This is a genomic window from Allobosea sp. P2_A10 (assembly GCF_056405115.1).
On sequence record NZ_JBFUCS010000022.1, the window covers coordinates 1 to 55752 of the forward strand.

At 66.6% G+C, this 55752-nt stretch carries 54 protein-coding genes (1 of these 54 only partly in view); 28 read left to right on the top strand and 26 right to left on the bottom strand.

All coding sequences use genetic code 11. The features are described 5' to 3' along the window. The 7 genes from AC1DZY_RS23045 to rimP all read right to left on the bottom strand — a co-directional run. Positions 1 to 1919 (bottom strand): methyl-accepting chemotaxis protein (locus AC1DZY_RS23045; RefSeq protein ID WP_476822494.1); only part of this gene is annotated, 1919 nt, incomplete at its 3' end. A 129-nt stretch (positions 1920 to 2048) separates the two neighbouring features. Next, the gene (gene truB, locus AC1DZY_RS23050; RefSeq protein WP_476822495.1) at positions 2049 to 3011 is read right to left on the bottom strand and encodes a tRNA pseudouridine(55) synthase TruB; all 963 of its coding nucleotides are present in this window, start codon (positions 3009 to 3011) and stop codon (positions 2049 to 2051) included. Then, the gene (rbfA, locus tag AC1DZY_RS23055) at positions 3004 to 3438 is read right to left on the bottom strand and encodes a 30S ribosome-binding factor RbfA (RefSeq protein WP_476822496.1); all 435 of its coding nucleotides are present in this window, start codon (positions 3436 to 3438) and stop codon (positions 3004 to 3006) included. The genes truB and rbfA overlap by 8 nt, the downstream gene beginning before the upstream one ends. A 155-nt stretch (positions 3439 to 3593) precedes the next feature. Next, complete coding sequence (infB, locus tag AC1DZY_RS23060) at positions 3594 to 6440, bottom strand: translation initiation factor IF-2 (RefSeq protein WP_476822497.1); 2847 nt, start codon at positions 6438 to 6440, stop codon at positions 3594 to 3596. Continuing rightward, positions 6440 to 7165 carry an RNA-binding protein gene (locus AC1DZY_RS23065; protein WP_476822498.1) on the bottom strand — a complete coding sequence of 242 codons (726 nt, stop codon included), beginning with the start codon at positions 7163 to 7165 and terminating at the stop codon, positions 6440 to 6442. Before AC1DZY_RS23065 ends, infB begins: the two co-directional genes overlap by 1 nt. A 14-nt stretch (positions 7166 to 7179) precedes the next feature. After that, positions 7180 to 8769: a transcription termination factor NusA gene (nusA, locus tag AC1DZY_RS23070; RefSeq protein ID WP_476822499.1), complete on the bottom strand. Its 1590-nt coding sequence runs from the start codon at positions 8767 to 8769 to the stop codon at positions 7180 to 7182. A gap of 5 nt (positions 8770 to 8774) precedes the next feature. Further along, positions 8775 to 9461: a ribosome maturation factor RimP gene (rimP, locus tag AC1DZY_RS23075; protein WP_476822500.1), complete on the bottom strand. Its 687-nt coding sequence runs from the start codon at positions 9459 to 9461 to the stop codon at positions 8775 to 8777. Positions 9462 to 9704: 243 nt separating this feature from the next. Here rimP and AC1DZY_RS23080 point away from each other — a divergent pair, with 243 nt between their 5' ends. After that, on the top strand, positions 9705 to 10793 hold the full coding sequence (locus AC1DZY_RS23080) for a DUF2336 domain-containing protein (protein WP_476822501.1): 1089 nt from the start codon (positions 9705 to 9707) through the stop codon (positions 10791 to 10793). Here the strand turns inward: AC1DZY_RS23080 and trmB are convergent. From trmB to AC1DZY_RS23125, 9 genes are all read right to left on the bottom strand, one after another. Continuing rightward, positions 10768 to 11460, bottom strand: coding sequence for a tRNA (guanine(46)-N(7))-methyltransferase TrmB (gene trmB, locus AC1DZY_RS23085; protein WP_476822502.1), 693 nt, complete (start codon positions 11458 to 11460; stop codon positions 10768 to 10770). The genes AC1DZY_RS23080 and trmB overlap by 26 nt on opposite strands. Before the next feature lie 171 nt (positions 11461 to 11631). Next, entirely contained in the window at positions 11632 to 12837 is a 1206-nt protein-coding gene (metK, locus tag AC1DZY_RS23090) for a methionine adenosyltransferase (RefSeq protein WP_476822503.1), read from the bottom strand. A 164-nt stretch (positions 12838 to 13001) separates the two neighbouring features. Then, a complete protein-coding gene (locus tag AC1DZY_RS23095) occupies positions 13002 to 13415 on the bottom strand; it encodes a helix-turn-helix domain-containing protein (RefSeq protein WP_476822504.1) in 414 nt (137 codons plus the stop codon). 132 nt (positions 13416 to 13547) lie between these two features. Further along, positions 13548 to 15143 (bottom strand): apolipoprotein N-acyltransferase, encoded by a 1596-nt coding sequence (gene lnt / locus AC1DZY_RS23100; protein ID WP_476822505.1) that lies wholly within the window; start codon positions 15141 to 15143, stop codon positions 13548 to 13550. Next, complete coding sequence (locus AC1DZY_RS23105) at positions 15143 to 16132, bottom strand: hemolysin family protein (protein ID WP_476822506.1); 990 nt, start codon at positions 16130 to 16132, stop codon at positions 15143 to 15145. The genes lnt and AC1DZY_RS23105 overlap by 1 nt, the downstream gene beginning before the upstream one ends. Next, positions 16129 to 16710, bottom strand: coding sequence for an rRNA maturation RNase YbeY (ybeY, locus tag AC1DZY_RS23110; RefSeq protein ID WP_476822507.1), 582 nt, complete (start codon positions 16708 to 16710; stop codon positions 16129 to 16131). Before ybeY ends, AC1DZY_RS23105 begins: the two co-directional genes overlap by 4 nt. Then, the gene (locus AC1DZY_RS23115; protein WP_476822558.1) at positions 16707 to 17804 is read right to left on the bottom strand and encodes a PhoH family protein; all 1098 of its coding nucleotides are present in this window, start codon (positions 17802 to 17804) and stop codon (positions 16707 to 16709) included. The genes ybeY and AC1DZY_RS23115 overlap by 4 nt, the downstream gene beginning before the upstream one ends. A 237-nt stretch (positions 17805 to 18041) precedes the next feature. After that, positions 18042 to 19406, bottom strand: a complete 1365-nt coding sequence (gene miaB, locus AC1DZY_RS23120) for a tRNA (N6-isopentenyl adenosine(37)-C2)-methylthiotransferase MiaB (RefSeq protein WP_476822508.1) — start codon at positions 19404 to 19406, stop codon at positions 18042 to 18044. Between the two features lie 142 nt (positions 19407 to 19548). Beyond that, the gene (locus AC1DZY_RS23125; protein WP_476822509.1) at positions 19549 to 21015 is read right to left on the bottom strand and encodes an AMP nucleosidase; all 1467 of its coding nucleotides are present in this window, start codon (positions 21013 to 21015) and stop codon (positions 19549 to 19551) included. Between the two features lie 192 nt (positions 21016 to 21207). Between AC1DZY_RS23125 and AC1DZY_RS23130 the strand changes: the two genes are divergently transcribed. Genes AC1DZY_RS23130 through AC1DZY_RS23145 form a run of 4 tightly spaced genes read left to right on the top strand, consistent with a single transcriptional unit; the run spans position 21208 to position 23109 of the window. Continuing rightward, positions 21208 to 21555: an ArsR/SmtB family transcription factor gene (locus AC1DZY_RS23130; RefSeq protein WP_476822510.1), complete on the top strand. Its 348-nt coding sequence runs from the start codon at positions 21208 to 21210 to the stop codon at positions 21553 to 21555. 26 nt (positions 21556 to 21581) lie between these two features. Then, entirely contained in the window at positions 21582 to 22127 is a 546-nt protein-coding gene (locus AC1DZY_RS23135) for an SRPBCC family protein (RefSeq protein WP_476822511.1), read from the top strand. Between the two features lie 42 nt (positions 22128 to 22169). Then, complete coding sequence (locus AC1DZY_RS23140) at positions 22170 to 22652, top strand: DUF1579 domain-containing protein (RefSeq protein WP_476822512.1); 483 nt, start codon at positions 22170 to 22172, stop codon at positions 22650 to 22652. A gap of 40 nt (positions 22653 to 22692) precedes the next feature. Then, complete coding sequence (locus AC1DZY_RS23145) at positions 22693 to 23109, top strand: VOC family protein (protein WP_476822513.1); 417 nt, start codon at positions 22693 to 22695, stop codon at positions 23107 to 23109. Positions 23110 to 23275: 166 nt separating this feature from the next. Here the strand turns inward: AC1DZY_RS23145 and ubiB are convergent, their stop codons facing one another. Then, positions 23276 to 24832: a 2-polyprenylphenol 6-hydroxylase gene (ubiB, locus tag AC1DZY_RS23150; RefSeq protein ID WP_476822514.1), complete on the bottom strand. Its 1557-nt coding sequence runs from the start codon at positions 24830 to 24832 to the stop codon at positions 23276 to 23278. A gap of 16 nt (positions 24833 to 24848) precedes the next feature. Next, positions 24849 to 25610, bottom strand: a complete 762-nt coding sequence (ubiE, locus tag AC1DZY_RS23155) for a bifunctional demethylmenaquinone methyltransferase/2-methoxy-6-polyprenyl-1,4-benzoquinol methylase UbiE (RefSeq protein WP_476822515.1) — start codon at positions 25608 to 25610, stop codon at positions 24849 to 24851. A gap of 97 nt (positions 25611 to 25707) precedes the next feature. Here ubiE and mutM point away from each other — a divergent pair, with 97 nt between their 5' ends. The 14 genes from mutM to AC1DZY_RS23225 all read left to right on the top strand — a co-directional run bounded on the left by mutM (position 25708) and on the right by AC1DZY_RS23225 (position 42516). Then, complete coding sequence (gene mutM / locus AC1DZY_RS23160; protein ID WP_476822516.1) at positions 25708 to 26598, top strand: bifunctional DNA-formamidopyrimidine glycosylase/DNA-(apurinic or apyrimidinic site) lyase; 891 nt, start codon at positions 25708 to 25710, stop codon at positions 26596 to 26598. A gap of 185 nt (positions 26599 to 26783) precedes the next feature. Beyond that, complete coding sequence (locus AC1DZY_RS23165; RefSeq protein WP_476822517.1) at positions 26784 to 27764, top strand: hypothetical protein; 981 nt, start codon at positions 26784 to 26786, stop codon at positions 27762 to 27764. Positions 27765 to 27881: 117 nt separating this feature from the next. Beyond that, a complete protein-coding gene (locus AC1DZY_RS23170; protein WP_476822518.1) occupies positions 27882 to 28655 on the top strand; it encodes an enoyl-CoA hydratase in 774 nt (257 codons plus the stop codon). Positions 28656 to 28801: 146 nt separating this feature from the next. Then, positions 28802 to 29803, top strand: a complete 1002-nt coding sequence (locus tag AC1DZY_RS23175; protein ID WP_476822519.1) for a threo-3-hydroxy-L-aspartate ammonia-lyase — start codon at positions 28802 to 28804, stop codon at positions 29801 to 29803. 182 nt (positions 29804 to 29985) lie between these two features. Then, a complete protein-coding gene (gene rpsT / locus AC1DZY_RS23180; RefSeq protein ID WP_476822520.1) occupies positions 29986 to 30252 on the top strand; it encodes a 30S ribosomal protein S20 in 267 nt (88 codons plus the stop codon). A gap of 891 nt (positions 30253 to 31143) precedes the next feature. Continuing rightward, positions 31144 to 32586 (top strand): chromosomal replication initiator protein DnaA, encoded by a 1443-nt coding sequence (gene dnaA / locus AC1DZY_RS23185; protein ID WP_476822521.1) that lies wholly within the window; start codon positions 31144 to 31146, stop codon positions 32584 to 32586. Between the two features lie 160 nt (positions 32587 to 32746). Continuing rightward, entirely contained in the window at positions 32747 to 33862 is a 1116-nt protein-coding gene (dnaN, locus tag AC1DZY_RS23190) for a DNA polymerase III subunit beta (RefSeq protein WP_476822522.1), read from the top strand. 14 nt (positions 33863 to 33876) lie between these two features. Continuing rightward, the gene (recF, locus tag AC1DZY_RS23195) at positions 33877 to 35004 is read left to right on the top strand and encodes a DNA replication/repair protein RecF (RefSeq protein WP_476822523.1); all 1128 of its coding nucleotides are present in this window, start codon (positions 33877 to 33879) and stop codon (positions 35002 to 35004) included. A gap of 60 nt (positions 35005 to 35064) precedes the next feature. Then, positions 35065 to 36390 carry a methyl-accepting chemotaxis protein gene (locus AC1DZY_RS23200; RefSeq protein ID WP_476822524.1) on the top strand — a complete coding sequence of 442 codons (1326 nt, stop codon included), beginning with the start codon at positions 35065 to 35067 and terminating at the stop codon, positions 36388 to 36390. Between the two features lie 4 nt (positions 36391 to 36394). Further along, the gene (locus AC1DZY_RS23205; RefSeq protein ID WP_476822525.1) at positions 36395 to 36748 is read left to right on the top strand and encodes a hypothetical protein; all 354 of its coding nucleotides are present in this window, start codon (positions 36395 to 36397) and stop codon (positions 36746 to 36748) included. A gap of 38 nt (positions 36749 to 36786) precedes the next feature. Beyond that, positions 36787 to 38619, top strand: coding sequence for a DNA helicase RecQ (gene recQ, locus AC1DZY_RS23210; protein WP_476822526.1), 1833 nt, complete (start codon positions 36787 to 36789; stop codon positions 38617 to 38619). Between the two features lie 70 nt (positions 38620 to 38689). Then, positions 38690 to 38977, top strand: coding sequence for an Rdx family protein (locus AC1DZY_RS23215; RefSeq protein WP_476822527.1), 288 nt, complete (start codon positions 38690 to 38692; stop codon positions 38975 to 38977). A 149-nt stretch (positions 38978 to 39126) separates the two neighbouring features. Further along, positions 39127 to 41550 carry a DNA topoisomerase (ATP-hydrolyzing) subunit B gene (gene gyrB, locus AC1DZY_RS23220; RefSeq protein WP_476822528.1) on the top strand — a complete coding sequence of 808 codons (2424 nt, stop codon included), beginning with the start codon at positions 39127 to 39129 and terminating at the stop codon, positions 41548 to 41550. A 57-nt stretch (positions 41551 to 41607) separates the two neighbouring features. Further along, entirely contained in the window at positions 41608 to 42516 is a 909-nt protein-coding gene (locus AC1DZY_RS23225; protein ID WP_476822529.1) for a DMT family transporter, read from the top strand. A 12-nt stretch (positions 42517 to 42528) separates the two neighbouring features. Here AC1DZY_RS23225 and AC1DZY_RS23230 read toward each other — a convergent pair whose 3' ends face one another. Beyond that, positions 42529 to 43455 carry a glutaminase gene (locus tag AC1DZY_RS23230; RefSeq protein WP_476822530.1) on the bottom strand — a complete coding sequence of 309 codons (927 nt, stop codon included), beginning with the start codon at positions 43453 to 43455 and terminating at the stop codon, positions 42529 to 42531. A 140-nt stretch (positions 43456 to 43595) separates the two neighbouring features. Between AC1DZY_RS23230 and AC1DZY_RS23235 the strand changes: the two genes are divergently transcribed. After that, positions 43596 to 44120, top strand: coding sequence for a hypothetical protein (locus AC1DZY_RS23235; protein ID WP_476822531.1), 525 nt, complete (start codon positions 43596 to 43598; stop codon positions 44118 to 44120). Between the two features lie 7 nt (positions 44121 to 44127). Here AC1DZY_RS23235 and AC1DZY_RS23240 read toward each other — a convergent pair whose 3' ends face one another. The 3 genes from AC1DZY_RS23240 to AC1DZY_RS23250 all read right to left on the bottom strand — a co-directional run bounded on the left by AC1DZY_RS23240 (position 44128) and on the right by AC1DZY_RS23250 (position 46514). Next, positions 44128 to 44697 carry an NADPH-dependent FMN reductase gene (locus tag AC1DZY_RS23240; RefSeq protein WP_476822532.1) on the bottom strand — a complete coding sequence of 190 codons (570 nt, stop codon included), beginning with the start codon at positions 44695 to 44697 and terminating at the stop codon, positions 44128 to 44130. A 129-nt stretch (positions 44698 to 44826) separates the two neighbouring features. Continuing rightward, positions 44827 to 45633, bottom strand: a complete 807-nt coding sequence (locus AC1DZY_RS23245) for a class I SAM-dependent methyltransferase (protein WP_476822533.1) — start codon at positions 45631 to 45633, stop codon at positions 44827 to 44829. A 125-nt stretch (positions 45634 to 45758) separates the two neighbouring features. Continuing rightward, a complete protein-coding gene (locus AC1DZY_RS23250; RefSeq protein WP_476822534.1) occupies positions 45759 to 46514 on the bottom strand; it encodes a Crp/Fnr family transcriptional regulator in 756 nt (251 codons plus the stop codon). A gap of 216 nt (positions 46515 to 46730) precedes the next feature. On the opposite strand from AC1DZY_RS23250, the gene AC1DZY_RS23255 reads away from it, so the two are divergent. The 3 genes from AC1DZY_RS23255 to AC1DZY_RS23265 all read left to right on the top strand — a co-directional run bounded on the left by AC1DZY_RS23255 (position 46731) and on the right by AC1DZY_RS23265 (position 50007). Then, on the top strand, positions 46731 to 48539 hold the full coding sequence (locus tag AC1DZY_RS23255; protein ID WP_476822535.1) for an ABC transporter ATP-binding protein/permease: 1809 nt from the start codon (positions 46731 to 46733) through the stop codon (positions 48537 to 48539). Positions 48540 to 48671: 132 nt separating this feature from the next. After that, positions 48672 to 48950: a hypothetical protein gene (locus tag AC1DZY_RS23260; RefSeq protein WP_476822536.1), complete on the top strand. Its 279-nt coding sequence runs from the start codon at positions 48672 to 48674 to the stop codon at positions 48948 to 48950. 133 nt (positions 48951 to 49083) lie between these two features. Beyond that, entirely contained in the window at positions 49084 to 50007 is a 924-nt protein-coding gene (locus AC1DZY_RS23265) for a transglutaminase family protein (RefSeq protein ID WP_476822537.1), read from the top strand. An 18-nt stretch (positions 50008 to 50025) separates the two neighbouring features. Here the strand turns inward: AC1DZY_RS23265 and AC1DZY_RS23270 are convergent, their stop codons facing one another. Genes AC1DZY_RS23270 through AC1DZY_RS23280 form a run of 3 tightly spaced genes read right to left on the bottom strand, consistent with a single transcriptional unit; the run spans position 50026 to position 52451 of the window. Next, on the bottom strand, positions 50026 to 51678 hold the full coding sequence (locus AC1DZY_RS23270; protein ID WP_476822538.1) for a sensor histidine kinase: 1653 nt from the start codon (positions 51676 to 51678) through the stop codon (positions 50026 to 50028). A 1-nt stretch (position 51679) separates the two neighbouring features. Further along, positions 51680 to 52240: a sigma-70 family RNA polymerase sigma factor gene (locus AC1DZY_RS23275; RefSeq protein WP_476822539.1), complete on the bottom strand. Its 561-nt coding sequence runs from the start codon at positions 52238 to 52240 to the stop codon at positions 51680 to 51682. Next, complete coding sequence (locus AC1DZY_RS23280) at positions 52227 to 52451, bottom strand: NepR family anti-sigma factor (protein ID WP_476822540.1); 225 nt, start codon at positions 52449 to 52451, stop codon at positions 52227 to 52229. The genes AC1DZY_RS23275 and AC1DZY_RS23280 overlap by 14 nt, the downstream gene beginning before the upstream one ends. A gap of 236 nt (positions 52452 to 52687) precedes the next feature. Here AC1DZY_RS23280 and AC1DZY_RS23285 point away from each other — a divergent pair, with 236 nt between their 5' ends. The 3 genes from AC1DZY_RS23285 to AC1DZY_RS23295 all read left to right on the top strand — a co-directional run bounded on the left by AC1DZY_RS23285 (position 52688) and on the right by AC1DZY_RS23295 (position 54750). Beyond that, a complete protein-coding gene (locus AC1DZY_RS23285) occupies positions 52688 to 53485 on the top strand; it encodes a response regulator (RefSeq protein ID WP_476822541.1) in 798 nt (265 codons plus the stop codon). A gap of 250 nt (positions 53486 to 53735) precedes the next feature. Then, positions 53736 to 53900 (top strand): hypothetical protein, encoded by a 165-nt coding sequence (locus tag AC1DZY_RS23290; protein ID WP_476822542.1) that lies wholly within the window; start codon positions 53736 to 53738, stop codon positions 53898 to 53900. A 64-nt stretch (positions 53901 to 53964) separates the two neighbouring features. Next, on the top strand, positions 53965 to 54750 hold the full coding sequence (locus AC1DZY_RS23295) for an extensin-like domain-containing protein (protein WP_476822543.1): 786 nt from the start codon (positions 53965 to 53967) through the stop codon (positions 54748 to 54750). Positions 54751 to 54758: 8 nt separating this feature from the next. On the opposite strand, the gene AC1DZY_RS23300 is transcribed toward AC1DZY_RS23295, so the two are convergent. Continuing rightward, positions 54759 to 54977, bottom strand: a complete 219-nt coding sequence (locus tag AC1DZY_RS23300) for a hypothetical protein (protein WP_476822544.1) — start codon at positions 54975 to 54977, stop codon at positions 54759 to 54761. Between the two features lie 118 nt (positions 54978 to 55095). On the opposite strand from AC1DZY_RS23300, the gene AC1DZY_RS23305 reads away from it, so the two are divergent. Beyond that, complete coding sequence (locus AC1DZY_RS23305; protein ID WP_476822545.1) at positions 55096 to 55596, top strand: DUF992 domain-containing protein; 501 nt, start codon at positions 55096 to 55098, stop codon at positions 55594 to 55596. A 67-nt stretch (positions 55597 to 55663) separates the two neighbouring features. Beyond that, positions 55664 to 55752, top strand: partial view of a response regulator gene (locus AC1DZY_RS23310; protein ID WP_476822546.1) — the beginning only. 382 nt of this gene lie beyond the right edge of the window; 89 of the gene's 471 nt are visible here — the first part of the coding sequence; its start codon is at positions 55664 to 55666; its stop codon lies beyond the right edge, outside the window.

Here is a 55752-nt window from a genome sequence, read left to right on the forward strand (position 1 = left end):
CGCGCAGCCTCGACCGCCGCGTTCAGCGCCAGCAGGTTGGTCTGGAAGGCGATGTCGTCGATCACCCGGATGATGTCGGAGATCTTCTTCGAGGCGTCCTCGATGCGCGACATCGCAGCCACCGCTTCGGTCGCGATCGCGCCGCCGCCCTGGGCTGCCTCCATCGCCTCGGTCGCAATCGCCGCCGCCTGCCGCGAGGCCGCGGCCGACGCCTTCACCGACGCCGCAAGCTCCTCCGTCGTCGCCGCCGTCTCTTCCAGCGAAGAGGCCTGCTCTTCCGTGCGCTTCGACAGATCGTCGGCGCCCATGTTGATCTCGCGCGCCGCCAGGCCGACATCCGACGACGTCACCTGGATCGTCCGCACCGTCGCCGAGAGACGGTCGACGGTCTCGTTGATCGCGCCTTTCAGTTCGGCGAACTTGCCGCGATAGGCCGTCTCGACCCGGTGCGTCAGGTCGCCATCGGCGACCGCCTGCAGGGCCTGGGCAAACTCGCTCGTCGCCGAATCCACCACCGCATTGATCTCGTTGATCCCCGCAACCAGCTTCTGCATCTGCTCGTCGGCATGCTCGATCTGCAAACGCGCCGAGAAATCGCCGGCGGCCGCCGCGGAGACGACGTCGCCGACGTCCGTGACGACCAGCGCCATCGATTCGGCGGCGCGCAGGCGCCGCGCCGAGGCCTCGCGCTCCTGCTCCTCCAGAGCGCGGATCCGCAGGCCGTTCTCCTTGAAGACGATCAGCGCGGCAGCCATGGCGCCGATCTCGTCCTTGCGGTCGCCATGCGGCACGGCGACAGCGAGATCGCCCTCGGCCATGGTCTGCATCGTCTGCGTCATGCGCCCGATCGGCCCGGTGACGCGCGAGCGCACCACCATGAAGCCGAAGCCCGCCAGCATCAGCGCGCCGAAGAACAGCGCGGAGTATTTGGCCAGCCTCAGAGAGGCGGCATCGGCCGAGGCCGAAGCCTGCCGGTTCAGCATATCGATGGCGATGCTGGCGACGTCGCTGACCGTGTCGAGCGCCGGAATGACCGATTCGCGCCAGGTCTCGGTGCTCATCGTCGAGGTCGAGCCCGTCGTCAGCGTCTGGATCAGCTTGTCTTTGAGCTCCTTGAACGGCCCGGCGAAATAGGTGGCGTCGGCCTTGGCGATGGCGGCCTTGATCTCGGGCGCGGCCTGCGGCGTGTTGGCGATGCTGCGGACCGAGGTCCAGCCAAAGGTTCCGCGCGCCTCGGCGATCATCAGCGCGCTGGTCTCCTTGGTGTCGAAGGGCCGGTTCTGCGCGAGGATGGAGCTCAGCATCTGGCCGGAGGTGCCGACCACGGCGCGCACCGACCAGGCCAGCGAGCGTGTGATGATCAGTTCGGACAGACCGGGGTTCAGACTGCGGATTTCCGCCTCGACCGCGGTGGACGCATTCTCCAGGCTCTGCAGGTAGCTCTCGCCGACGCTGAGCACGCGTGCGGGCAGGGCCTTGTCGCGCCCCGCCGGTGCGAGCTTTGCTTCCGCGTCGACCGTTTCACGCAGCTTGTTGTAATCGGCGAAGCTGCCGCGCAGCGTCGAGGTTCCCGTCTTGAGGTTGGTCGAAACCGTCTTGTCGAGGGTTGACTGCGCCAGGACCATCGCCGCATCGACTTCCTTGCGGCGGCTCATATAGGTCGAGATCGAGCCCTGGTTCTTGTCGGGCGCCTGGATGATGGCGGTTTGCAGCGAGGCGCGCTCATAGCGCGCGCTGACCAGCGCATCGAACAGGTTCTTGTTCAGCCTGGAGAGACTGGATGCCTGAACGGCGGCGTCGTGCTGCCAGTAGGAGGTCCACATCTGCTGGCCGCTGAGGGCCGCCACGAGCAGGCCCATCACGCCGATCAGGCATGCGAGCGTCGTCCTGATCGACAGGCTGGAAATCAATTTCGTCACGCGAGCCCCCGCTACGCCAAGGAGCACGCCCGAGGGGGCGCGCCATTTGGTTAAGAATGGGCGCAAAGCCTTGAAATTGTGTTTACTTTAATTTTACCAACTCAGGGTTGGTTCTGCCGTTTCGGCAACCTACAGATTGAATACGCGATGCGGCACGAACTCGCCGCTCTCGACGGAACCGGTGGCGATCAGCACGCCGCCAGTGGTCGCGTAGACCGCGCCAGCCTCGACCGGAGCGTCGCGCCCGCGCAGCAGCACGCTTTGGCCGCGCTTGATCCGAAGTGCGGCGTCGCGGTGCATCGCGATTTCCGGAATCAGCGAAAGCGCGGCGCTGACGGGTAGCAGCGCCGCAGCCGCGCCTTCGCTCGAATCGCGCAGCATCTCCACGGTCGCCGCCTCGCTCACGCTGAACGGCCCGACGCGCGTGCGCCGCAGATGCGCGACATGGCCGAGGCAGCCAAGCGCCAGCCCGAGATCGCGCGCGATCGCCCGGACATAGGTGCCCTTGCCGCATTCGGCCTCGAAGGTCGTGGTCTGCGTCGTATGCGCGACGATGCGCAATGCGTCGATCTCGACGGGTCTCGCCTCCAGCACGACCTCCTCGCCCTCGCGGGCGAGGTCATAGGCGCGCTCGCCGGCAATCTTGATCGCCGAGAACTTCGGCGGCACCTGGCTGATCGTGCCGGTGAAGCGCGGCAGCAGCGCGGCGATGGCGGCCTCGTCGGGGCGTGCGTCCGAGGTCGCGATGACCTTGCCCTCGGTGTCGTCGGTGTTGGTCTGCGTGCCCCATGCCACCGTGAACTGATAGGCCTTGCGGCCGTCCATCACGAAGGGAACGGTCTTGGTCGCCTCGCCGAGCGCGATCGGCAAAAGGCCCGAGGCGAGGGGATCAAGCGTGCCGGCATGGCCGGCCTTCTTGGCGGAAAAGGCGCGCTTGACCACGGCCACCGCATGGGTCGAGGTCATGCCGACCGGCTTGTCGAGCACGATCCAGCCATGCACGTCGCGCTTCTTGGGACGCGGAGCGAAGCTGCGGCCTTCCTCTGGCGGAGTTGACGCAGGCTCGTCCGCAACGGTGCCGAGGTCACTCATTGCCCGGCTCCCGCTCGCCCTGTTCGATGACGAAGGGTTGCTTCAGGATGTCCCGCCGGACCTTGTCGGAATAGAGCAGCGCATCGACGCGCTCGGCCTCGGCGAAGCTCTCGTCCTGCAGGAAGCGGATGTCTGGCGCGAACTTCAGGTTCACGCGATGGGCGATCTCGCCGCGGATGTATTTCTTATGCGCGTTCAGCGCCTTCAGCACAGGAGCGACATCGCCGCCGCCGAGCGGCATGACGAAGCAGGTCGCGAGCTTGAGATCGGTCGAGAGCCGGACTTCGGGCACGGTGACGACGTGCTTGGCCAGCACCTCGTCATGGATGTCGCCGCGCGCGAGCAGTTCGGCAAGCGCGTGGCGGATCAGTTCGCCGATGCGCAACTGGCGCTGGTTCGGGCCGGAAGGTTTGGAAGGTCTTGCCATGGTTCTCGTTCTCCGGGATCGGACCGGATCAAACGTCATGGCCGGGCTTGGCCCGACCATCTCTTGAAGGATGAGGCGCTTGAAAGGCGCTCCGTTCGTCACGGGATGGCCGGGTCAAGCCCGGCCATGACGCGTTCCTTAAGGAAGCGACCGCCTTACAGCGTCCGCTTGATCTCCTCGACGCGATAGCACTCGATCACGTCGCCGGCGCGCATGTCCTGATAGTTCTCGAACGACATGCCGCACTCCTGGCCCGCCACCACTTCCTTGGCGTCGTCCTTGAAGCGCTTGAGCTGGGCGAGCTTGCCCTCGTGAACCACGACGTTGTCGCGGATCAGGCGGACATTGGCGCCGCGCTCGATCGTGCCGTCGGTGACGCGGCAGCCCGCGATCTTGCCGACCTTCGAGACCGCGAAGATCTCGAGGATCTGCGCATTGCCGAGCATGGTTTCGCGCAAAGTCGGAGCGAGCAGGCCCGACATCGCCGCCTTCACATCGTCCACGAGATTGTAGATGATGTTGTAGTAGCGGATTTCGACGCCGGCCCGTTCGGCCGCCTCGCGCGCTTCCTTGTGGGCGCGCACGTTGAAGCCGATCACGGCCGCGCCCGATGCCTGGGCCAGCGTGATGTCGGATTCGGTGATGCCGCCGACGCCCGACTGCAGCACGCGGGCGCGCACCTCCTCGTTGCCGACCTTCTCTAGCGTCCCAACGATGGCCTCGACCGAGCCCTGCACGTCGCCCTTGACGACGAGCGGGAACTCCTTGCGGCCGGCGCCCTCCTTGAGGTCGCGCATCATCTCGGCGAGCGAGCGGCCCGCCGCCGATCCGCCGCCGCGCGCGGCGATGCGGTCGCGCTTCTGGCGCTCGCGGTAATCGGTGATCTCGCGGGCGCGTGCCTCGGATTCGACCACCGCAACGCGGTCGCCGGCCTCGGGCGTGCCGTTGAAGCCGAGCACCTCGACGGGCAGCGAGGGCGGGGCCTCCTTGATATGGGCGCCGGTGTCGCCGATCAGGGCGCGGACGCGGCCCCATTCCGAGCCCGCCACGACGATGTCGCCGGTGCGCAGCGTGCCGCGCTGGACGAGAACGGTGGCGACCGGGCCACGACCACGGTCGAGCTTGGCCTCGATCACGGTGCCTTCGGCCGGCCGGTCGGGATTGGCCTTGAGGTCGAGCAGTTCGGCCTGAAGCGCGATGGCTTCGAGCAGCTTGTCGAGGTTCTTGCCGGTCTTGGCCGAAACCTCGATTTCCAGCGTCTCGCCGCCGAGCGTCTCGACCTGGATCTCGTATTGCAGCAGCTCGGAGCGGACGCGCTCAGGCGAGGCGTCCGACTTGTCGATCTTGTTGATCGCCACGATCAGCGGCACGCCGGCGGCCTTGGCGTGGTTGATGGCCTCGACCGTCTGCGGCATGACGCCGTCATCGGCCGCAACCACCAGCACGACGACGTCGGTCACCTTGGCGCCGCGCGCGCGCATCGCCGTGAAGGCGGCGTGGCCGGGCGTATCAATGAAGGTGACCTGTGCGCCCGAGGGCGTCTTCACCTGATAGGCGCCGATATGCTGGGTGATGCCGCCGGCCTCGCCGGTGACGACATGGGTCTGGCGGATCGCGTCGAGCAGCGAGGTCTTGCCGTGGTCGACATGGCCCATGATGGTGACGACGGCCGGGCGCGGCAGCAGCGTGTCCTCGGGATCGGCGATGTCGAACAGGCCGCCCTCGACATCGGAATCGGCGACGCGCTTGACGGTGTGGCCCATTTCCTCGGCGACGAGCTGGGCGGTGTCGGCGTCGATCACATCGGTGATCTTGTGCATCGCGCCCTGCTTCATCAGCAGGCGGATGACGTCGACGCCGCGTTCCGTCATGCGGTTGGCGAGTTCCTGGATGGTGATCGTCTCCGGGACGATCACCTCGCGCATCACGCGCTCCTTGGCGACGTCCGAGGCGCGGTGCCCGGTCATGCGCTGAACGCGGCGGCGGAAGGCTGCGACCGAGCGTGTCCGCTCGTCGTCGCCGCCGGTCGCGGTCGACAGCGTCAGGCGGCCGCGCGGCTTCTCGCCGACCTTGGGTGTCTTGGGCGCGGGCACGGGCGCTCCGCGCGGCGGACCGCCGGCAAAGCCGCCGGGACGACGGAACGCGGGACGCGCCTCGCCGTCATCGGGCCGGCTGCGCGGCGCGGCAGCCGAAGGCGCCTGCCGCGTCGGGCGCGTGATCGCAGGTTCGGCGGGGGCCGTCGTATCGACGGGGCGCGGCGGGCGCGGGCTGTCGAGGCGCGGCGGGCGGGAATCCAGACGCGGCGGACGCGCGCCGATATCGCGCATCGGCGAGCGCGGCGCGAAATCGGGACGCGGGCCTGACGGCGCCGGTCGCGGAGACGGCGTGTAGCCGGCCGAAGGGGCCGGGCTACCGCTGCTGTCGGCCTGCTGCGGTGCGGGCGTGAATTCGCGCGGCGGCTGCGGCGCGCGCGGGGCCTGCGGTTCGTCCATGCGCTGACGGGCGGCGCTTTCGGCGCGGCGCTTGCGATCGTCTTCCTGGCGGCGACGCTCCTCTTCCTCGCGCTGGCGGGCGAGGGCGGCTTCGCGCTCCTGGCGTTCCTGGTCGGCGACCTGAGCGCGCTGGCGCGCCTCGGCTTCGGCCACGCTGCGGGCTTCCGCCTCGCGAACGCGCGAATCGGACAGAACGCGCTGGCGGGCGTCCTTCTCCTCGTCGGAGAGGGTGCGCAGCAGCATGCTGCCGGCTGGGCGCTGCACAGGGGGCGCCGGCGGCGTGGGCCGGGGCGCGGCCTGCTGGACCTGAGGCTGGGGCGCACGCACGACGGGCGCCTGCTGGACCTCGGGTCCGGCGACGCGCCGCTTGACCTCGACGACGACCTGCTTCGAGCGCCCATGCGAAAAGCTCTGCCGGACAGTGCTCTGTTCGACAGGACGCTTCAACGTCAGGGTCTTCGGGGGGCCGACCGTCAAGGTCTTGTCGCCCGGGGTCTTGGTATCGCTCATTACTCGTTCGGTCCCGCCGGTTCGGTCGTCAGTTCGTCTGTATCTTCGGAAGCAGCCGCGTCATCCGGCTCCACCGCACCGGCGTCGTCCGTCCGGTAGCGGACGAGCCGACGCCAGCGGGAGAGGAAACCCTCGGCCGCTGGACCCGGAGCAAGCGCCGCATGTATCACATGTGCCCGCCCCAACGCCAATTCCAAATCCATGCTCGCGAAAATTGCCACGATGGGCACCTTTCGCGGCTTCAACCCGTCCTCTTCGCGGGCCAGTTCAGCCCGGCGCAACGCTTGGCCGATCTTGCGGCGACCATCCTCGGCGCCGTCGCTGGCCGCGATCACGGCCTTGCAGCGGCCCGATCCGACCATCGCCTCGACCTTGGCGAAACCGGCCTGGACCAGTCCCGCCTTGTTGGCCATGGCCAGCGCCTGCTGCGCATCCCTCAGCATCAGCCCGTCGATCATCGCCGCCAGATCGTCGGGCACCGTGATCTTCGCCTTCAGCGAACGCTCGAACGCCTTGCGCTTGACCGCCTCCGTGACAGTCTTCGCACTCAGGCTCGTCCAGACGCCACGGCCGGGCAGCTTGCGCCGCAGGTCGGGCGTCAGCACGCCATCGGGCCCGACCACGAAGCGGATCAGGTCATCGGGCGACTTGACCGCCCGGCTGACCACGCAACTGCGTTCCGGGCCGTCCGTCTTCGTCTCGCGCGTCGAGACAGCCCGTTGCATCGCGGCGATCCAGATCAGGCCTCGGCCTGCTCGGCCTCGGCGTCGCTTTCCTCGACCAGCGCCTCGATCCAGCCTGCCTTCACGCGAGCGGCCATGATGATGGCCTCGGCGTCCTGGCGGGACAGGTCGTAGCCGTCGAGATAGCCGGCGTGGCGGGTCGATTCCCCGTCCTTGCGCTCGGTCCAGCCGACGAGATCGTCAGTAGCGCAGCCTGCGAGATCCTCGACGTTCTTCACGTCGTTCTCGCCCAGCGATACCATCATCGATGTGGTGATGCCCTCGACCTCGCGCAAGGCGTCCTCGACGCCGAGCGCCAGGCGCTTCTCGTCGAGTTCGGCTTCGACGCCTGCGAGATATTCCTGCGCGCGCGTCTGGATTTCGCCGGCCGTATCGTCGTCGAAGCCCTCGATCGAGGCGAGTTCGGAGAGATCGACATAGGCGACCTCCTCGACCGTGCGGAATCCTTCCGACGCCAGCAACTGGCCGACGGTCTCGTCGACATTGAGCGCGTTCATGAAGATTTCGGTGCGGCTCAGGAACTCCTTCTGGCGGCGCTCCGACTCTTCGGCCTCGGTCAGGATGTCGATGTCCCAGCCGGTGAGCTGCGAGGCGAGGCGGACATTCTGGCCGCGACGGCCGATCGCAAGCGAGAGCTGCTCGTCGGGCACCACGACCTCGATCTTGTCGGCCTCCTCGTCGAGCACGACCTTTGCGACCTCGGCCGGCTGCAGCGCGTTCACCACGAAGGTCGCGATATCGGGCGACCACGGGATGATGTCGATCTTCTCGCCCTGCAGCTCGCCGACGACGGCCTGCACGCGCGAACCCCTCATACCGACGCAGGCGCCGACCGGGTCGATCGAGGAATCGCGTGAGATCACGGCGATCTTGGCGCGCGAGCCCGGATCGCGGGCGACCGCCTTGACCTCGACGATGCCGTCATAAATCTCCGGCACTTCCTGGCCGAAGAGCTTGGCCATGAACTGCGGATGCGTGCGCGACAGGAAGATTTGCGGGCCGCGCGGCTCGCGGCGCACGTCGTAGACATAGGCGCGGGCGCGGTCGCCGACCTTGAAGGTCTCGCGCGGGATCATCTCGTCGCGGCGGATGATGGCCTCGCCACGGCCGAGATCGACGAAGACGTTGCCGTATTCGACGCGCTTGACCGCGCCGTTGACGATCTCGCCGATACGATCCTTGTATTCGTCGTACTGACGGTCGCGCTCGGCCTCGCGCACCTTCTGCACGATGACCTGCTTGGCCGACTGGGCGGCGATGCGGCCGAAATCGAAGGGCGGCAGCGGGTCGGCGATGACGTCCCCGACCTGGGCTGCCGGATTGTGACGCTTGGCCTCGTCGACCGTGATCTCGGTCGCGCCGTTCTCGACCAGCTCGACCACCTGGAGATGGCGGGCAAGCCTGAGTTCGCCGGTCTTGGTGTTGATCTCGGCATGAACGTCGGTCTCGGCGCCGTAGCGGGAGCGCGCGGCCTTGGCGATCGCATCCTGCATCGCATCGACGACGATCTGCCGGTCGATCGACTTTTCGCGGGCGACCGCGTCTGCGATCTGCAGCAGTTCGAGCCTGTTGGCGCTGACGACCATGGCGCTTACTCCTCTTCGTTTTCTGGTTCGTGCGGAACCGGCGCGGGCGTCTTGCGCGGGCGTGGTCCCAGCGATTTCCCCAGCCCCTTCTTCGGGCTGGCAATCTCATCGGCCGAGGGCATTTCAGGCGGCAGGCCTGATTTGCCCCGGCGCAGCGACTCGGTGACGAGCGCGTCGGTCAGCACGAGGCGGGCATCGGCGATCAGCTTCATCGGGATCGCGACGTCGCGCTCCTCGTCGGATTTGGCGTCGTCGCGGGCGAGCAGGGCGTTGCCGCCCTCGACGCCGCGCAGAATGCCGCGAAAGCGCTTGCGGCCGGCGACAACCGTTTCGGTGTCGATCTTGGCGAGATGGCCGGCCCAGCGCTCGAAATCGCCAGCCCGCACCAGCGGCCGGTCGATGCCCGGCGACGATACTTCTAGATGATAGGCGACCTGCACGGGGTCATCGACATCCAGCGCCGGCGAAACCGCCTGACTGACGGCCTCGCAGCCCTCGACATTCATCGTCCCGTCCGGGCGCTCGGCCATGATCTGGACGGTGCAGCCATTCTGCCCGGTGACGCGGACACGCACGAGCCTGTAGCCGAGATCGGCGATCGCCGGTTCGACGATGGCCGCCACGCGTGCCGCCACGCCGCTCTCGACGACGATGCGCGCATCCGCTTCGGTTGTGTGTTTCGGCTCGTTCATGCCCTGGGCGCCTGCCTTGCTCCGGCAGGGCTGCGCCCAACAAAAAAGAGCGGGCCTTCCGGCCCGCTCTTGATCATCGGCTCATACCGAAACCAGAGCTGTTAGCCGCTGTTTAGTCCGGGTTGACGATCCACGCAAGGTCTCGATGCATCGGCCAGCAATTCCCGGTTTCTCCGGTCGCGCTAACCGGCTGGTCATTCTTCTGCGTCATGATGCACGCCTGAGTAGTAGTGAGGATGCGTGATGAGTTCGGTCAGTGCGCTGTTGCGCGACCTCGAAGCGACGATGCTGCGCGGATCAGGCGACGATCGCGTCCAGATCCTGTCGCGCCTCACGGATCTTTTCCTGAGCACGGCCGCAGTCATGGAAGACGACCAGGTCAGCATCTTCGACGTGGTCATCGGCCGGCTCTCGCGCGCCATCGAGCAGCGCGCCCGCATCGAGCTGTCGGAACGTCTCGCTCCCGTTCCCAATGCGCCCAGCGGCGTCGTCCGCCAGCTCGCGCTCGACGATATCGCGGTCGCCCGTCCGATGCTGGTCGGCTCGAAGCGTCTGACCGACCAGGACCTGGTGGCGATTTCGGCGGCCAAGGGCCGCGACCACATGCTTGCGATCACGGAGCGGCCCGATCTCGGCGAGCCGGTCACCGACTTTCTGATCCTGCGCGGCGGCCGCGTCGTCACGCATGCGGTGGCGGCCAACCAGACCGCACGGTTCTCCCGTCACGGCATGGGCGTGCTGGTGATGCGCGCCGTCCAGGACGACGCGCTCCAGGCGACGCTCGGCTCACGCGGCGACATTCCGCCCGAACTCCTCGATCAGCTCATGGCCGCCGCCAAGAATTCGGCAAGGCGTCGCCTGAACGCGACGCTGGAGCCCTCGCTTGCGGGCGCGGTCGATACCGCCGTCGAGCGCGGCGCGCAGGCCGTCGCGGCGCAGGCGCAGATGCAGGACGGGCTTGGCGAGGTCAGCGCGGCGCTGATCGAAATCAACCGTCTCCACGAGGCGGGTCTGCTCGACGAGGCGAAACTGGTCGAGTTCGCCAGCGCCGGCGCAGTCGAGCATGCGATGTGCGCGGTCGCGGTCATGGCCCAGCTTGGCCTGCCCGCTACGGAGCAGATCATTCTCGGGCCGGATCGCGACGCCGTGCTGCTCGTCGGGCGGGCGCTCGGCTGGTCCTGGGAGACGACGCGTTCGCTGATCGGCCTGCGCAAGGATCACGGCAAGTCCGACGCGGCGATCGAGCGCGCCCGCCAGAGCTTCCGGAATCTGAACACCACCACGGCCCAGCGCGTGCTCGGCTTCCTCAGGATGCGCGACGCACAGCCGTGAGATAGCTCGGCACGCGGCCTTCCCGGACCGCCTTCGCTTCGTAGCGTGTCCGCACCCAGCCCGGATAGGGCTGGCGCCAGTCGTCGGCGCGCTCGTCCGTCCAGTCGAAATCGGGTGAAGCCAGCAATCGCGACAAGGTCCAGCCGACATAATCGTCGATGTCGCTGGCGAAGCGGAAGCGCCCGCCCGGGCGCAGGGTCCGCGCGAACAGCCCCAGGGTCCGCTCCGAGACAAAACGGCGCTTGCGCTGCCGGCGCTTGGGCCAGGGGTCGGGATAGAGCAGGTCGATCGCATCGAGCGAGTCGGCCGGCAGGCGCGGCAGCATCAGCGCGGCATCGCCGTCCCAGAGCCGGATATTGGTCAGACCGTCGCGCTCGATTGCGGCCAGGAATTTCGCCATGCCGTTGATATAGGGCTCGACGCCGATGAAGCCGATCTCCGGGCTCTCGCGCATCCGGTGCAACAGGTGTTCGCCGCCGCCGAAGCCGATTTCGAGCCGGACCCCGGTCACCGGCGTCGCAAACAGCATCCGCAGATCGGCGATCTCACCCTCCGGCAGGCGCAGTCGCGGCAGGGCGCCCTCGATCTGCGTCGCCTGGCCATCGCGCAGGGCCTTGCCCTTGCGGCGGCCGAAGAAGCTGCGATCGGGATTGAAGTCGTCGGTCATGGAAGGCGGTTCTCGCAGCCTGATCATTCCCGGGTAAAACGCGCCGTCATTCCGGACAAGCCGCGAAGCGCGTCGATCCGGAATGACGGCATGGTCGTAGCGAGAACCGATAAAAGAAAAAGGCCGGAGCGATCGGCTCCGGCCTTGTCGGATGGCCCGATGGGCAATGGATCAGGCGACGGCCTTCTTCAGCGCGTCGACGAGATCGGTCTTCTCCCAGGAGAAGCTGCCGTCGCGGCCGGGCTTGCGACCGAAATGGCCATAGGCCGCCGACTTGGCGTAGATTGCCTTGTTGAGCTGGAGATGCGTGCGGATGCCCCGCGGCGTCAGGTCCATAACCTGGCCAAGCACAGCCTCAAGCTTGGCCTCGTCGACTTTGCCGGTGCCGTGCAGATCGACATAGATCGACAGCGGCTTGGCGACGCCGATCGCGTAGGAGAGCTGGATCGTGCAGCGCTCGGCGAGCTTGGCCGCGACCACGTTCTTGGCGAGATAACGCGCCGCATAGGCCGCCGAACGGTCAACCTTGGTCGGGTCCTTGCCCGAGAAGGCGCCGCCGCCATGGGGAGCAGCCCCGCCATAGGTGTCGACGATGATCTTGCGGCCGGTCAGGCCGGCATCGCCGTCGGGGCCGCCGATCACGAACTTGCCGGTCGGGTTGACGTGCCAGACCGTGTCCTTGGTAATCCAGCCTTCCGGCAGCGTCGCGCGGATGTAGGGCTCGACGATCTTGCGCACGTCGGCGGAGCTCAGGCTCGCATCGGTATGCTGGGTCGAGAGCACGATCTGGGTCACGCCGACCGGCCGGCCGTTCTCGTACTTGACCGTGACCTGGCTCTTGGCGTCGGGGCCGAGCTTGGCTGCGGAGCCTTCCTTGGCGTGACGGGCCTTGGCCAGCACTTCGAGGATCTTGTGGGCGTAGTAGATCGGCGCCGGCATCAGCTCGGGCGTCTCGCGGCAGGCGTAGCCGAACATGATGCCCTGGTCGCCCGCGCCTTCGTCCTTGTTGCCGGCGGCGTCGACGCCCTGGGCGATGTCGGCCGACTGGGCGTGCAGCAGCACGTCGATCTTGCACTTCTTCCAGTGGAAGCCGTCCTGCTCGTAGCCGATCGCCTTGATCGCCTTGCGGGCGACCGACTTGACCTTGCTCTTCATCGCCTTCTCGTCGAGCGAGGTGCGAACCTCGCCGGCGATGACGACGCGGTTGGTCGTGGCCAGCGTCTCGCAGGCGACGCGCACCTGGGCGGAGTCCATGCCGGACTTGGCGGCTTCCTTGAAGAACAGGTCCACGACTTCGTCGGAGATGCGGTCGCAGATCTTGTCGGGATGGCCTTCGCCGACGGATTCGCTGGTGAAGAGATAATTCTGGCGGGACACGATCGAGACATCCTTGAGCATCAGGGAAGCGGATCGCCGGCCCTGTAGACGGGAGGCCGGCTCGAAAACGGGCAACGTCATTGCAGCGGACGCGTTCGGCGTCAAGCACGGCAATCCGTTTATCGGGAGTTTCGTTCGTCTCAAAGAACGAAAAGCGCCTTGGATCAGGCGATTCCGCTGTCTTCCTCAGCCAGCGCCTCGACGAGATCGACGATGCGGCGGCGCACGCGCCCGCTCTTGATGCGGACGAACGCCTTGGTCAGCTGCACGCCTTCGCTGGTCGCCATGAAGTCCGAGACGTAAGCCGTGGAGGCTGCATCGGAGAAGCCGCCCTGGGGCATGTCGCCGGTGGGGGCGCCGTCGAAGAAGAAGGCGACCGGAACATCCAGCATCTTGGCGATCTGCTGGAGACGGCTCGCGCTGATGCGGTTCGAGCCCTTTTCGTATTTCTGGACTTGCTGAAAAGTCAGGCCGAGGCCCTCGCCGAGCTTTTCCTGGCTGACGCCGGCGAGCATCCGGCGCATCCGGACCCGGCTTCCGACATGGCGGTCGATCGGGTTGGGAATCTTCTTGATCATGGATCGACTGCCCTCGGGTCAGCTGCGCCGCCACGATGCCTTGCTCAGGCCAGACGCTCGTAGTCAAGCAATTTACATCGTTCTATGTCGAACTACCATCCTGTTTGCCGATAAAAGTTCCAAATGGGATGATCACGCGGCCCGAAACCGCGTAAGCAGCAAAAACAGGCCGACGAGCCCCATCAAAATGGCATCTCCGAATTGCGCGTAGAGCGTGACGGGGCTGGAACGGGGCAAACTGGCGTCAAGAACGCCCGCCTCGCCGAGAGGGAGACTCGCGGTAATCCGGCCATGACCGTCAATCACGGCCGAAATTCCGGTGTTGGCGACGCGCACCAGCGGCAGCCCTTCCTCGATCGCGCGCAGCCGCGCCTGCGCGAGATGCTGGTAGGGCCCGCTCGTCTGGCCAAACCAGCCATCATTGGTCAGGTTGAGCATCAGACCCGGCCGGGGCCCCTGTCGCGGCATCGCCTCGCCGGGAAACACCACCTCGTAGCAGATCATTGGCGCGACCGGCGGCAGGCCGCGGATCGACATGGCTGCGTGGCGCGCGCCGGCGGTGAAGCCGCCGGGCACCGCGACGAATTCCGACAGGCCGACGCCACGGATCAACCGCTCGAGAACGGCCGGCAGATACTCGCCGAACGGCACGAGATGAACCTTGTCGTAGCTGGAGACGATGACGCCCTCGTCATTGACGACCTGCACCGAGTTGTAGATCGGCGGGCGGCTTTCGCCGGGCAGCGTCTCGCCGGCGCGCGCGGCTCCGGTGATGAGCGTCGTGTTGGGCGGCAGCAGCGCCCCGATGCGCGAGAGCGCGGCGGGCGTCCGGCCGAGCAGGAAGGGAAAGGCCGATTCCGGCCAGATCAGATGGGTGACGTCCTGCACGCCCAGCGTCGTCGGGCTCGTCGCCCGGTCGCTCAGCGCCAGATACTGGTTCAGGATCGCTTCGCCGTTGCGGGCGCTGAACTTGGCGTCCTGCGCCAGATTGGGTTGCATCAGCCGCAGCTTGACGCCGGCGACGGTCGGCGTCGGCGCGCCCGGGATGCGCCAGACGCCGTAGCCGATGAGCGCAGCCAGCACGGCGGCGGCCAGCGCCGGCGCGCGCCAGCGTCGCCGGCCGCTTTCCGCTGTGCCGAGCGTCGCGGGCGCTGCGCCGATCGCGACCGCGACCAGCGTCAGCCCGTAAAGCCCGGCTACGGAGGCGAACTGAGCGATCTGGGCCTGGCCCGCCAGCATCATGCCGTAGACATTCCAGGGAAAGCCGGTCAGCACATGGCCTCGCAGCCATTCGCTGCCGGTCAGCATCACCGCCAGCATCAGGATGCGGCCGGCGCCGCCGGGCCAGAGCAGCCGGGCGCAGCCGAAGCCCAAGGCGGGGAAGAACGCCAGCCCCGCCGGCAGCGCGACCACGCCGAGTGGCATCGCCCAGGCGAATTTGTCGGCCTCGACCAGGAACGCCGCGCCCAGCCACCAGAACCCGGCGAGGAAGAAGCCGAAGCCCCACCACCAGCCGGCCGCGAAAGCAGCCCGGAATCGGCCAAACCGCGTCTGCGCCACGCTGCCGTCGATCAGCCAGACCGCGACCGTCATCGGCACGACGATGACGGGCCAGAGATCGAGCGGCGCCAAGGCGAGCGCGCCGCTGGCTCCGGCTGCGAGCGCAAGCAGGCGTTTGCGCCAGCCCCAGGCGAGGATGACCCTGTCGGCCAGCGCGTTCAGACGCATCAGCCGGTTTCCGCAGGCATCGTTGCTTCGGGCGCCGGTTCGGTGCGCCGCTGGATGCTGAGCCGCTTGATCCGTCGCGGGTCGGCCTCGACGATCTCGAACGTCAGGCCCTCGGGACCCTCGATCACTTCGCCCTGGGCCGGCACGCGGCCGGCCAGCGTAACGATCAGCCCGCCCAGCGTGTCGATGTCCTCGGCGACCTCGGTCTGCGAGAGATCGACGCCGGTCGCCTCCTTGAGGTCGTCTAGTGTCGCCCGCGCATCGGCCGAGAAGCGGTCCTCGCCCATCGGCGCGATCGCCGGAGCCTCGTCCTGATCGTGCTCGTCCTCGATGTTGCCGACGACGATCTCGATCAGATCCTCGATCGAAACGAGACCGTCGGTGCCGCCATACTCGTCGATGACGAGCGCGATATGGGTCCGCGTCGCCTGCATCCGGACCAGCAGGTCGACCGCCGGCATCGAGGGCGGCACATAGAGCACCGGCCGCAGGATCTTCGCGGCGGCCAGCGTAACCTTGAGGTCGACGGCTCCGAGATCGTGCAAGGCGGGTTCCGACAGGCCCGCCGCCGCCTCCGTCTTGCCGCGCTCGGCGATGAATTCGAGGAAGTCGCGGATATGGACCATGCCGCGCGGATCATCGAGCGAATCGTCGAAGACCGGCAGACGCGAATGCCCTGCGGTGCGGAACAGCGCCAGCAATTCGTCGAGCGTCGCGTCGGCCGGCACGGCGATGATGTCGGCGCGCGGCACCATTACGTCGCCGACGCGGCGCTCGCGCAGGCTCAGCACATTGGAGAGCATCGCCCGCTCCTGCGGGCTGAGGTCGGCCGACTGGCCGCTATCGCCATCCTGCGCCAGCGCCTCGGTGATGTCCTCGCGGATCGTCGCGCCGCTGCGCATGCCCAGCCGTTCGAGGAACTGCCCGAGCCAGTGCGACACGCCGCGGCCGGCGGCCTCGTTTGGGCCGGGTCTACTGTCGTCGCTCATGATGCTGCGGTCGAAAGGGCTGGAGAAGGCGCGGGTGCGCCGGAAAGCGGTTCGCTGTCGGCATAGGGGTCGGCGATGCCGAGTCGGGCGAGCGCCGCGATCTCGAGGCCCTCCATCCGTTGCGCCTGCGCATCCGTCTCATGATCCTCGCCGAGCAGGTGCAACAGGCCGTGGATCACGAGATGGCTGAGATGGTCGGCGATCGTCTTGTCCTCGTCCAACGCTTCGGACGCGATCGTCTCATAGGCCAGAACGATGTCGCCGAGAACCGGGCTGGTCGCGATCCGGCTTGGCGGCGCGGCCGGGAAGGACAGCACGTTCGTCGCCTTGTCGAAGCCGCGCCAGTCGCGGTTGACGATGCGGATGCGCTTGTCGTCGGTCAGCAGCAGGCTGAGTTCCGCGCCGTCGAGCGGGCGTACCGGCGCGACCGCGAGCGCGGCCTGCGTAGCCAGCGTCACGCGTTCGCGCAGATCGGCCAGTTCGCGCCAGCGTCTCGTCTGGATCCGGATCGCCAAAGTGAGGCCCGGCGTCGTTCCCTGCCGCGGCGCAAAACGCCGCGCGGGAGGTCGGTCTTTCATCGCGGCCGCTCCCGCGACAGGGTGCGCTTCAGCCCCTCGGTGTCGTCCTCGACCGGTGTTGTCGGCTCGGGTGCGCGCATCCGCTCCTCGCGTTCCTCGCGTTCACGGCGCGAAGCGCTCTCATAGGCCATGACGATGCGGCGCACGAGATCATGGCGGACGACGTCGCCCTCCTCGAACTTTGCGTGGCCCACGCCCTCGACGCCCGAGAGCAACCTGACCGCCTCGATCAGGCCAGAACGCTGGCCCGAGGGCAGGTCGATCTGCGACGGATCGCCGGTGATGATCATGCGCGAGCCTTCGCCCAGCCGGGTCAGGAACATCTTCATCTGGACGGAGGTCGCGTTCTGCGCCTCGTCGAGCAGCACGACTGCGTTGGTCAGCGTGCGCCCGCGCATGAAGGCGAGCGGGGCGATCTCGATCATGCCGGTCTGTAGCGCGCGCTCGACATGGCGGGCTTCCATGAAGTCGTTCAGCGCGTCGTAGATCGGCCGCAGATACGGATCGACCTTCTCGCGCATGTCGCCGGGCAGGAAGCCGAGCCGCTCGCCGGCTTCGACCGCAGGACGCGACAGCACCATGCGCTCGACCACGCCCTGCTCGATCAGCGAGACGGCATGTCCGACAGCGAGCCAGGTCTTGCCTGTGCCGGCCGGGCCTTCGGCGAGCACGAGCTCGTTGCGCTTGAGCTGACGCAGATAGGCGTCCTGGGCCGCATTGCGCGCCCTGACAGGACCCCGCTTTCTCGTGACGATCGCGTCGAACGAGGCCTTTCCGGCATTGTCGCTGGGGAAGAGCGAGCGCTGGACGTTGCTTTCCTCGATCGCGCCATCGACCTCGCCGAGCGTCACCGAGGCCCCCGCCTTGGCGCGGGCATAGAGCGTCTTGAGCACGCGCCCGGCCTGTTCGGCGGTCTCGCGCGGTCCCTTGATCGTGACGTGGTTGCCGTTGGGACTGACCACAAGCCCGAGCCGGCGCTCCAGATGCGCGAGATTCTGGTCGTAATGGCCGAAGACGAGGCTCGCCAGCCGGTTGTCCTCGAACGACAACAGGACTTCGGTGGCCGGTATTCCCTCGCGCGTCAGCGCCTCGATGCGTGCGGGCGCGGTTTCGCGCCTTGGGCCGCGGTCGGATCTCGGGTTCACCTGGTCAGCCTGTCCCAAAAGCGTCGTCTCCCTGGCGTGTCATCCGGCCCGGCGGAAGCGCCGTCCCGGCAGTCCAAAGGCATGGTCGCGAAATAGGGTCGTGGAGCGATATAACCGGATGCAACGATTTCACGATGATGACAGATTGCCCTTCGCAGCCTGAAATGGGAGCGTAACGGAGGGCGCTCAAGCGGCAAGCTCCTTCGAGGCTGCGTCGCCCGGCCCGGCCAATCGTCCGAACAGCGAGTTCGACCCCGCTCGCTCGATCACCACCTGCACCCTGTCGCCGATCTGATTCGCCTGGCTGTCGATCTGCACAGCCTGAAGGTAGGGCGACTTTCCCGCAAGCTGTCCGGGATGGCGGCCGGCGCGTTCCAGCAGCACCTCGACGGTGCGCCCGACCATGGCGTGGTTGAAGGCCTGGCGATGATGCTCGATGCGCTCCTGCAGGCGCAGCAGGCGCTCATGCATCAGGTCCGGCGCCACCTGTTCACGCAGGTCGGCGGCGGGCGTGCCCGGGCGGGACGAATATTTGAAGGAATAGCTCGAGGCGAAGCCGATCTCGTCGACGAGCGCCAGCGTCGCCTCGAAGTCGGCGTCGCTCTCGCCGGGAAAGCCGACGATGAAATCCGACGACAGCGCGATGTCGGGCCGGACGGCGCGAATCCTGTCGATCAGGCGGCGGTACTCGTCGGCGGTGTGCTTGCGGTTCATCGCCGCCAGCATGCGGTCCGATCCCGCCTGCACCGGCAGATGCAGGAATGGCATCAGCGCGGGCAAGTCACGATGGGCGGCGATCAGATCGTCATCCATGTCGCGCGGATGGCTGGTGGTGTAGCGGATGCGGGTGATGCCGGGGATCCCGGCGACACGGCGCATCAGCCGCGCCAGCCCCCAGACCGCGCCATCTGGCCCCTCGCCATGATAGGCGTTGACGTTCTGGCCGATCAGCGTGACGTCCTGCACGCCCGAGGCTGCCAGCCGCTCGATCTCGGCCAGAACCTGCGCGACCGGCCGCGAGAATTCCGCGCCGCGCGTATAGGGCACGACGCAGAAGGCGCAGAACTTGTCGCAGCCCTCCTGCACGGTGACGAAGGCCGAGATGCCGCGCGCCACGATGGCCGCAGGTTTGGGCGCGGGCAGGTAGCCGAATTTGTCGTCGGCCGGCAGGTCGGTATCGACGACCCGTCCTGTCTGCGCCAGAAGCTCCGGCAGGCGGTGATAGGCCTGAGGGCCGACGACGAGATCGACCGCCGGCTGCCGGCGCTGGATTTCCGCGCCTTCGGCCTGCGCGACGCAACCGGCCACGACGATCTTCGTATACTGGCCATTGGCCTTCTGCGCGGTCTTCAGCTCGCGCAATTTGCCGAGCTCGGTATAGACCTTCTGCACCGCGCGGTCGCGGATATGGCAGGTATTGAGCAGGATCAGGTCGGCGCCCTCGGGGCTGGCCGTCTCGGCATAGCCTTGTTCGCTCAGGATATCGGCCATGCGCTGCCCGTCATAGACGTTCATCTGGCAGCCGAAGGACTTGATGTGGACTGTCTTCATCGCAGGCGATCGAGGTCTCCAATCCGTCTCCTTACTCCGGTTCGCGGCGGGAGGAAATGACCGCGTCCCTTCGTGAAGCGACCTAGCAACAACCGAGCCAGAAGCGTGGCAGGCCGGGAACGGCTGAGATCACGATGGTCGCTTACCGGAACGGCGGCTCGTCGAAGCTCCTGAGCTTGCGCGAATGAATCGTCGAGCCGGCTTCCTTCAGCTTCTCCAGCGCCGCCAGCCCGATCCTGAGATGCTCGCTGACGGCTCGCTCGTAGAAGGCGTTGGCGGCGCCCGGCAGCTTGATCTCGCCATGCAGCGGCTTGTCGGAGACGCAGAGCAGTGTGCCGTAGGGCACGCGCAGTCGATACCCCTGCGCCGCGATCGTGCCCGATTCCATGTCGACCGCGATGGCGCGCGACAGGTTGATCCGCTTGCGCTCCTTGGTCCAGCGCAGTTCCCAGTTGCGGTCGTCCTGCGTCACGACCGTGCCGGTGCGCAGCCGGTTCTTCAGCTTGTCGCCCGTCTCGCCGGTGACCTCGGCGGCAGCCTCCTGCAGCGCGACCTGCACCTCCGCCAGCGCCGGGATAGGGATATCGGGCGGGACCAGTTCGTCGAGGATGCCGTCCTGCCGGAGATAGGCATGGGCGAGCACGTAGTCGCCGATGATCTGCGTCTGACGCAGGCCGCCGCAATGGCCGACCATGAGCCAGCAATTGGGCCTGAGCACCGCCAGATGGTCGGTGATGTTTTTCGCGTTGGAGGGGCCGACGCCGATATTGACCAGCGTCACGCCTTCACCGCTTCCCTGGCCCTTGGCCCGGATCAGGTGATAGGCCGGCATCTGGAAGCGGTGCCAGGGCGCGGCCATCACCCGTTCGGCGGCGCTGACGTCGATGCCGGCGCGGTCGATCCTGACGCCGCCCGGCGTCACCAGCGCCTCGGCCGTGCCGGCCTCGATCTCCGCCAGCGCGAGCCGCACGAACTGGTCGACATAGCGGTGATAATTGGTCAGCAGCACCCAGGGCTGCACGGCGCGCCAGTCGGTGCCGGTGTAATGCACCAGCCGCCGCAGCGAATAATCGACCCGGACCGCGTCGAACAATGCGAGCGGGCGCGGCTGCCCCTCGACGATGTCGAAGGTGCCGTCGGCGATCTCGTCGCCGACGAGCGAGAGCAGCGGCGTCGGAAAATACCGGGCAAGTTCGGCGGCGGTGACCTTGCCGCGTCCGAGTTCGTCACCTCCGTCAAGCGCGTAGGGGTAGGGGATTTCCTGATCGCTGACGCCGGTTTCGAGCGTCGCGCCATACTCCGCGACGAGAGGTCTCAACTGGTCGAGCAGATAGTCGCGGAACTCACCCGGCTGCGTCACCGTCGTCGAGTAGACGCCAGGTGCTGCGAATTTCGCATAGCCGCGCCGCGTCGCCGCCGGCAGCTTCGAGGGCTCGTAGGTTATGCGCAGCAGCGGGTAGCGATAGCGCGCGCGCTCGTCGGCGTTCGGTGGCGCGCCGGTGTCGAAGAAGCGCTGCAGATCGCCGCGCAGGGCCGCTTTCGCCTGCGCATAGAGGCCATCCAGCCGGTCGATGGCGGCCTCGGGCGTGGCGGCGGTCTGGAAGCTCATCGGGCGAACGCGTCCTCTCGTTCGGCTGAGCTTCTAGAGCATGGCGCGAGAAAGTGGGAACCGGTTTTTGCAGGCGCCGCTCATCGAGAGGCCTAGCGGCCTGGCGTCCGTCGTGACGATAACAGTCCGGTTGACAGGCGCGGCGCGAGCATTTACGAAACCAATCAGTTAATTAACCGAACGGTTTTTCAGATGGCGGCCGACCCTCTTAGCCAGACGCTTTCGGCGCTTGCCGACCCGACGCGTCGGGCGATCCTGGCGCGGCTGTCGCAGGGCGAGAGCTCGGTCAAGGAACTCGCTGGCCCCTTCGCCATGAGTCTGCCGGCCGTCTCCAAGCACCTGAAGGTGCTCGAGCGTGCGGGGCTGATCAGCCGAAGCCGCGAGGCGCAATGGCGGCCCTGCCGGCTCGATCCCGGCCCGCTGCGCGAGGTCTCGGAATGGCTCGAGCACTACAGCCGGTTCTGGGACCAGAGCCTCGGCCGGCTCGAGGATGTGCTGGCGCTGATCAAGGCCGCGCCCCCTGAAAATCCATCACGCTGACAAAACCGCTCCCAAAGAGGCTCATCATGCTCAAGACCGTTCTCGTCAGTCTCCTCGCCGTACTCGTCGTCGGCATCGCCGTGGTGCTGATCCTGGCCGCGATGAAGCCCGACAGCTTCCAGGTCCAGCGTTCGGTGGCGATCAACGCCCCACCCGAGAAGGTCTACCCGCTGATCGCCGATCTCAGGGCGTGGAAGGCCTGGTCGCCCTGGGAAAAGAAGGACCCGGCCATGAAGCGCGGCTTCAGCGGGTCAGAGAGCGGCGTCGGCTCGCGCTATGCCTGGGACGGCGACAAGAATGTCGGTCGCGGCAGCATGGAGATCGTCGAAGCGACAGCGCCGGCAAAAGTCGGGCTCAAGCTCGATTTCATCACGCCTTTCGAGGCTCACAACGACGTCGTCTTCGCGCTCCAGCCGCAAGGCCAGACGACCAATGTCATCTGGACGATGACCGGGCCGACGCCGTTCTTCGCCAAGATCATCCATGTCTTCATGAACATGGACAGGATGGTCGGTGGCGATTTCGAAGCGGGACTCGCTGCTATGAAGGCTGCGGCCGAGCGCCCGGCCTGACGCCTGCCGAACCACAATCCCAGTGGATTCAAGGAGACGCCGATGTTTGCCAAGCCGCAGAAGGAACATGACTGGCTCCAGCAGATGGTGGGCGAGTGGGAAAGCGAGATGACCTGCCAGATGGGGCCGGGCCAGCCGCTCTCGACCACAAAGGGCACGGAAAGCGTGCGCTCGCTCGGCGGTGTCTGGACGGTCGGGGACGGTACGGGCGAAACGCCGGGCGGGACGCCCTGCACCACGGTGATGACGCTGGGCTTCGATCCGGCCAAGGGTCGTTTCGTCGGAACCTTCGTCGCCTCGATCATGTCCATGATCTGGCATTATGAAGGCTCGCTGGAAGCCGACGGCAAGACGCTGGCGCTCGACACGCAGGGCCCGAGCATGGCCGGCGACGGCGCAATCTCGCCCTATCGCGACGTGATGACGATCGTCACGCCCGATCACCGCATCCTGTCGTCGCATACACCCGACGGCCGTGGCGGCTGGACGGAGTTCATGACCGCCCATTACCGCCGCGTGGGCTGAGCTTGCGCGCTTCCCCATAGAGACGACAAGGAAACGACCCATGAAAATCGCGCCCTATCTGTTTTTCGCCGGGAATTGCGAAGAGGCCTTCAAGGTTTATGAGACCGTCTTCGGCGGCAAGATTCTGGCCATGATGAGCCATCAGGGCACGCCGGCCGAGGGCCATGTCTCGCCCGACTGGCTCCCCAAGATCATGCATGCCTGCCTCGATCTCGGCGGCCAGATGCTGATGGCCTCCGACGCCCCGCCCCAGCGCAGCGAGGGGCCGATGCAGAGCGTTTCCGTCAGCGTCACTGTGAAGGAGGATGCCGAGGCCGAGCGCATCTTCAAGGCGTTGTCGGACGGTGCGCGCATCAAGATGCCGCTGGAGCAGACCTTCTGGGCCCCGCGCTTCGGCATGCTGCAGGACCGTTTCGGCACGCATTGGATGATCTCCAGCGAGCCGGCGCAGGCCTGATAAGAGTGCCGGTTCCTGTGATTGTTCTCGGAAACACTCCGTCATCCTGGCCGTAGCGAAACGGAGTGCCGGAATCCATCATAGGGCACTGTCGCGCTTGATGATGGATTCAGGGTCTCCGCTTCGCTGCGCCCGGAATGACGGCGCGTTGATATCGACGGTTGTGTTACCCCAGCACTGCCCAGGCGAGCAGCGCCGCGATCACCCACAGCGCGTAAGTGCCCCAGCGGTTGCGTTGCGCTTCCGCCCGGCCGATCTCCGCGATCGAGGCCTCGTCCAGCGCAAAGCCGTGGCGCGAGGCCTGCTCCAGTTGTCCGAGCACGCGCTCGGCCCGGCCCACGGTTTCCGGCAGCGCCGCCAGGCTGAACGCCAGCGAGTTCAGCCCGCGCCCGGCATCGGCGATCTTGCCGAGCGGACCGAGATTGCGGGTGATCCAGTCGCGCACCACGGGCTCGGCCGTCGTCCACATGTCCAGCTGCGGGTCGAGCGTGCGCGCCACGCCTTCCACCACGACCATGGTCTTCTGCAGCATCACGAGTTCGGTGCGCGTCGCCATGTCGAACAGGCCGGTGATCTCGAACAGCAGGGTCAGCACCTTCGCCATCGAGATCTGGTCGGCGCTCTTGTCGTGGATCGGCTCGCCGACGGCGCGGATCGCCTGGGCGAAATCCGCGACCGCGTGATGGGCGGGCACATAGCCGGCCTCGAAATGGACTTCCGCGACGCGCGTATAGTCCCGGGTGATGAAGCCGAGCAGGATCTCGGCGAGAAAGCGCCGCTCCTTCAGCCCGAGCCGGCCCATGATGCCGCCATCGACGGCGACGAGCCGGCCCTGGCGATCGACGAACAGGTTTCCGGGATGCATGTCGGCATGAAAGAAGCCGTCGCGGATCGCATGTTTCAGGAAGGACTGGATCACGGTGCGGCCGAGCGTCGGCAGGTCGTGGCCAGCGGCGCGCAGGCCCTCGATGTCGGAGAGGCGCACGCCGTCGATCCATTCGTCGACCAGCATCTCGCGGGCGGTCAGCTGCCAGTCGGGCTCCGGCACGCGGAAATCGGCGTCGTCCTTGGTGTTCTCGGCGAATTCGGAGAGCGCGGCGGCCTCCAGCCGCAAATCCATCTCCATCGTCACCGAACGCGCCAGCGTCTCGACGATGCCGGAGAAGCGCAGGCGGCGCGCCTCTGGGGAGCGCGCCTCGGCGAATTCCGCCCCGAAGCGCATCGCGCCGAGATCGCGATGGAAGCGGTCGCGAATGCCGGGTCTGAGCACCTTGACGGCGACCTCCGAGCCGTCATGCAGCCGCGCGCGATGCACCTGCGCGATCGACGCCGCGGCGACCGGCGGCCCGAACTCGGCGAAGACCGCCTCGACCGGCCGGCCATGCGCGGCCTCGATGATGGCCCGCGCCTGAGCCATCGGGAACGGATCCATCCGGTCCTGAAGAGCCGACAGATCCGCAGCGATCCTCATGCCGACGACATCGGGCCGGGTCGCCAGGAACTGGCCGAACTTGACATAGGACGGGCCGAGCCGCGTCAGCGCTTTCGCAAGCCGCGTCGCCGAGGAGCCCGCGCCCGGCCGCTCGATCAGGCGCCCGAGCCGGATCGCGGCCCGCGCCAGTGGCGGCAGAACGGAAGGATCGACCAGCGCCAGCGCGCCCTCGCGCGCCAGCACGAAGCCGACGCGCGCCGAGCGGGCGAGATGGGCGAGAGCGGAGATCATGACGCGAAGTGCCGCCTCACAGCTTCCAGCCGGAATGCAGCGCCACGACTCCGCCGGTCATGGCGGTGAACTTCGCCCGCCGGAAACCCGCATCCTCGATCATTCCGGCGAAGGCCTGCGGCCTGGGGAATTTCCGGATCGACTCGACAAGATACTGGTAAGGTTCGGCCTCGCCGGTCACCATCCGCCCCATCGGCGGGATGACGTTGAAGGAATAGGCTTCATAGACCTTGTCGAGTAGCGGCACGTCGACATGGCTGAATTCGAGGCAGAGAAACCGCCCGCCGCGCTTCAGCACGCGAAAGGCTTCCGCCAGCGCCTTGTCGATGCGCGGCACGTTGCGGATGCCGAACGCGATCGTATAGGCGTCGAAATGGTTGTCGGGCAGGCCGAGTTCCTCGGCATTGCCCTGCACGAAGTGGATGCGATCGTCCTCTGGAAAACGCTTCTGCGCGCGCTCGCGTCCCACGCTCAGCATCTCCGCGTTGATGTCGAGCACAGTGACGTCGGTCTGCGGGCCGCCATTGCCGAGCACCGCAAACGCGACGTCGCCGGTACCCCCGGCCACGTCGAGATGGCGGAACGGTCGATCCTTTGCCGGTTTCAGCGTCGTGATCAGCGCATCCTTCCAGAGCCGGTGCAGGCCCATGGACATCAGGTCGTTCATCAGGTCGTAGCGCCCGGCGACCTTGTGGAAGACATCGTCGACCTTGCCCTGCTTCTCGGCGAGCGGCACGGTCTCGTAGCCGAAATGGGTCGTATCGGAAGCTGCTGTCACGGCTGGGCTGCTCTTGTGCTTTGGTCAGGCGATGCATAGCCAAACCAGCGCGGCTTGTCGCGGCCCGTCTCGACGCATGCTTTAAGAGTGTCCTGGAATGCCCGAACTTCCCGAAGTCGAGACCGTCCGCAGGGGTCTGGAGCCCGCCATGCTCGGCCAGGCTTTCGCCCGCGTCGAGCAGAACCGGCCCGATCTGCGCTTTCCGTTGCCGGCGCGCTTCGCCGAGCGGCTGACTGGCCGGACGGTGACGAGCCTGTCGCGCCGCGCCAAATACCTGATCGCGGATCTCGACGATGGCGAGGCGCTGATCATGCATCTGGGCATGAGCGGCCGTTTTGTCGTGGAGGCGCCCGGCACGCCGCCGACAGAGCCCGGCGCCTATTACAACGAGATCGGCCGGCATCTGCAGCACGACCATGTCGTCTTCCATCTCGGGAGCGGCGCGCGCATCACCTATAACGACGTCCGGCGCTTCGGCTTCATGGACCTCGTCCCGCGCGCCGGTCTCGCGACATCGAAACACTTCGCCGGAATGGGCATCGAGCCGCTCGGCAACGAACTCTCGGGCGAGACAATCGCGAAACTCTTCGCCGGCAAGTTCGCGCCGCTGAAGGCAGCCCTGCTCGACCAGCGGCTCGTGGCGGGCCTGGGCAACATCTATGTCTGCGAGGCCCTGTTCCGGGCTGGCCTGCATCCGGAGGCCGAAGCCGGCTCGATCGCCACCGCGACCGGCCGTCCGCGCGAGGCGGCGCACAAGCTTGCGCAGATCATCCGCGACGTGCTGGAGGAGGCGGTCGCCGCCGGCGGATCGACCCTGCGCGACTTCGCCCAGACGGACGGCTCGCTCGGCTACTTCCAGCATCGCTTCCGCGTCTACGACCGCGAGGGCGATCCCTGCGTGACGCCGGGCTGCGCAACCAGCGTCAGCCGGCTGGTGCAGTCGGGTCGCTCGACCTTCCTCTGCGAAAGCTGCCAACCCAGACGGTAACGACGACGTCACGCCAGGTCCGGGACGGCGCGAACGACAGACACGTCAAGTGATCGCCCAGGCCGGGCGCGCGGTTGTTCCCCGCGATACAGCGCTCGCACGGATTTTGCCGTTTGCTTCCCGAACCGCGACGCGCATTAATCACCGCGCGACTGGAAAAGGGCTGCTGGACAATGAGCTTGAACGTGAACGGCCTGATCGTAGCCGATGACATATTCGCCGCGACGAAGCTCGATCCGCATCGGCCCGTCTATCTTCTGGTCGGCGCCGTCGAAAAGATCGTGGTCAAGCGCGACAACACCACCATGGCGAACGATCCGCGCAACATGGCCCACGCGCTGCGCAACATGAAGGCGATCGACCCCACCATGGCGACGCGGCAATTGACGCCCGCCGAACTCAGGGAAATTTCAAGCTTCATCGACGGCGAAAAGAGTGACGGGTTGCTTCCTGGCGGCTCCGTATCGCCCGATATTTTGACGTTCGAGCGGGATCTGAAGGTCGTCGGCGGCGTGAGCTGGGTTAAGACCGCCTTCTTCGAAGGTTTGATCAATCTGGAAGGCGCTGCCGCCAAGGCGCGCGAGCAGGGCAACAAGAGTGGAGTCAGGGCCATCGCGGCGGCATTGACCGCGATCGGCGGGCTCGAGAAACTTGGTCAGATCCTGGCGGTCGACGCCTTCAACGGCAATGACGACCGGTTCGATTTCAGCAACCAGCCGGTCGTCAACGCCGGCCTGAACCGCCTGACAAACCCTGGAAATGTCGGCCTCTGCCTGCAGAACAACGTTTTGCGGCCGGTCGGCATGGACGCCTATGCCGGCGCGGCCGAGTTCCGCTCCCTCGACAAGGCGGGGCAGCCGCCGCGCGAATGGTCCGGATATCGCCTCAAGGACGATCAGCGCGGCTGGCGCCAGCGCTTCTGCGACGAGGTCGCAGCCGACATCGAGACTATGCTGGGCCCGCGCAACCGCAAGCTCCTGTTCGCCGCGACCAACCGGCTGCCGAAGAATGCCGGCCAGCGGCTCGCCACCGGCATGGATCAGGGCATTGTCCAGCTCAAGACCAAGCTTCAGACCATTCGCGACCCGCGCCAGGCCCCTCCCGGCCTGATCGGCCGCATGGTCGCGCTCGGCTGGGCAAAGCCTGCCCCGCCGCCTCGCCCCTGAGCGCGCGGGGCGTGTCATGCGGACCGCCACCGCCCAGAGCGCCGTGCGAGCGTGCGCATGGACCGCCTCGTCTCGCCCCGCTAAAGCTGCCTCCGCAGGATCACCTTGGAGGCAGCCATGGCTTATGAGACCATTCTCGTCGAGACGAAGGGCAAGGTCGGCGTCATCACGCTGAATCGGCCCCAGGCGCTGAATGCGCTGAACGGCCAGCTCATCGGCGAGGTCAACGCGGCGATCGACGGCTTCGAGAAGGATGCCGCGATCGGCTGCATGGTGATCACCGGCTCGGAAAAGGCCTTCGCCGCCGGCGCCGATATCAAGGACATGCTGGCGCGCACCTTCCCCGAGACCTATCTCGACGACAAGTTTGCCGATTGGGACCGCATCGGCCAGCGCCGCAAGCCGATCATCGCGGCGGTGGCGGGCTTTGCGCTCGGCGGCGGCTGCGAGCTCGCGATGATGTGCGACTTCATCATCGCCGCCGACAATGCGCGGTTCGGCCAGCCCGAGATCAATCTCGGCGTCATTCCTGGCGCTGGCGGCACGCAGCGCCTGACCAAGGCGGTCGGCAAGGCCAAGGCCATGGACATGTGCCTGACCGGCCGGATGATGGACGTCGTCGAGGCCGAGCGCGCCGGGCTTGTCGCCCGCATCGTGCCGCTGGCGGAGCTGATGACCGAGACGATGAAGGCCGCCGACACGATCGCCTCGAAATCCCTGCCATCGGCGGTGATGACCAAGGAGGCGGTCAACCGGGCCTTCGAGGTCACGCTGAACGAGGGCCTGCGCTTCGAGCGCCGGATCTTCTCCTCGCTCTTCGCCACGCAGGATCAGAAGGAAGGCATGGCCGCCTTCATCGAGAAGCGGAAGCCGGACTTCCAAAATCGGTGACGGGCGTCATGCTCGGGTCAGGTCCGGGCATGACGCCAGGACCGATCAACGCCACGCATGGCCGGCGTGACGTTCTTTGACTTGAAGCGGCACGCCTTCTCCTGACACGATGCGGTGAAAGCCAAAGCAGATCAGGATCAGCCCTCATGACCGCCGCCGCCCGCATCGAGAGTCCAACCGGCTTCATCCTGCCGACCTATGCCGATGTCGAAACCGCCGCCGGCCGCATCGCCGGCGTCGCGCATCGCACGCCGGCCCTGACCTCGCGCACGGCCGACGAGCGCGCCGGCGCAAGCCTCGTCTTCAAGGCCGAGAACCTGCAGCGCATGGGCGCGTTCAAGTTCCGCGGCGGCTATAATGCCATCTCGGCGCTGTCGCCGGCGCAGAAGAAGGCGGGCGTGCTGACCTTCTCCTCGGGCAACCATGCCCAGGCGATCGCGCTGTCGGGACAGCTGCTGGGCGTGCCCACGACGATCATCATGCCGGAAGATGCGCCCGCCGCGAAGATGGCGGCGACCAAGGGCTATGGCGGCGAGATCGTGCTCTATGACCGCTACACCCAGGACCGCCTCGAGATCGGCGCAAAGCTTGCCGCCGAGCGCGGCCTGTCGCTGATCCCGCCCTACGACCACCCCGACGTCATCGCTGGCCAGGGCACGGCGACCAAGGAGCTGATCGAGGATGCCGGCCCGCTCGACATTCTGCTGGTCTGCCTCGGCGGTGGTGGCCTGCTGGCTGGCGCCGCGCTGGCGGCCAAGGCGCTCAACCCGGCCTGCAAGGTCTATGGCGTCGAGCCCGAGGCCGGCAATGACGGCCAGCAATCGTTCCGCACCGGCAAGATCGTCAAGATCGCCGTGCCCAAGACCATCGCCGACGGCGCGCAGACGCCCTTCCTCGGCGAATACACCTTCCCGATCATCCAGGATCTGGTCGAGGACATCGTCACCGTCAGCGACGCGGCCCTGATCGACGCCATGCGCTTCTTCGCCGAGCGCATGAAGCTCGTGGTCGAGCCGACCGGCTGCCTGGCGGCGGCTGCGGCCTTCACCGGCGCGGTGCCGGTTGCAGGGCGTCGGGTCGGCGTCATCATCAGCGGCGGCAATGTCGATCTGACGAGCTTTGCGCGTTTCGTCGCCCCGGCTGCATGAAAGCCGCGGGCGGCGTCAATCCAGCGTTGACGCCGCCCGCCCAAGCGACTATACGCCAGCCTCTCGCGAAGGCCTGCGCAAGCATTGGTCGGCGCCGGCACATTTTCAATCAAGGTCGCGATCCGGCCCCGCCAGGCGAAAAGCCTTAAGGCGAACGGTCGCGATGATAATGAGGACGACCCATGGCCAATACGACCTCGGCCAAGAAGGCCACGCGAAAGATCGTGCGCCGCACCGAAGTCAACAAGGCGCGCCGCTCACGCATGCGCACCTACCTGCGCAAGGTCGAGGAGGCGCTGGCCTCCGGCGACAAGAGCGCCGCTGCCGAAGCCCTCAAGGCCGCCCAGCCCGAGATCATGCGAGCCGCCCAGAAGGGCGTCGTTCACAAGAATACCGCCTCGCGCAAGGTTTCGCGTCTGGCTCACCGGGTCGGCGCTCTGGCCTCCTGATCGCAGCATTCCGCAGAGCGGTTTTGCTGACCAAAAACCCGGCCTCGCGGCCGGGTTTTTTCATGTCCGGAGCTGTGACTGTTGCGGCCGCAACACAGTCCCGGCAATGACGAAAAAATCGCTCGCTTCAAGCGATTTCGCAATCTTTCCACGGCTTTGCGCGCTTGACTCTGGGTCGTCGTTCAGGGCCGGGAATCGTTCCGTTCGGGACTTTCGACCGCGCAAATAAAGCTGATATTTTTCATGACTTTAGCGGGCAAAGGATTTGGCTCCCGAGAATCTCCCGAGGCGACGGCGCGCTCTGGGGCGCTCCGGAAAAAAAAGATTCGCAACCTGCCGCAAGCGGTCGTGGTGAAGAAAATCTTAATCTCCACAAGCCATTGCGAGCCTCTTTCCGGTAGGTCAGCGAGCCGCCTTTTAGGGCCGACTCTCGGAAGCCGGCTGAAGGGGATATTGCTCCCGTTCGAGAGCGCCCTGTAAGGTCTTTTTATCGCCGGTCGGGCAGCAATGACCGCCGGGGATTTCCAAAGATGATCGGCGTTTTAGCTCGCGACCGGGGGGTTGGAGGATGCGGCTCTTTATCTTGCTGCTTTAGAGATGAAGTGCGGCTTCGTCCTGCGGCGAGCCATTCTGAGCGTAATCGACAGACATCGGGGCAGGAGTCCTGCGGGCTGAGGCGTCCGCCGGAACCCTGAGTTATCGACCGGACACCAGCGCCGGGCGCTGCTGCCGCATTGCGGCGGCGTGACGCCTTGCGACCAATTTTATTGAAGATGGGGCAGACGAATGTTTGAGCGGCGGGAGATGTTGGACGCGAGCGAGGTCGGGGTTGCGCCCCTGCCTTTGATCGCGGCGACGATGATGGAGAGAACTGGCGCGGAGAAGGCTGTCATGCCCACGCAAGGCTCGTTGACCGAGGCGTGGGACCGGGTGCGCCGCCGTTTGCGGGCGGAACTCGGCGAGGACGTGTTCTCGAGCTGGTTCGCCCGCGTCGAGATGGCCTCGCTCGTCGACGGCGTGGTCTATCTGACCGTGCCCACGCGTTTCCTGAAGAGCTGGCTCGAGGCGCATTACGCCGAGCGGCTTCAGGTCAACTGCCAGGCCGAACTCGGCGCCGACAACGGCGTCGTGCTTTCCGTGCGCCAGGTCTCCCGCGACAGCGCCGCCGTCAGCGTGGTTCGCGAGACGCTCGCCCCGCGCGGCAAGCCGTCCGCCGCGCCCTCGGCCGTGACGCTTGCACAGCCCCGGCCCGGTGAGGCGGCGGCTGCTCCTTGCGAACGCGATCTCGTCGACGCCTGCGGCACCATGCTCGACCGGCGCATGACCTTCACGAGCTTCATCGTCGGCAAATCGAACCAGCTCGCCTTCGCCGCGGCCGAGCGGATTGCGGCGGCCCCCGTCGGCCAGACGCCCTATAATCCGCTTTATCTTCATGCCGGCGTCGGCCTCGGCAAGACGCATCTCCTGCAGGCGATTGCCCAGGAGGCGCGCAGCCAGGGCAAGCGCGTCGCCTATTTCACTGCCGACCGCTTCATGTACGGTTTCGTCGCGGCGCTGAAATCGCAGACCGCGCTCGCCTTCAAGGAGAAGCTGCGTGGTATCGACCTTCTCGTGGTCGACGACGTCCAGTTCATCCAAGGCAAGTCGATCCAGCAGGAATTCGGCCACACCATCAACGCGTTGATCGACGCCGGCAAGCAGATCGTCGTCGCCGGCGACAGGCTCGCCAATGATCTGGAGGCGCTCGACGAGCGCATCCGCTCGCGGCTCGGCGGCGGGCTCGTCGTCGAGGTCGGCGATCTCGACGAGACCCTGCGCGGCAAGATCCTGACCGGCCGGCTCGATGCGCTCCACGCCGCCCATCCGAATTTCCACGTCAACCCGGATGTCGTGTCCTATGTCGCCCGCGTCGTGGCGACCAATGGCCGCGATCTTGATGGCGCGGCCAACCGCCTGCTGGCGCATGCGACGCTGTCGGGCCAGCCCGTGACGCTGGAAACGGCCGAAGCCGCGATCCGCGATCTCGTCCGCACCCGCGAGCCGCGCCGCGTCAAGATCGAGGACATTCAGAAGCTGGTCGCGACCCGCTACAATGTCAGCCGGGCCGACATCCTCTCCGAGCGGCGCACGGCGGCCGTGGTCAAGCCGCGCCAGATCGCGATGTATCTGTCGAAGGCGCTGACACCGCGCTCCCTGCCCGAGATCGGCCGGCGCTTCGGCGGGCGCGACCACACCACGGTGCTGCACGCGGTCCGCAAGATCGAGAAGCAGATCACCGAGGACCGCTCGCTCCATGACGAGGTCGACCTGCTCAAGCGCATGCTGCAGGAATGATCTGCCGCAGCGCCGGCCACAATCGGCCGGCGCTGCTTTGGCTGTGGTTGACGGGCGCAAGCGCCCTTGCGCCATCAGTCGGCCTCCGGCAATGTCGCGGGCCATTCCGCCGCCTGCGCAGCCAAAGCCGGGCGCAATCACGCCAGAAGACTTGACGACGATGAAGGTTACGGTCGAACGCTCTACCCTGCTGAAGTCGCTGGGCCACGTGCATCGCGTGGTGGAGCGCCGCAACACCATCCCGATCCTGTCCAATCTCCTGCTGAGCGCAGCCGAATCCGGGCTGAAGCTGAAGGCGACCGACCTCGACATCGAGGTCGTCGAGACGATTGCAGCTGATGTCGCCGAGCCCGGCGCAACCACCGTCCCGGCCCATACCTTCTACGATATCGTGCGCAAACTGCCCGACGGCGCGCAGGTTTCGCTCGAGACGACCGGCGAGACCGGCCTGACCCTGCGCTCGGGCCGCTCGCGCTTCCAGCTCCAGACCCTGCCCGAAAGCGATTTCCCCGACATCACGGCGGGTGAAATGGCGCACAGCTTCAAGCTCGCCGCCGGCGAGTTCAAGCGCCTGATCGACAAGACCCAGTTTGCGATCTCGACGGAAGAGACGCGCTATTATCTCAACGGCATCTACCTGCACGCGCTCGAATTCGAGGGCCGCGGCCTCCTGCGCGCTGTCGCGACCGACGGCCATCGCCTCGCCCGGGTCGATACGGCCGCGCCTGCCGGCGCTCTCGGCATGCCCGGCGTCATCGTGCCGCGCAAAGCCGTCGCCGAAATCCAGAAGCTGCTCGAGGATGGCGACAGCGAGGTCGCGATCGAACTTTCCGCGACCAAGATCCGCGTCTCCGCTCAGGCCGTGGTGCTGACCTCCAAGCTGATCGACGGCACCTTCCCCGATTATCAGCGCGTCATTCCCAGCGGCAACGACAAGCGCCTGACCGTGGACAAGGGCGATTTCGCGGCTTCGGTCGACCGCGTCTCGACGATCTCGTCGGAGCGCGGCCGCGCCGTGAAGCTTTCCATGGCCGATGGTCGGATGACGCTCTCCGTCACCAACCCCGATTCCGGTTCGGCGACCGAGGAGATCGAGGTCGATTACGATGCAAGCCCGCTCGATATCGGCTTCAATGCGCGCTATCTGATGGATATCGCAGCCCAGCTCGATGGCGACACCGCACTGCTCAAGCTTGCCGACCCCGGCTCGCCGACCGTGATCCAGGATCGCGAGGGGGCCTCGGCGCTCTATGTGCTGATGCCGATGCGCGTCTAGGCGGCAGCTTTGCCGTGGCCGCGGTCGCGCGCCTGATCCTGCAGGACTTCCGCTCCTATGAGGCTCTCGATCTCCCGGTCGAGGGCCAGATCATTGCGCTCGTCGGCGAAAACGGCGCCGGCAAGACCAATATCCTCGAAGCGCTCTCGCTGTTTGCGCCTGGCCGCGGCCTGCGCCGCGCCGACCTGCCCGACATGGCCCGCACGGCCGGCCCCGGCTCGTTTGCCGCTTCGATCGCGCTTGCCGGGGACGGCGCCCGGCTCGGCATGGGGTTGGCTGAGCGCGATGGCGAGGGCAGGCGGGCGAGGCTCGCCCGGATCGACGGCGTCCAGGCCGGTTCGGCGCTGGCGTTTAGTGAATATCTGCGCCTGGTCTGGCTCACACCGGATTCGGACGGGCTGTTTCGGGGCTCGGCCGGCGAGCGGCGGCGCTTTCTCGACCGGCTGGTGCTGGCGGTCGATCCCGTCCATGCGACGCGCTCGAACGCACTGGAGCGCGCGCTGCGCTCGCGCAACCGCATTCTCGAGGAGACACCCCATCAGGGTCAGTGGCTCGACGCCATCGAGCGCGAGATCGCCGAGCTCGGGGTCGCGGTCGCCGCCGCCCGGGCCGAGACGGTGGCGCGCCTTCAGGCCATCATCGCCGAGACCCGCGACGAGGCCTCGCCCTTTCCCCATGCGTCGGTCGCGCTGTCGGGTGAAATCGACACGCTCGTGGCGCAAGGCGCGGCGCTCGACGCCGAGGACGCCTACCGTGCTTTGCTGCGCCAGGGCCGGGCGCGCGACCGCGCCGCTGGCCGCACTCTGGCCGGACCGCAGGCGTCGGATCTGGAGGTCCGTCATGCCCAGAAGGACATTCCCGCCGAACTCGGCTCGACCGGCGAACAGAAGGCGCTGCTGATCGGCCTCGTGCTCGCCCATGCCAGGCTGGTCGCCGGCATGAGCGGTCTTAGCCCCCTCGTGCTGCTCGACGAGATCGCCGCCCATCTCGATCCGCGTCGCCGCGACGCGCTCTATGAAGCCCTGCTTGCGCTCGGCTGCCAGGTCTGGATGACCGGCGCCGATCCGGCGCTGTTTGCGACCCTGCCAGGGGGGTCGCAGCGTTTCATGGTCGGTGCAGGCTGCGTCGTCGCGCTGGATTGAGCGCCCGCATCACGGGTTTGCGTCAAGGATGGTTAACCATTTTTGACGAGAATGGCGCCGATGCAACCGTCGCTACCCATCTTCACGGCCGCCGAAGCCGCGATCGCAGCTCGTCTCCTGACGATTCTCGAGCCGCATTTCGATGCCTCGGTTCGCGCGCTCTACCTGAAGACGTTTGGCGCCGAGCAGCATATCCGGCAGCAGGCGACCTATCAGGACGAGGCTCTGAAATACCGTCGGCTCTTCCGCCTCCAACTCGACGACGAGTATGTCGCGGCCAAGAAGCGCATCGTCACCCGTGCCAACGGCCGCAAGATCGCGCTCGCCGACTATCCGCAGTTCTTCCAGGAGGATTTCGCCAATTTTTCGGCGGTCATCGTCGCGAAATGGAAACGGCGCTGGGGGCCGGTCGCGCCCGCGCTCCGCGTGTTCTTCACGCTGATGCTGACCGATGTCTCGTTCTCGCTGGCCTGCTTCGATGACGCCATCGAGACCGAGATGGGTGAGCGCCTGAACGGTATCGAGAATGCCTTCCGCAATGGCATCGGCGAGCGGATTTCCGCGATCGAGACCAGCATGGGCGAGGTCGCCGGCTGTTCGGAGCGCCTCTCGGCCAAGGCCGGTGCGACGCTGATGGCGGTGGCCGGCACGACGCGCCGGCCAGAGCAGGTCTCGGCCTCGGTCGCGGAGATCGTTGCCGCGACGCGCAATTTCGGCGCTTCCAGCGAGCGCATCATGCAGGAAACGGCGACATCGAGCCGCGCCACCGACGAAGCCAGCGCCGAATGCCGCGGCATCGCCGACAACGTCTCGACGCTCCGGCAGGCCAATGAGCGCATCGGCAGCGTCGTCGAACTGATCCGCAACCTTGCCTCGCAGACCAATCTGCTGGCGTTGAACGCCACCATCGAGGCCGCCCGCGCCGGAGAGGCCGGGCGCGGCTTTGCCGTCGTCGCAGCCGAAGTCAAATCGCTGGCGACCGCGACCAACAGCGCCACCGAGACCATCCGACAGGGCATCGCGGAGGTCGTCAGCGCCGGCGAGGCGATCGAGGACGCCGTGCGCGAGCTTAGCCAGAGCATGCAGGCGATGCAGGCCAGCGCCCGCATCGTCGCCGATTCCGTTGCCGAGCAGGCCGGGCGCATCCACGCCATCGCCGAACGCGCCGAAGCGTCGTCCTCCGGTGTCGACGCGATCGCCCATCACGCTGCCCTGGTCGAGGGGATCGCGGGCGAAGCGGCCGAACTCGCCGAGCAGATGGACGACCGCGTCAGGGCGACATCCATGATGTCGAAATCGCTCGAACGCGCCATCGGGGATTTTCTCGGCGAGGTTTCCAACGCTCGCGCCGAGCGTCACCGCGCCGTCATCCGGCAGACCGGCTGAGCCGATGCTGCTCGCAGCCGGGCTGATCGATCTCGGCTTCGCCCTGTTTCACGCAACCTTTTGGCGGCTGCTGGACTGGCCCGGCCGGCTTGCGCCTTCTGGCGGACACAACGCCGCGATCACGCAGACGCTGAACATCATGCTGACCTTCGTCTTCGCGGCTTATGGCGGGGCGGTGCTCTGGCAGGGCGCGCAAGGTCAAGCGCCCACTCTGCTGCCGGCCATCGGCGCCGCGTTCTGGCTGCTGCGACTTGTTCTGCAATTCGTCCTGTTCGACTTCAGGCCGTTCGTCTCGAAGGTGATCACGGCGGCTTTTGCGTTGGCCGCGGTGCTTCACCTGTTGGCGGCGCTGGCCTGAGACTGGCCATTTCGGCCAGGGTCGGGCACACCCTCCCCATGCCGCAATCTCGCGAATCAGACGCCCGCGCGATCCTCAAATCCGTCTTCGGCTATGATGATTTCCGCCCCGGCCAATGGGAGGTGATCGAGGCCGCGCTCGGCGGACAGGACGTCTTTGCCGTGATGCCGACGGGCTCCGGCAAATCGATGTGCTACCAGCTCCCGGCGCTGGTCGCGGGCGGGCTGACGCTGGTGGTCTCGCCGCTGATCGCATTGATGCGCGATCAGGTCGGGCAGCTGGTGCGGGCCGGCGTCGCCGCGGCCTCGCTCAATTCGATGAATACGGAAGCCGAGGCCACCGAGGCCTGGGACAGGCTCAATGCCGGCGAGTTGCGCCTGCTTTTCGTGTCGCCCGAGCGGCTGGCGGGCGAGGGGCTGGTCTCGCGCCTGCGCCGTCTCGGAGTCACCCGGCTCGCCATCGACGAGGCCCATTGCGTCTCGCAATGGGGCCACGACTTCCGGCCCGAATACCGCCTGCTCGCCAAGGTGCGCGAGGCGCTCGGAGGCGTGCCGGTCACGGCCCTGACCGCGACCGCCGACCGGCAGACCCGAGACGACATCGCCCAGCAGCTTTTCCCGAAGCCGCCGCATCTGGTGGTGCATTCCTTCGACCGGCCCAATCTCAAGCTCGCCTTCGCGCCCAAGGACCAGCCGAGCCGCCAGATCGCCGATTTCCTCAAGCGGCATCGCGGCGGCAGCGGCATCGTCTACTGTTCCTCGCGCGGCCGCACCGAGCGGCTTGCCGGCAGCCTGAGCGAAAAGGGCTACAACGCGCTGCCCTACCACGCCGGGCTGGAGCAGGGCGTGCGCAACCGCAATCAGGACGTCTTCCTGCAGGAGGACGGCGTCGTCGTCTGCGCCACGATCGCCTTCGGCATGGGCATCAACAAGCCCGATGTCCGCTTCGTCGTGCATGCCGACATGCCTGGCTCGATCGAGAGCTATTATCAGGAGATCGGCCGCGCCGGGCGCGACGGCCTGCCCGCCGATACGCTGACCCTCTACGGCACCGAGGACATGGCGCTGCGCCGCCGCCAGATCGACGAAAAGGCCGTCGACGACGAGCGCCGGCGCATCGAGCACAAGCGGCTCAACGCCATGGTCGACCTGTGCGAATCCGCGCTCTGTCGCAGGAGCGCGCTGCTCTCTTATTTCGGCGAGCAGACCCAGAGCTGCAAACATGCCAACGCGCCTATCCGCTGCGATCTTTGCGGCGGCGACGCCACGCTGACCGACGCCACGCTCGACGCGCGCAAGCTGCTCTCGGCGGTAGTGCGCTCGGGCCAGCGTTTCGGCGCGGCCCACCTCGCCGACATCCTCACCGGCACCCTGACCGACACGATTCGCCGCCAGAACCATGATGGGCTTAAGACCTTCGGCGTCGGCAAGGACAAGGCCAAGAGCGCCTGGACCGCGCTGACGCGCAAGCTTTTCGCGGCGGGAGCGCTCGCGGAAGCCAGCACCGAGCATGGCGGCTTTCGCATGACCGAAAGGGGCGAGGACATCCTGTTCGGGCGCGAGACGATCGCGCTGCGGCAGGATGCGCTTCCCGCCCGGCGCAGCCCCGCCGAGCGCGCCGCTGCACGGGCCGATGGGCTCGACGAAGGCATTGCGGCGCTGTTCGAGCATTTGCGGCAGCTGCGTCTCTCGATCGCCCGCGAGGAGGGCGTCGCCGCCTACATCATCTTTACCGACCGCACGCTGATCGCGATGGCCAGGGAGCAGCCTGCGAGCCTCGACCGGATGCGTGCGATCGAAGGCGTCGGCGAGCGCAAGCTCGCGCAATATGGCGAGGCTTTCGTCGACGCCATCGCCGGCTTTCAAGGATAAGGCCTGCGCTTTCGGGCTCAGCGATGCTGCCGGTCTTGCCGCGGCTGCGTCCCTGCGGCACAAACCGCCGATGAGCGAGACCCCGCCGCCGCGCATCACCATCGTCTATTGCACACAGTGCCAGTGGTTGCTGCGCTCGGCCTGGCTGGCGCAGGAGGTGTTGTCGACCTTCTCGACCGGCCTCGGCGAGGTCGCGCTGCAGCCTGGCACGGGCGGCGTTTTCAGGATCGCCTATGACGGCGAGACCATCTGGGATCGCACGGTCGACGGCGGCTTCCCCGAGGCCAAGGTGCTGAAGCAGCGCATCCGGGACAGGCTCGATCCCACCCGCGACCTCGGCCATATCGATCGCTCCTGACCCTGAACGAACGCCGTCGCCATCCGCGCTGAAAACCGCCTCTCGCGCACGCACGCGTACACGCGTGAAAAAGCCACGGTGAACCCCTATATTCGTGATACGAATCAAGACGATCGCAGGCGCATCGGCGCCGGCCGAAGGACTCCGACATGAACGATGCTGCCCGCGACCTTGAAGACGCCGCCTATGGCGCCGATTCCATCAAGGTTCTCAAAGGCTTGGATGCCGTCCGCAAACGTCCTGGCATGTATATCGGCGACACCGATGACGGCTCGGGCCTGCACCACATGGTCTATGAAGTCGTCGACAACGCCATCGACGAGGCGCTGGCTGGTCATGCCGACATCGTCACCGTCACGCTGAACGCCGAGGGTTCGGTTACCGTCACCGACAACGGGCGCGGCATTCCGACCAATATCCACAGCGAGGAAGGCATTTCGGCCGCCGAGGTCATCATGACCCAGCTCCATGCCGGCGGTAAGTTCGACCAGAATTCCTACAAGGTCTCTGGCGGCCTGCACGGCGTCGGCGTCTCCGTCGTCAACGCGCTCTCGGTCTCGCTCAAGCTCAGGATCTGGCGCGGCGGCAACGAGCATTTCATGGAGTTTCGCCATGGCGATGCGGTCGCCCCGCTCGTCGTCGTCGGCCCGGCCGGCGACAAGCGCGGAACGGAGGTGACCTTCACGCCCTCGACCGAAACCTTCACGATGATCGAGTTCGACTACAAGACGCTCGAACATCGTCTGCGCGAACTCGCTTTTCTCAATTCCGGCGTCCGCATCGTCCTGACCGACGCCCGCCATTCCGAGGTGGTGCGCGAGGAGTTGATGTATGAGGGCGGCGTCGAGGCCTTCGTGCGCTATCTCGACCGCGCCAAGACTGCGATCATCAGCAAACCTGTGATGCTGAGCAACGAGAAGGACGGCATCACCGTCGATGTCGCGCTGTGGTGGAACGACTCATACCACGAGAACGTGCTCTGCTTCACCAACAACATCCCGCAGCGCGACGGCGGCACCCATCTCGCCGGCTTTCGCGCCGCGCTGACGCGCCAGATCACCGGCTATGCCGAGAGTTCCGGCATCCTGAAGAAGGAAAAGGTCTCGCTCACCGGCGATGATTGCCGCGAGGGCCTGACCGCGATCGTCTCGGTCAAGGTGCCCGATCCGAAATTCTCGTCGCAGACCAAGGACAAGCTGGTCTCGTCCGAGGTGCGTCCGGTCGTCGAGAACGTCGTCAACCAGGCGCTCTCGACCTGGCTCGAGGAGCATCCGCCAGAGGCCAGGCTGATCGTCGGCAAGGTCGCCGAGGCCGCCGCCGCCCGCGAGGCCGCCCGCAAGGCGCGCGACCTCACCCGCCGCAAGGGCGCGCTCGATATCGCCTCGCTCCCGGGCAAGCTCGCCGACTGCCAGGAGCGCGATCCCGCGAAATCCGAACTCTTCATCGTCGAGGGTGACTCCGCCGGCGGCTCGGCCAAGCAGGGCCGCGCCCGCGAATATCAGGCGGTTCTGCCGTTGCGCGGCAAAATCCTCAATGTCGAGCGGGCGCGTTTCGACAAGATGCTCTCCTCCGAACAGGTCGGCACGCTGATCACGGCGCTCGGCGCGGGCATCGGCCGCGAGGAGTTCAACATCGAGAAGCTGCGCTACCACAAGATCATCATCATGACCGACGCGGACGTGGACGGCTCCCATATCCGCACCTTGCTGCTGACCTTCTTCTATCGGCAGATGCCGGAGGTGATCGAGCGCGGCCATCTCTTCATCGCCCAACCGCCACTCTACAAGGCGGCGCGGGGCAAGTCACAGACCTATCTGAAGGACGAGCGCGCGCTCGAGGATTATCTGATCGACACCACCCTTGATGGCGCGGTCTTCCGCACCAGTGACGGTGTGGAGCGTGGAGGATCCGATCTACGCGCTCTGATCGAGGAGGCGCGCGGCGTGCGCAACGCTCTTGCGCTGCTGCATTCGCGCTATGACCGGCGCGTCGCCGAGCAGATGGCCATCGCCGGTGCGCTGCATCCGTTCTCCGAGGGGAGCGAGGCGCAGGCCAATGCGGCGGCGGCCTCCGTCGCCGCGCGGCTGGACGCGATCTCCGACGATCTGGAGCGCGGCTGGGAAGGCAGGTTCGCCGAAGGCGGCTTCCTGTTCTCGCGCATGGTGCGTGGCGTCAAGCAGGTCGCAGGCCTCGATGCCGGGCTCCTCGCCAGCGCCGAGGCGCGCAAGCTCGACGCGTCGGCCGCCTCGCTGCAGGAGGCCTATGCCAAGCCAGGCGTGCTCGCGCGCAAGGGCGACGAGCACGCCGTCAACGGGCCGACCGACCTGTTCGAGGCGGTTTCTGCGATCGGCAAGAAGGGCGTCTCGCTGCAGCGCTACAAAGGTCTGGGCGAGATGAATCCCGACCAGCTCTGGGAGACGACGCTCGATCGTGACGCGCGCTCGCTGCTGCGTGTCCGGAACGACCAGAACGACGAGGCCGACGACCTCTTCGTCAAGCTGATGGGCGATGTCGTCGAGCCGCGCCGGGAATTCATCCAGACCAACGCGCTGAACGCGACCGTCGATACCTGAGAGCGCCCGTCAGGACGTAACTCCAGACTGCGCGACCACCGATCCAAGGGACGGCCCATGACGCCGGGAGATGAGTCTGCCGGCCGATCTTCCGCGAGGGCGCTGCTGTTCGGGTTTGCGTCGGCGGGAGCGTCGGTCGCCGTCTTCTCGGGCTGGTTCGTCGTGACCCGTTTCGCCGTCACGCGCGAATTGACGATCTGGGACGTCACCGCTCTGCGTTTCGGCATCGGCGCTCTGGTCCTGCTTCCAGTGCTGTTGAAGTCCCGGCTGCCGCCGCGGGCCTGGGGGCAGGGACTGATCTTTGCGCTTCTGTGGGGTGCGCCCTTCGTCATTCTGGTCGCACTGGGCCTGCGCCTCACCAGTGCCGCGCAGGCGGCCTCGACGACGCCGACGCTGATGCCGGTCTTCGCCGGGGTCATTGCCTGGGTCGGGCTTGGCGAATGGCCGGGCCGGCCACGCTTGCTCGGCTACGGTACGATCATTGCCGGGCTTGTCGTGCTGACGCGCGCCAGCGCGCCCGAAGGCGGCGTGTTCGATCCCGTCGGACTGGCCGCGCTCGCCCTGGCAGCCGCGATGTGGGCTGTGTATACGCTGATGTTTCGGGTCTCGTCGCTTTCAGCCCTGCAATCGGCGGCGCTGATCTGCTTCTGGTCGGCGGTCCTGTTCGTGCCGTTCTATATCGGCTCTGGCATCAGCCGGCTCGGGCAAGCTTCGCTGCAGGAACTCGCTTTGCAGGGGGTCTATCAAGGTGTCCTGATGAGCGCGGTGGCCATCGTCACCTTCAATCGGGCGGTCGCGATCCTCGGGCCGGGCGCGGCGACGGCGGTGATCGCACTGATTCCGGTGGTGGCGACGCTGATCGCGATCCCCGTGCTCGGCGAGATGCCCGGCCCGGCGGCCATGGTCGCCATCGGTGTCATCGTCTGCGGCGTCGTGCTGGCGGCGCGTCCGCGGCCGCAGGCCTGACGGCTTTGGGCGTCAGGCGAACACCGACCAGCCCGTCGCCTCGGCCACCTTCTCCAGCGCCAGCGTGCCAAGCATCGAATTGCCGTTGGCGTTGAGACCGGGCGACCAGACCGCGATCGACGCCTTGCCGGGCGCGATCGCGAGGATTCCGCCGCCGACGCCTGATTTGCCGGGCAAGCCGACCTTGAAGGCGAAATCGCCCGACGCGTCGTAGTGGCCGCAGGTCAGCATCAGCGCATTGATCCGCCGCGCCCGCTGGCTGGAGACGACGCGCGCGCCGCCGGGCTGGTAGAGCCCGCCATGCATCAGGAAGCGCCCGGCCATGGCGAGCTGGCGGCAGCTCATGGCGATGGCGCATTGGTGGAAATAGACGCCGAGCGTGCGCTCCGGCGGGTGCTGGATGTTGCCGAACGCCTTCATGTAATTGGCCAGCGCGACATTGCGGAAGCCGGTCGCCTGCTCGGCCCGCGCCACCGCCTCGTCGATCGAGATCGTGTCGTCATCGGCGAGATAACGCACGAAGCGCAGCAATTCGCCGATCGCGACGCGTGGCTCGTGGCCGGCGAGGTTGACGTCGGCGACGACGAGCGCGCCGGCGTTGATGAAGGGGTTGCGCGGAATCCCCGCCTCGCGCTCGAGCTGGACGATCGAGTTGAAGGGCGTGCCCGAGGGCTCGCGCCCGACGCGCCGCCACAGCGTGTCGCCAATCTTGCCCAGCGCCTGCGTCAGCGCGAATACCTTGGAGACGCTCTGGATCGAGAACGGCTCCTCGGCGTCTCCGGCTTCATGGACCGCGCCGCCGGCGGTGACGATGCAGAGACCGAACCGGGCAGGGTCGATCGCCGCCAGCGGCGGGATATAGCTGGCGACCGTGCCGCGTTCGGTGAGATCGGCCATCTCGCCTGCGACCATGCGCACGAGCTGCGCCAGATCCGTCATGCCTCGCGCTCCCGGTCCACCCCTCTTCGCTCGGCACCAAGCCGGAGCCCCGGGCCTCGGTCAAGCGGACAACGACCGGGCCGGTTGCGCGGGATCGGGAACGGAGCGATCCTGATGGGATATGTCAGGGGAGCGCCGCCATGCGTTATGTGTCCGGCCTGATCGCCGCGCTTGCAGCCGCGATGGCGCAGTCCGCAGTCGCCCGCCCGCTCGAACGCGAATTGCCGCTGAAACGCGCGGCCTGCTGGGAACGGGTCTACGATGCCGCGCATCTGAGCGCGCATCCACGACAGAAGGTCGCCGGGATCAGGCTCGTGCACATCGCGACAGCTGAAGATCAGGGCCCCGCCGGCGTCTATCTGCAGCTCTATTTCAATCTGCGGCAGCGCAGGGGCAACGCCGGCACCGCGCACGACTACAAATACGGCGGATTCTGCAAGGCGGCCGGCTTCGGCCTGCGTTGCGAGGCGGAGTGGGATGCTGGTGTATTCACGGTCGAGCCGGGGCAGCGCGGCGATCTGCTGGTCCGCAATCGCGGCATTGTCGCCAATCCGCTCGAATATGATTCCGAGGACATTGCCGACAATGCCGTGAAAATTCCCGCCAAACCCGATGACGGCGCCTGGGCGCTGAAACCGGCGGGCAGTGAATGCAAGATCGAGTGAAGCAGCCTCAGGCGGACGCGCCGGCGACCTTGACCAGCCGCGTCACCAGAGCGTCGAGGAAGCCGCCAGTGCGCGCGTCGAGCAATTCGCCGTCCTCGCCGAACGCCTTGTCGGCCAGCCCCACAGCGACCATTTCCGGGATCAGCATGGCGCCGAAGCCGAGTTCGAGCACCGTGCGCAATTGCGTCAGCGCGCGATAGCCGCCGAGATGCCCGGGCGAAGCTCCACCCAGCGCGACGACCTTGCCGGCGAGCCCGGACGCCGGCGGGCCTGCTTTCGCCGTGCTCGCCCAGTCGAGCGCGTTTTTCAGTGCGGGCGTGTATCCGGCATTGTATTCGGGGCTGGCGATGAAAAGCCCGTGATGTGAGTCAAAAAGCGCCCGCAGTTCGGTGGCCTTGGCCGGCGTATTGCCGAACGCGGTGGCGTCGACCAGCGGCAGGACATAGTCGGCCAACGTGATCTGCGTGACCTGCGCCCCTGCCGCCGCGAGCTTTCTGGCGGCGAGCGTCGCAAGCCTGGTGTTGAGCGAACCCTCTCGGGTCGAGCCCGAGAAGACAAGGATTTTCGGCGTTGCCATGGCGATGTCTCATCCGGGAAATGGGTTGCGGCGGAGGGGTGAAGATCGACTTGGCGGAAAGCAATGCTCGCGCCACATGACGTTTCCATGCCGGGCGTCCTGTCCCGTGTGGCGACAGTGTCGTGCCGCTCAAATCGCCTGCCGATAGACCCAGACGCGGGCGGGCGGGATGTTGCGCAACACCCAGTCCGAGACGGAACTCCTCAATCCCGAGCCCTTGCGCGGGACGGGCGAGATCACCGAATAGGTGAACTGGATCAAAGGAGCAGCCTCGCTGAGCAGCGAAAACGCGTCGCGGGCGAGCGCGCTGCGCGCGGCCGGCGGCCGGTTGAACAGCGGCAGGCTGGAGACGATTGCGCTCGCCTTCTCCGTCAGAACCCCGGCAAGCGTCGTCGAAAGCGCATAGGCGTCGCCCTCGACTACGGTCGCCTTGGGAAAGCGCTGGCGCAGCAGCGCGCAGAATTCCGGGCTGTACTCGACCAGGATCAGCCGGTCTTCGCTGATGCCACGTTCGATCAGCGCTTCGGTCACCGGGCCGGTGCCGGGTCCGATCTCGATCACCGGGCCGGGGCTTTCGGGATCGACGAAGGAGGCCATGCGCCGGGCGAGCGCCGGGCTCGACGGCGTCACCGAGCCGGTGCGGCCGGGATCGTCGATCCAGGACTTGATGAAGCGCGCCTCGTCGCCGAGCTTCGCCCTCGCTTCGCCGGCCGCCTTGCTGACCCGCGTCTTGAGCTTCTCGGCGGTGTTGCGGACCTCGCCCTCGACCTTGTAGCGCACGGCGGCGACCCTCAGCCGCGCTTCGGCGACGCTGTCGACGAGGTCGGCCGCGGTCACGCGCATCTCGTCCTCGATACGCGCGGCCACGCTGGACTGGCCGATCCGCGCAGCAAGGGAGACGCCGCGCGGGCGCCGGGTATGCAAGGTTGGGGGCATTTGGCCTCTTATTATTGCCGCGACAGGCGGCAAGCATGACGAAAAGATGACGTTACCTGCGCGACATATGGGGTCAAGAGCGATCGCTGGCCAGCGCCTTGTCGCCGGTCTGCCGCAGGGTGAACTCAGATCAACGGTCTTGGTTCGAATTCCCGCTCGAAAAGCGAGGCCATGCGCGCCGTCAGGCGCGGGTTGAGCAGGGTCAGCCGCCCGCCCGCGATGGAGAACAGCCCGGCCTTGCGCAGCCGCGACCAGGTCTTGCTGGTGTGGACGAGCGACAGCCCGAGCGCGTCGGCCAATTGCTGCTGGGATAGTGGGAACTGGAAGCTGTTGTCGCTGACGAGGCCGAGCACGTTGGCCCGGCGATAGAGTGAGATCAGCAGCGCTGCGATGCGTTCGGCGGCGCTGCGCTGGCCGACCGAGGTCAGGTTCTCGTCGATCAGGCTTTCCTCGCGCGAGCCGAGCCAGGCGACCTCATAGGCAAGGCTCGGCATCCGCACGAACAGATCCCAGACCCGCTTGCGTGGAAATACGCAGAGCTCGACCTCGGTCAGCGCCTCGATGCCATGGGCGGAGGCGCTGAGCAGGGAGGCCTGCAGGCCGACCAGATCCCCCGGCAGCAGAAAGTTCAGGATCTGGCGGCGGCCGTCGGGCAGGGATTTGTAGCGGAAGGCCCAGCCCGAGAAGAGTGTGTAGAGCTCCGCGTCCTCCTGGCCAGGATGAATAATATCGGCTCCCGCCGGCAGACTCCTGTGATCGACCTTCATCGCCTGGATGAAGCGCACCTCGTCGTCGGTCTTGTCCTTGAAGGCAGGTTTCAGCCGCAGCGGGCAGGCCAGGCAGGGCACGCCGACGCGGCCTTGATGCGCGGTGACAGTCATCGTCTGGATCGCTTCCCCGATATCGCAACGATCATGCTCATCGTGCAGGGCGTAACTCAATATCAAATAACATGTCTTTGCCGTTGTGCGCCGCAGCAGATGCGATAGCGGTGTAGGAAGTAGCGGTGCAGGAACATGCGCGCGAGCGCGACGTTGTCCGCCTTGCTAAGCCGGCAGCGTGGTCTGGTATCTTGGCCTATCGGGAGAACCTCCAGCATGTCCGACACGCCGCGCGCTCAAGACCGTTCGCGCATGAGGCGCTTTTTCGCCAACGCGCTGGGATTCTGGACCGGCGAAACGCGGGTTCGGGCCTGGGTGCTGACGGTGACGGTCCTCGTCTTCGCCGGCGCGCAGATCGCCACCGCCGTCGGCGTCAACACCTGGAACCGCCTGTTCTTCGATGCGCTGGAGAAGAAGGACATCGCGACGGCCTGGACCGTCGCTGCCTGGCTGCCGCTCCTGATCGCGGTCTCGGCGCTGACCCTTTCGTCGCTGGTGATCAGCCGGATGCTGCTGCAGACGCGCTGGCGCGAGTACCTCACCCGCCGCGTTGCGGGCTGGTGGATCGCAGACCAGCGCTATTACCGCATGCAGTTCACCGCACGGGAGCAATCCGCGCCGGAATACCGCATCGCCGAAGACGTCCGGCTGGCCATCGAGCCGCTGGTCGAGTTCGCCATCGGTCTGATCAGCGCCGCCGTCACCGCCACGACCTTCGCCGCGATCCTCTGGCAGGTCGCGGGCTCGGCGCAGTTTACGCTCGGTGGGCGGGAGATTGTCGTTCCGTGCTATATGGCGATCGCGGCGATCGTCTACGCCGTCATCGCGTCCTTCGCGGCCTATTTCGCCGGGCGGCCGCTGGTGGCGAGGATCTCGGCCAAGAACGAGACCGAGGCGCAGTTCCGTGCCGAGATGACCCGGCTGCGCGAAAACGCCGAGAGCATCGCATTGATCAAGGGCGATGCCGATGAGCGCGCCTCCGTCGGAGAGAACTATGGCCGCGTCGTCGCGGCCTGGCTGCGCGTCATCCGCCAGCAGGGCGTGATCGCGCTGGTCCTCAACACCAATGGCGCGCTGTTTCCGATCGTGCCGCTGCTGCTGATTGCGCCGAAATACCTGTCAGGAGAGGTCACGCTCGGCGCGGTGATGCAGGTCGTCGCCGCCTTCAGCGCGGTCCAGTCCGCCCTGATCTGGTTCGTCGACAACTTCACCAGGCTGGCGGAATGGTTCGCCTCCGTCGCCCGCGTCGACGAGTTGCAGGAAGCGCTGGAGGGGCTTGACGTCGGCACGCTGATGGAAGGCGAAACCAGCATCAGGCTAGGCGAGAGCGAGGACGGCGCGATCCATCTCGACAATCTCTCGATCGCCCACAGCAACGGCCGCGCCGTCATCAGCGATGCGTCCGTGGTGATCGAACTGGGCGAGAAGGTGCTGATCGTCGGCGAAAGCGGCACCGGCAAGAGCACGCTGATCCGCGCGCTCGCCGGTCTCTGGCCCTGGGGCTCGGGCGCGATCAACCTTCCGCATGGCAAGTCGCTCGCCTTCGTGCCGCAGAAGCCCTATTTGCCGATGGGGACTTTCCGAACCGTGCTGCTCTATCCCGAGGCCGACAAGCCGGTGCAGGACGAGGTGGTGTTGGCGGCGCTCAAACGCTGCGGCCTCGGCTACATGGCCAAGCGGCTCGACGACGAAGACGCCTGGGACCGGATTCTTTCAGGCGGAGAGCGCCAGCGCGTCGCCTTCACCCGCCTGCTGATCCAGCGGCCCGATATCGTCATCATGGACGAGGCGACCTCGGCGCTGGACGAGGACAGCCAGACCTCGCTTCTGGGCCTGCTCGAGGGCGAACTGAAGCATGCGACCGTGATCAGCGTCGGCCATCGCCCGGGGCTCGAGGAGTTCCACGATCGCAAGATCACGCTGGAGAAGCGCGTCGCTGGCGCCCGTCTGACCTCAAGACGTCTGGGAAAATCGCTCTGGCGCATGTTCAAGACCCGCCATGCCGCCAATGACGAAGCGGCCTGAACCGGCCGGTCGCGTCGTTGTGATCGGGGACGATGGCGGTCATCGTCCCGAAATGGAACCGTGCTGCTGTCTCGGCGTTAACTCCTCCAGAAACCGGCCGATTGCGGCTGGTCCTGGCGTCGGGAGAGACAGATGTTGAATAACAGCCTTGCCCCCATGAAGCGCGCTGGCCTGTTCTTCGGTTTCATGGGTGTCGCTGTCGCCACCCTCACCTTCGGCGCCGGGCTGCAGCAGCCCACCGACCAGAGTTCCGCCAGCGTCGCGCAGGCGAAGATCGAGCGTCATGAGCCCACGGATACGCGCATCGCCTCGGTCAACCCCAACCAGAAGGTCGTCGATCGCACCAAGCGCGCTATCGCGACCTCGCAGCAGGCGTTCCTGGCGGGCAGCCAATTGTCGGTCACCCGCTGACGGGATTTATTTTCGCCGGAGCGGAACCTTCCCGGTTGTCTTCGGTTCATGACGTAGCGCTCCCTCGCGCAACGCAAACTTACGAGCCGCCTCCGGGCGGCTTGTTTTTTGTCTGTCGCGAGAGTTCATCAGGATGGACTCATCGGAATGCGCTGACGACATCGGCTCCAGGACGACCATGTATCTGCGCATCCGCCACGCCACGACCTATCGCTATGCCGGCCCGGTCCAGTTCGGTCCGCATCGCCTGATGCTGCGCCCGCGCGATTCCTTCGATCTGCGCGTCGTCGACACGGCGCTCTCGATCGCGCCGCAGTCGCGGCTTCGCTGGATGCACGACGCCTATGGCAATTCAGTCGCGGTCGCGAATTTCGACGCCCCGGCCGATACGCTCGACATCGTCAGCGAGTTGGTCATCCAGCGCTTTGGCTCGGCCCTGCCACGCACCGAGATCGAGCCTGCCGGCGCGGTCAACGCCATCGTCTACAGCGAGACCGAGCGCGCCGTACTGCAACCCTATCTCACGCTGGCTGCGGCGGACCCCGACGGCGTGCTCGACCAGTGGCTGGCGGATTTCCGCGCCCGCATCGGCGAGGGCTCGGGCCATCTGCTGCGCGATCTCGCCCATGCGATCTATACTGGGCTGAGCTACGCGCTGCGCTATGACGAGGGCACGCAGCACCCTTCCGACACGATCCGGCAGGGCTCGGGCTCATGCCGCGACTATGCCTGGCTCTTCATCGAGCTCGCGCGCCGCATGGGTTTCGCGGCACGCTTTGTCACCGGCTACATCCATGACCGCTCGCCGGACGCTGCCGGCCTCGTCTCGGCCGTCGGGCTGACCCATGCCTGGACCGATGTCTTCATTCCCGGCGATGGCTGGGTCGAGTTCGACCCGACCAACGATCTCGTTGCCGATCGTCAGCTGCTGCGCGTGGCGGTCGCTCGCGTACCGGAGGACGCCTCGCCGATCTCCGGCAGCTTCACCGGCGCGACGGGCTCTTTCATGGGTCTGAGCGTCGGCGTGACGATCGAGGCGGTCGATCCGCCGGCCTGAAGGGCTGGCGCTCCGCGACTACCCCTGATGGCGAATCCGCCAGGCGCCGAGCGAGCGGCCTTCCGGCACGCGCGCCGACACGGCCTCGATCTGCGCGATCAGCCCCGCGAACAGTTTCGGCGGCTCGCTATGGGCGATCTCGCGGTCGGCCTCGATGGCGATCTCGATCGTGGTCTCGTCGACATCCGTTATGCTCAGGCTGACAGTCACGCCAGGCGTGCTCCGTAGCGCCCGCGAGACGACGTCGACAGCGAGAAAGCCAAGCGGGATGATCCGGTCCACCGACAACGAGGCGCGCGTCTCGACCGTGCTGGACACCCACTGGTCGCGCTTGCGCAGCAGGTTCGAGATCATCGTCACGACATCGTCTATGAACAGGTCGACGCGCACCGGCTGCATCTCGCCATCGGCCAGCGTGAAGCGATAAGCCGCCGAAAGCACGTGGACGCGGCATTCGGCGTCGGCCAGAGCCAGCCGCGCCTCGCCGCGATAGTCGCGCTTGGTCAACCCGATATAGCTTTGCACCACCTGCAGGCTGTTCTTCACCCGGTGATGCAGCTCCCGCACTAGGAAACGGTTGTCGTCGAGCGTCGTCTGCAGCCGGCGCTGCCGGACCTCCTGCTCGTCGACCATGATGTTGAAGGCGTCCGCGACGCTGCGGATTTCCGACGGCATCTCGTCGGCGATGATGGCCCGCGCCGTCGGCCGGGTCGAGCGTGCCCGGGCGGCGCCCTCGATACCGCGCAGCCAGCGCACGCAGTGCCGGTCGATCGCCCGCAGATAGACGATGCAGAGCAGCGCCAGCGTCAGCAGCGGCGCCAGCAGCAACACCAGAAACTGGGTGCGGGCCGCCTGCCCGAGCGCATCGTCGAACGAGGCGATGACGTAGAAATCCGGCTCGGCCACCATCCGCGCGGTATAGGAGCGGGTATCGCCGGCTCGGCTCGGCCCCTGCCAGCGCTCGCTGACCTGCGGGATGACCTGCTGTGCCGGGAGCCAGGACGCATCCTTCTCCGGCACGCCGCGCGACACGACGATTCCGCCCGCGCGGCTGACCACCGCGACGACCAGACCGTTGTCGCTCTCGCCGAGATCGAAGACCTGGTCGAGCAACTCCGGATCGATCAGCAGCAAGCCCTCCTGAAGTGGGCGTTCGGCCGCCTGGCTGCTGGCATAGACGGCCAGATAGGGCTTTCCACTGAGCACGATCTGATCGTAACGCGCCCTGGCCAGTTCCGTGCCCGCCCGGATCTGGACGGCGGGCCTCGCCCTGAGATCGGCCGCTGCCTTGGCGAGATCGGCCGCACTGACCGATGGATCGAGCGAAGCCGCACAGGTGCGCCCCTCATTGGACACCACATGGACGGCGCGGTAGCCGGGCACCTGCGCCAGCATGCTCGCGCTGACCTCGCTGCAGTTTCCAAGCGAAAGTCCCGACTGCGCCAGCGTCGTGCCGCCGGCCAGCAGCGAGCGCAGGGCGCCACGATACCAGACGCGCGTCCGAACGGCATAATCATCGGCCGTGCGCATCTGCGAGGTTTCGATCGCGCTGGTGACCGACCGGTAGGTGGTGACGGCGGTGATCGCCGTCAGGCAGGCGATCGGCAGCGCAATGGCGACGAGCAGGGCCAGAAGCCGTCCTCTTACCGTCCTGAAGCGCGCCAGCCTCATATCAGAGGCTGACGATTTCGGAACCGATCCTCTGGATGGCGGCCGCGGTCTTGCGGTCGGGGCCGAGGTCGTCCAGCCCACCGATCGAAAGCAGTTCGGCAAGCTTCGTGCGGGCGCGGTTGACCCGGCTCTTGATCGTGCCGATCGCGACGCCGCAGATTTCGGCTGTCTCCTCATAGGACAGGCCGGTCGCGCCGACCATGATCAGCACTTCGCGCTGTTCCTCCGGCAGCTTGGCCAGCGCCTTGCGGAAATCGGCAAGGTCGAGATGGCTTTCCTGGTTGCCATGCGTCGCCATCCGCTCGGCATAGGTGCCCTCGCTGTCCTGCACCTCGCGTCCGCGCTTGCGATAGAGCGAGTAATAGGTGTTGCGCAGGATGGTGAAGAGCCAGGCGCGCAGGCTGGTGCCGGGCTCGAATTTCTCCGAATTGCCCCAGGCCTTCAGCAAGGTGTCCTGAACGAGATCGTCGGCAAGCTGCATCGATCCCGAAAGCGACGCCGCGAAGGCGCGCAGATTCGGAATTTCCTTGATCAGACCATCCTTGAAGTCAGTTGCGCTCATCGGAGAGACCTCCGGGCGTCGCGCGATGTTCCTGCGCTTCCAGCTGAGCCAGAAGCACCAGGAATTTGTCGGGCACGGGCGCGTTGACGATGTCGTCGTAATGCGCCTTCAGCGATCGGCCGATGGATTCCTGGACCTTGGGATCAAGGATGAAATCGGGCTCGTCGCTACCCCCGCCTGGTCCGTCCATCGCAGCATCGATTGTATTCATGTCAGCCCTCGCGCAAAAAAACAGGCCTGCTTTTCCAGCTGGTCCTGCGCTCATCTTCCGTTCCGTCGGTCTCGATTATCCAGGCGACCTGAGGATCCGTGGAGACGCGCTACCGACACTAATGCGCCATATAAACAGACCATCGCCGGAAAGGTTCCCGCTATCGCGCAAAATAAATCGCTTGTCAGAAAGGGGTCCTCAGTGCTCATTTCMGGCACGTCAAAAAGGACAATTCCATGTCGATTGCCAAAGAAATTGCGCCGCATTTGCCGTATTTGCGTCGGTTCGCCCGGGCGCTCAGCGGCACGCAGGCGAGTGGGGACGCCTATGTCGTCGCGATGCTTGAAGCGCTTGTGGAGGACCCCGGCTCGTTCCCGCGCGACATCGCCCCGCGTCTTGGCCTCTACCGCAGTTTCCTGAAGCTCTGGTCGTCGGTCGGCCTCAACATCGCCGGCGGCGGCCATGTCGAGCTTGACCGCTCTTCGGCCGAGCGCAATCTCGAGGCACTGACGCCGCGCCCGCGCCAGGCCTTCCTGCTGCGCACGGTCGAGGGCTTCTCGATCGACGAGGTCGCGACCATCATGGACGTCTCCGGCTCCGATGCGGCCGCTCTCGTGCAGGCCGCCGGTCAGGAGATCGCCGAGCAGGTCGCCACCGATGTGCTGATCATCGAGGACGAGCCGATCATCGCGCTCGACATCGAGACCATGGTCGAGGAACTCGGGCACACCGTCACCGGCGTCGCCCGCACGCATCGCGAGGCGATCGCGCTCGTCGCCAAGAAGCGGCCGGGCCTCGTGCTCGCCGATATCCAGCTCGCCGATGGCAGCTCGGGTCTCGATGCTGTCAACGAGATCCTGTCGTCGATCGATGTGCCCGTGATCTTCATCACGGCCTATCCCGAGCGTCTGCTCACCGGCGACCGGCCCGAGCCCGCCTTCCTGATCACCAAGCCGTTCCAGCCCGAGGCGGTGAAGGCCGCGATCAGCCAGGCTCTGTTCTTCGATCGTCGCGCCGGCCGCAAGGCCGCCTGACTGCTCGAACAGTCTCTGGGATTGCATTTTCGGGCCCCTGGCGTTCGTCGCCATGGGCCCGAAACATGTCGTCAGGCTCAATGCTGGCGATAGGCCGAAGGGTCGACGACGCTAGGTATGCGAGCCGGCATATCTCGGCATTTTGGGCGATTTTGAGTCGAAACGGGGGAACAATCGCCAGGACCGGACGTTGCCTGCGCATCACGACCGGCTCTCTCATGCCGGCCGCCGACTCGGGAGGGTTTGGTCGATGGCGATGATGTTTCTCGCAGCTCTGGTGACGGCTGGCTCGATTGCAGCCGCCCTGTTCGGTGGCGTCATTCCGGCGGGTGCGCCGAGTGCGGAGATGCTGTCCCTTGCCTTGGCGGCGGTTACAGCCGTCGCTGTCGCGAGCGCCTCGGCGCTTGACAGCTGACCCTGCGGCTTGCCGGCTCTCGCAGCCGGACCGAACAGGCGGTCCATCTCCGCTCGTGGATGGGATGGCGCTGCTGTTTGCGGCCATGCTGTTGCTGACAGCGCCGGCTAACGCCGAGCCACACAGCATGGATCGGTCGAAGTCGGAGAGCGCGAACACGCTGCCGCCCGTCCGTCCGCTCGAATTGTCCCGTCCCGATACTTTGCCGGCCGGTGCTCCCCGCGCCGCCCGCGAAGGTGACAGTCCGTCCGCACCCCGCGATGATGTCCATCCCGAAGCGCGGCCGGGCTGCCTGCTGGCCCTTCAGGCGCGTTTTGGCAAGGGCGTGCAGGCGGCAGCTGCCTCGATCAACGCAACGCCCAATCTCGCCTGCCGCGTCGTCGAGCCCGTAGTCGTGCAAATGCTTGAACTGGGTGAAAACAGGATCGCCTTCCAGCCACCGGCGACGCTGAGCTGCGAGATGGCCGGCAGGGTCGCGACATGGCTTTCCGACAGCGTACAGTTGCTGCTACGCGGTTCGTTTCAGCGCGAACTGACGGGATTGCGGGTCGGGGGCGGTCATGAGTGCCGTCGTCGCAATCGGGCGGGGGGCGGGCCGCTGAGCGAGCATGCGACCGGCAGGGCGCTGGATATCTTTGCTTTCGTCATGGCGGGCCCAGCTGCCGACGCCCGGATCGTCGTCGAAAAGCCGGATGGTCCGAGGCAGCAGCAGTTTCTGACCGCGATCAGGCAGTCGGCATGCGGGGCGTTCACGACGAGCATCGGGCCGGGCGCGGATACCGCACACGCCAACCATCTTCATCTCGATATCCAGGAGCGTCGCTCGGCGGCGACGCGATTTTGCCAGTAGGTCGCTGTTCAGGCCGAAATGCGCGAGTGAGCCGCGCCGTACTCCGAGACCCGATCCAGCGTGTCGTTCGACGCATCGCGGCGCATGCTCATCAGCAGAAGCGCCATATCGAGGTCGTGGCCGTCGGCGATCAGGGCCTCGAGCTCCCAGAAGGGCGGCATGTCTTGCCGAGCTTGCCAGACACTGCGCCGCGCGACAGGTTGGGCTTGCAAAAAACTGACAAACATTTGCGTTCCCATGTGATGGCGAGAGATAACGCAACTCGTTCCCCGATGTTCCGTCGTAACGCGGAACTGTGGAGCGTTTGCGGCGTTTCTTCGACGATCATCCGCCAGGAGCCCTGATATGAGCCTTAATCTCACGCGCGCGCGTGTAACCGCAATCCTGGCGTCCGTTTTGGGCGCGCTGGCGTTTCAAGCTCCTGCCAGCGCGCAGTCCGGCGCGCCGGCGGGTCGGCTGAGTTGCACCGTCGGGCCGGCGCTTGGCCTGGTGGTGACGTCGCAACGGCCGATGGATTGCCGCTTCACGCCGCGCCGCGGGCCGGTACAGAACTATATTGGGGTTGTCCGCAGCTTCGGCCTCGATCTCGGCACCATCCGCGGCAGCGGCATGCGCTGGCGCGTCTATGGTCCTTATGCCCGGGCCCAAATCGGCGCCCTGACCGGGCGTTACACCGGGGCCGCAGTCGCGGCGTCGGCTGGAACTGGCGCCTCGGGCAACCTGCTCGTCGGCGGCAATCATGGCGACGTCACATTGCAGCCGTTCTCGTTGCAGGGCCGTCGCGGCATCAATGTCGCCATCGGGGTCACCAGCTTCGAGCTGACGTTGGGGCGACGCACCCGCTGAGGCGCCGACTACGGCGCCGATGTCTCGAAGACGTTACGATTCGCTAACCGTCTTGCCGCAAGTTTAGTTGAATTTTACGATTCCCCCACAACCTGAGGGTATCGTTCTGGAACATGGTCGCGACTACAGCGTTCTCCAGTTGCGCGACGTGACTAC

Excerpts from the sequence above, each read along its gene's own strand:
- dnaA (WP_476822521.1), top strand. The coding sequence starts at position 31,144 with ATGCCCACGCAAGGCTCGTTGACCGAGGCGTGGGACCGGGTGCGCCGC.
- AC1DZY_RS23135 (WP_476822511.1), top strand. The coding sequence starts at position 21,582 with ATGCTCAAGACCGTTCTCGTCAGTCTCCTCGCCGTACTCGTCGTCGGC.
- recQ (WP_476822526.1), top strand. The coding sequence starts at position 36,787 with ATGCCGCAATCTCGCGAATCAGACGCCCGCGCGATCCTCAAATCCGTC.
- lnt (WP_476822505.1), bottom strand. The coding sequence starts at position 15,143 with ATGCGTCTGAACGCGCTGGCCGACAGGGTCATCCTCGCCTGGGGCTGG.
- AC1DZY_RS23200 (WP_476822524.1), top strand. The coding sequence starts at position 35,065 with ATGCAACCGTCGCTACCCATCTTCACGGCCGCCGAAGCCGCGATCGCA.
- AC1DZY_RS23270 (WP_476822538.1), bottom strand. The coding sequence starts at position 51,678 with ATGAGGCTGGCGCGCTTCAGGACGGTAAGAGGACGGCTTCTGGCCCTG.
- truB (WP_476822495.1), bottom strand. The coding sequence starts at position 3,011 with ATGAGTGACCTCGGCACCGTTGCGGACGAGCCTGCGTCAACTCCGCCA.
- AC1DZY_RS23095 (WP_476822504.1), bottom strand. The coding sequence starts at position 13,415 with ATGATCAAGAAGATTCCCAACCCGATCGACCGCCATGTCGGAAGCCGG.
- rimP (WP_476822500.1), bottom strand. The coding sequence starts at position 9,461 with ATGAACGAGCCGAAACACACAACCGAAGCGGATGCGCGCATCGTCGTC.
- rbfA (WP_476822496.1), bottom strand. The coding sequence starts at position 3,438 with ATGGCAAGACCTTCCAAACCTTCCGGCCCGAACCAGCGCCAGTTGCGC.
- AC1DZY_RS23175 (WP_476822519.1), top strand. The coding sequence starts at position 28,802 with ATGACCGCCGCCGCCCGCATCGAGAGTCCAACCGGCTTCATCCTGCCG.
- mutM (WP_476822516.1), top strand. The coding sequence starts at position 25,708 with ATGCCCGAACTTCCCGAAGTCGAGACCGTCCGCAGGGGTCTGGAGCCC.
- AC1DZY_RS23240 (WP_476822532.1), bottom strand. The coding sequence starts at position 44,697 with ATGGCAACGCCGAAAATCCTTGTCTTCTCGGGCTCGACCCGAGAGGGT.
- ybeY (WP_476822507.1), bottom strand. The coding sequence starts at position 16,710 with ATGAAAGACCGACCTCCCGCGCGGCGTTTTGCGCCGCGGCAGGGAACG.
- gyrB (WP_476822528.1), top strand. The coding sequence starts at position 39,127 with ATGAACGATGCTGCCCGCGACCTTGAAGACGCCGCCTATGGCGCCGAT.
- miaB (WP_476822508.1), bottom strand. The coding sequence starts at position 19,406 with ATGAAGACAGTCCACATCAAGTCCTTCGGCTGCCAGATGAACGTCTAT.
- AC1DZY_RS23295 (WP_476822543.1), top strand. The coding sequence starts at position 53,965 with ATGGCGCTGCTGTTTGCGGCCATGCTGTTGCTGACAGCGCCGGCTAAC.
- AC1DZY_RS23140 (WP_476822512.1), top strand. The coding sequence starts at position 22,170 with ATGTTTGCCAAGCCGCAGAAGGAACATGACTGGCTCCAGCAGATGGTG.
- AC1DZY_RS23280 (WP_476822540.1), bottom strand. The coding sequence starts at position 52,451 with ATGAATACAATCGATGCTGCGATGGACGGACCAGGCGGGGGTAGCGAC.
- AC1DZY_RS23215 (WP_476822527.1), top strand. The coding sequence starts at position 38,690 with ATGAGCGAGACCCCGCCGCCGCGCATCACCATCGTCTATTGCACACAG.
- AC1DZY_RS23305 (WP_476822545.1), top strand. The coding sequence starts at position 55,096 with ATGAGCCTTAATCTCACGCGCGCGCGTGTAACCGCAATCCTGGCGTCC.
- AC1DZY_RS23205 (WP_476822525.1), top strand. The coding sequence starts at position 36,395 with ATGCTGCTCGCAGCCGGGCTGATCGATCTCGGCTTCGCCCTGTTTCAC.
- AC1DZY_RS23245 (WP_476822533.1), bottom strand. The coding sequence starts at position 45,633 with ATGCCCCCAACCTTGCATACCCGGCGCCCGCGCGGCGTCTCCCTTGCT.
- infB (WP_476822497.1), bottom strand. The coding sequence starts at position 6,440 with ATGAGCGATACCAAGACCCCGGGCGACAAGACCTTGACGGTCGGCCCC.
- dnaN (WP_476822522.1), top strand. The coding sequence starts at position 32,747 with ATGAAGGTTACGGTCGAACGCTCTACCCTGCTGAAGTCGCTGGGCCAC.
- AC1DZY_RS23065 (WP_476822498.1), bottom strand. The coding sequence starts at position 7,165 with ATGCAACGGGCTGTCTCGACGCGCGAGACGAAGACGGACGGCCCGGAA.
- AC1DZY_RS23170 (WP_476822518.1), top strand. The coding sequence starts at position 27,882 with ATGGCTTATGAGACCATTCTCGTCGAGACGAAGGGCAAGGTCGGCGTC.
- AC1DZY_RS23260 (WP_476822536.1), top strand. The coding sequence starts at position 48,672 with ATGTTGAATAACAGCCTTGCCCCCATGAAGCGCGCTGGCCTGTTCTTC.
- AC1DZY_RS23300 (WP_476822544.1), bottom strand. The coding sequence starts at position 54,977 with ATGTTTGTCAGTTTTTTGCAAGCCCAACCTGTCGCGCGGCGCAGTGTC.
- AC1DZY_RS23290 (WP_476822542.1), top strand. The coding sequence starts at position 53,736 with ATGGCGATGATGTTTCTCGCAGCTCTGGTGACGGCTGGCTCGATTGCA.
- rpsT (WP_476822520.1), top strand. The coding sequence starts at position 29,986 with ATGGCCAATACGACCTCGGCCAAGAAGGCCACGCGAAAGATCGTGCGC.
- AC1DZY_RS23130 (WP_476822510.1), top strand. The coding sequence starts at position 21,208 with ATGGCGGCCGACCCTCTTAGCCAGACGCTTTCGGCGCTTGCCGACCCG.
- ubiB (WP_476822514.1), bottom strand. The coding sequence starts at position 24,832 with ATGATCTCCGCTCTCGCCCATCTCGCCCGCTCGGCGCGCGTCGGCTTC.
- AC1DZY_RS23225 (WP_476822529.1), top strand. The coding sequence starts at position 41,608 with ATGACGCCGGGAGATGAGTCTGCCGGCCGATCTTCCGCGAGGGCGCTG.
- AC1DZY_RS23250 (WP_476822534.1), bottom strand. The coding sequence starts at position 46,514 with ATGACTGTCACCGCGCATCAAGGCCGCGTCGGCGTGCCCTGCCTGGCC.
- AC1DZY_RS23105 (WP_476822506.1), bottom strand. The coding sequence starts at position 16,132 with ATGAGCGACGACAGTAGACCCGGCCCAAACGAGGCCGCCGGCCGCGGC.
- AC1DZY_RS23230 (WP_476822530.1), bottom strand. The coding sequence starts at position 43,455 with ATGACGGATCTGGCGCAGCTCGTGCGCATGGTCGCAGGCGAGATGGCC.
- AC1DZY_RS23235 (WP_476822531.1), top strand. The coding sequence starts at position 43,596 with ATGCGTTATGTGTCCGGCCTGATCGCCGCGCTTGCAGCCGCGATGGCG.
- AC1DZY_RS23125 (WP_476822509.1), bottom strand. The coding sequence starts at position 21,015 with ATGAGCTTCCAGACCGCCGCCACGCCCGAGGCCGCCATCGACCGGCTG.
- AC1DZY_RS23255 (WP_476822535.1), top strand. The coding sequence starts at position 46,731 with ATGTCCGACACGCCGCGCGCTCAAGACCGTTCGCGCATGAGGCGCTTT.
- nusA (WP_476822499.1), bottom strand. The coding sequence starts at position 8,769 with ATGGTCGTCAGCGCCAACAGGCTCGAACTGCTGCAGATCGCAGACGCG.
- trmB (WP_476822502.1), bottom strand. The coding sequence starts at position 11,460 with ATGACCGACGACTTCAATCCCGATCGCAGCTTCTTCGGCCGCCGCAAG.
- AC1DZY_RS23265 (WP_476822537.1), top strand. The coding sequence starts at position 49,084 with ATGGACTCATCGGAATGCGCTGACGACATCGGCTCCAGGACGACCATG.
- AC1DZY_RS23275 (WP_476822539.1), bottom strand. The coding sequence starts at position 52,240 with ATGAGCGCAACTGACTTCAAGGATGGTCTGATCAAGGAAATTCCGAAT.
- AC1DZY_RS23285 (WP_476822541.1), top strand. The coding sequence starts at position 52,688 with ATGTCGATTGCCAAAGAAATTGCGCCGCATTTGCCGTATTTGCGTCGG.
- AC1DZY_RS23145 (WP_476822513.1), top strand. The coding sequence starts at position 22,693 with ATGAAAATCGCGCCCTATCTGTTTTTCGCCGGGAATTGCGAAGAGGCC.
- AC1DZY_RS23080 (WP_476822501.1), top strand. The coding sequence starts at position 9,705 with ATGAGTTCGGTCAGTGCGCTGTTGCGCGACCTCGAAGCGACGATGCTG.